Genomic DNA, 57,671 nt, shown 5'->3' with positions numbered 1-57,671 from the left:
CAAATGATAATTTATTTACTCTATAATCTACATCAAGTCCTGCAGTTAAAGTTATATTTTCTTCAACATTATATTTAACTTCATTTTTATTCATTAAACCATATCTATTTTCTGCATTTTCACTATTAAACATATCTCTTGAATATGCAAATTGAGTTTCAGTACCTATATATCCTTTATCTTTTTTATATGAAGCTTTAAACCCTGGGTTTAAGAATAATAATAAATTATTAGTATTAGTGATTACTTCATCTTTTTTCACTTTCTTGATTTCTGTTACCATTTCATATTCATTAGCAAAGTTTAAGTTTCCTTCTACTTTTACTCCTCTGTTTAAATATGTTAATTTATTTTCACTTAAAGCAAAGATAGAATGAGTTACTCCTTTATTACTTTGACCTAACATTCTATATTTTAAACTACTTGAACTATCATAAATTAAACGTCCATCTCTTCCACTAGATTTGTAACCAAATCCTAAAGTTGCATCGCTAATTGGAGCAAATGAAATATATGTTTTAAATGCACCATCCGTAATTAATTTTAAGTTATCTAACACATTGTGTTCATAAATAGCTTTTAAGTCATAACTATGATTTGTGAATATAGTTTTACCTAAAGAAACACTATTTGAAGTTGAGAATTCTCCAAACAATCTATATTTATCTGTAACATAATTAGCATTTCCTGTAACTCTTACTGTATGTTTATTTTCATCAATTAAATTACTTTCACCTTTTTTAGTTTTTTTAGCCTTACCATCAACATATACTGAATGTTTTAATTCATAATCTGCCTTTGCAACTACAGTAAGATTTTTGATACCAGTATATTTAAAGTAATTTTTTTGTTCAAATTCTAGGAATCTTTCTCCTTCTTCAGTAGCTTTAAATCCTGATTTTAAATCAAGTTTAGCTTGATTGTAGAAGAAAGTATCAGGTATTATTCTTGAACTAGAGAATTTAAGATCTACATTAAGTGCTCCACCATTTTCAGCAACATTAATATCTCCTTCTTTAGCTTTATTACTTATAACTTTAGTTTTTTGTTGAGTTTCAGTATTTACATCATATATAAATTTAGTATTGAAGAACCCTAAATCATACATAGTATTAGTTTCTAAATAAGAATAGAATCTATTAGTACCTTTTGCATAATCTTTAGTTGTAAAGCTTCCTCCAGCATAAAGATCTGTTCTATTAATACGAGTATTTGCATGTGCTCCTATAATAGTGTTTTTACCTTTTTCTTCTTTATACCCTAATCTATTTAAAGCATCTGTTTTTTGGAAGAAATTGAAATCATCCTTATATTTATTCTTAACAGATAAATGATTAGTTAATTCATTTTTAAAGCTTTTATCTTCATCATAACTACGATTTACAAGATTTTTATATGCAGCATAAACTCCTACATCAGTTTTATCTCCTAAATTTTTTTCATAGCTTAAACCTACTAAATGTTTAGCTTCTGAAGTATTAGTGTCTAAAACATCTTTTTTTGCGCCTTCTAAATTAATAAAGAAATACGCATCTTTTTGTGAATCTAAATACATTCCTAATTTAGTTTTTCCATTTAAATCTAAATTAGTACCTTTTCCAAATTCTACATTACCTTCTATTTCAAAATTTCCAGTGGTAGCCGACATTGAAACCATAGAAGTAATTGCTAAAAGTCCAAAAACAATTTTTTTCATGAATTATATCCTCCTAAAATATTATATTCGATTTTATTATACCTTGAAATAGAATAAAAGAAAAGGTATTTTATAAAAAATAAACAAAACCCCTAAAAAATAGAAGGACATTCTATTTAATTAGGGGTATTTTTTAGAGTCTTTATTGATTTTTTATAACTTTTTCAAATTAATTTATTCTCCATATCCTGTATTTTTCTTATTAAATGTAATTTCTATAGGAGAACCTTCAAATCCAAAGTATTCTCTTAAGTTATTTTCTATATATCTCTTATATGAGAAATGTATTAAATCAGGGTTGTTAGAGAAGAATACAAATCTTGGTGGTGCAACACCAATTTGTGTTCCATAGTTAATTTTAACTGCTCTACCTTTTCTTGTAGGAACAGGATTTTTAGCTATCATTTCTTCTAATACTTGATTTAGAAGTCCTGTAGATATTTTCTTATTATATTCTTCACTTATCATCTTAACTTGTTCAACTATATTTATAGTTCTTTTACCAGTTAGTGCTGATATTGTAACTACAGGTGCATAGTCTAAGAATGGCATATCTGCTTTAACAAGATCAGTAAATTCTTTAACTGTCTTATTATCTTTTTCTATTAAATCCCATTTATTAATTGCAATTATTAAAGGTTTTTTCTCTTCAAATATTAATCCCGCAATTCTCTTATCTTGTTCAGTTAATAGTTCAGTTGCATCTAACATAAGTACACAAACATTTGCTCTTTGTATTGCTTTAACTGCTCTTAAAACTGAATAGTATTCAATATCATCTTCAACTTTAGATTTTCTTCTAATTCCTGCTGTATCTATAATAGTATATTTTTCACCATCATAATTAAAGCTTGAGTCTATAGAATCTCTAGTAGTTCCAGCAATATCACTAACTATTGATCTTTCTTTATTTAATATCTTATTTACAAAAGAAGATTTACCTGCATTAGGTCTTCCAAGTACTGCTATACATAATCCTGGTTCTTCTTCTTTATTAACTACAGGGAATTTTTCCACAGCAGCATCTAAAAGATCTCCTAAGTTTACTTTATGTTCTGCAGAAATTGGGATTACATCCTCAAATCCTAATCCATAAAATTCATACATAGCATCTTTATCTCTCATATAGTTATCTATTTTATTTACAGCTACTATAACTTTCTTATCTTCTTTTCTAAGTATTTTTGCAATATCTTCATCTACTGCAGTAATTCCGGCTTTACCATCAACTAAGAATATGATAGAATCTGCTTCATCTATCGCAACTCTAGCTTGGTCTTTGATTTTACTCATCATAAAATCATTACTACGAGGTTCTAATCCTCCAGTATCAACTAATAGAAATTTCTTCCCAGACCATTCTGTTTCTCTATATAGTCTATCTCTTGTAACACCAATTTCATCTTTAACTATTGATAATCTATCACCAATTAATTTATTGAATAGTGTTGATTTTCCAACATTAGGTCTTCCAACTATTGCTACTATCATGTTATCACTCCTTTCACATTTCTATTAAAATTATTCCTTGTATTTCTTTGATTTTTTCAAGTTCATTTTCTGAAACTTTAAGTTTCATCATAACTCTTTCGTTATATACTTTATCTAATACTTCCATATTATTCTTCTCTATTAAAGTTTCAACTTCAATAGATTTAGAATAGTCAAAGTCTAGTAGTATAATTTTTTTCACTATATATTCTACTATACCTGCCTCATTAATTGCAAGTTTTGCAGTTTTAGCATAGTTTCTAATTAAACCTCCAGCTCCTAGTTTTATACCGCCAAAATATCTTGTAGCTACTATCACTACATTAGATACATCTAGTCTTGTAATTATCTCTGCCATAGGTTTACCTGCTGTATTTACTGGTTCTCCATTATCATTAAATTTAAAATATTCCTGATTATTTTCCACTACCTTATATGCATAAACATTATGTGTAGCATCAAAATTTCTTTCACTTATCTTATTTACAAAATCTTCTGCTTCTTTTACTGTAGTTATAGGTTTAATGTAACCTATAAACCTAGATTTTTTTTCTATAAATTCTATTACTGTTTCTTTTTCTACAGTTTTCATTGTATTAACCTAAATAAATCAAAAATAATAGCAGAGAAAATATTAGTATTTAATATTATATATAATAAGATAATAAGGAAAACAGGGCTAAATCTATTCATATTATATAACATAATTCTTAAATCATCATCAGCATATGAATAAACTATATCAAACATATCAAATCCAGGTAATGGTAATAGGTTGAATAATAGTATAGATGCTGCTACTAAATATGTTGTTCTAAATAATATAATTAAATTAGCATAAATGTTTAATGTCCATTGATTAGTAATATATGGAATAAATAAGTAATTAAACTTAAATAAAACTCCAGTTACTATCATTACTAGGACTGTAGAGAAAAGTGAAGCAAGTCCAACTTTTAACATCCCTTTTCTTTGATCTTTAAATAATCTATATTTTATTTCTAAATTTTTACCTTGGCCAAATATTATAGGTGATCTAAACAATATTAATGCTCCTATTATTACTAAATCAAGAAGACTAATATGATCTATAGGATTAAATCCCATCTTTCCTTCAAACATCATAGTCACATCACCTGCTTTAAAAGCACTTCTTGCTTTAAAAGCTTTTCTTACAGTATTAACTATAATAAAAGCTATAAAAAATTGTATTCTTTCATCTATTTTAAAATAAACTATAGATGCAAGGTAAGCAATACTTAATAATACAAATATTATTAAATTTGTTTTATCTCTTTTTATTCTCATTGTTTCATTGACTCCTGTATCAATAAATCTAAAGTTTCTGAATATGAATATCCCATATGTAATGTAGATTTAGGTAATAATGAATTTTGAGTCATACCAGGTAAAGTATTAACTTCTAAGAAATATGCCTTATTATCAACGATAATATAGTCTATTCTTGCAAATCCTTTACACTTAACTGCCTTGTATGCTTTTTCTGTAAAGTCATTTATTTCTTTTTGTAATTCATCTTCAAAGAAATGTACATATTCTTTTGCTCCACCATTTTCATATTTAGATGTATAATCAAAGAAAGTATCTTTTAAAGGTTCTATTAATAAAGTAGGGTATACTTTTCCAGATATTATAGGAACTGAAATCTCTACTCCTGATTTCATTTCTTCTATAACTACTTCTTCTTCACCTAATTTAAATATTTCACTTAATCCATATTCTAGTTCTTCTTGATTAGTTGCAAAATATATACCTATACTTGAACCACCTCTATTAGGTTTAAGTATTACTTTTTCTCCTAAATTTAATTCAGAAAATTTAGTATTATCTTCTTTTCTAACACATATTCCATCTATTACTCTAACTCCAGCATTTTTGACTAGAACTTTAGTAACATCTTTATCCATACATACAGCACTAGAAAGTATTCCACTACCAGAATATTTTATTCCAGCAGTTTCAAGTACAGCCTGTACATCTCCACTTTCACCAAATTCACCATGTAATGCTATATATGCAAAATCTAAATTTAAATCTACTACTTTAAATATATCTTTTTTTTCTATTATTTCTATTTCAACAACTTCATATTTATTTTTATCTAAATTATTTATTATTTGTCTTCCTGTATTTATTGAAACTTCTCTTTCAGTAGAAACTCCTCCATAAATTACACCTATTCTCATTATTCAATCACCTTTTTCATTGCATCGACTACAGGTTTAAATACTTTTTCATTCTCTTCATTTAATCCCATTAATACTTCATGCATTTCTAAAATATATTTAGATTTTTCATTCATATTTGAAAAATCTGTTCCAGATATTTCTTTAGCATTAATATCTATATCTTCTTTTGTTATTACTTCTACAAACTTAACTATACCTGTTTGTTTTAAAAACATATATGCTTCTTCGCTAGGATTTAATATTACTAAACTCTTACCTTTAGACATTTTAATATCTATAGCATATTTGGCAACTAAACCTAGAAATGTTGAATCCATATATATTGTTTCAGACATTTCAAAAGAAATACCTTCAGCATCTTTCATTTTTTCATCTACAAAATCTGAAAATATTTTAGAATTCTTCATAGTTGCTTTACCACATATTTTAAAAATATATTCTTTATTTATCTCTGTAAATAAGAAAGTATCCATAATATCACCCTTACATTTCTTCAAATCTATATTTTTCTCCACAAAAACTACATTCTATTTCTATAAATCCATCTTCTTTTATAATTTCATCTATATCATTTTTAGATAATGAAATCTTTAATGCTCTATGCATGTAATCTCTATTACAATCACATTCATATTTTATTTCATCCTTACTTAATATTTCTATATTTTCTATCATAGGTAATTTATCATAAGGTAAACCTTTATATAGACTTTCATTTGCAAATATTTCTTCATCATTTTCAAAAATTAAGTGAGCAATTCTTTCTAAACTAAAATTATTTTTTAACATATCTGTTACATTTAATAATCTCTCTAGTTTATTTGCTAACCAATATAGTACATTTTCATCTCCATCAGGTAATAATTGTATCATTAATCCTGATGCTTTTTCAACATTTAGATTTTCATCATATTTAGTAGAACAAATTAAAATAGTTTTAGTTTGCTCTGATTTTTCATAATATTCATTTAAGGATAATTCTAATAAGTTTTCTTTAACTAAAAATACTGATGAATATGGATTTTTTAATCCATAATCTACCATTACTTGTAATTTAGCTCCTGTAAGATCATATAATCTTTTTATTTCTTCTTGATTGTTAGTATTTATTGCATTTAATAATTCTATGTGTTTTTCTTCATCTATATCTACTTTTATTGCAATATTTGAATTAATAGTAGATTTAGCTATGAAGCTTTTAAGTGCCCCTTCACCTTTTAATGAAAGTGACATTTTAGTATTACCTGATTTAATATTTTGAGCAAGTATTGCACCCATAGTAGTTAATTTAGAAACATCTTTTGAATAAAGCATATCAAGATTTGTTCTCTTGATTACTTCTTTTACTAAATCTGTACTATCCATTATCATAAATTTAACACTTTTGCTTATTCCTCTTAATAACATTTATTCTCCTTGTTGTATACTGAAATTTATATCATTTAAAGTCGTAAAGTATCTACCAAGTAAATCATCAATATTTTCTTTTCTTAACAGTATTTTTCTGTCTCTACCCTCATTTACCATTAAAAATTGACTTATTACAATACGCTTAGATATATTCTTTGAAGTCATTAACTCTACAAATACATCTTTAATATTTACATTACTTTCACCTAAGAAAGTCTTTTTAAATATTTGCTTATATGCTAATTCAAATGTTTTTTCAACATCTATATTAGATATCTTTACATTAACAACCTCTGTTCCATCTTCTCTTTTTGTTTTGTTTTGTACTTCATATTCTAGATTATGAAAAAGAGCATCAAAAAACACTACTTGAGACTCATTTTTAAAATTTAAGTCTAAGCTATCTATTATTTCTGGATTATTTAAATATTTTTTTGTCTCTTCCATATTAAATTCTTTGAAATCTTTCATAAATTGCTCAACTACTACTTCACTTCTTGAAGTACAAGATATTGTAACTAAAAACACACATAAAAATACTAAAAACTTTTTCATTTTATCCTCACTTTTTAAATAACAAAGTGGACTAGTGATACTAGTCCATTTTATCTAGAATGTTTGTCCAAATCCAAAATTAAATTTACCTTTAGATTTATTTGTTCCTGGTTTTCTTTCTAAATCCCATGCATAGTCAAGTCTAACTACACCTATAGGAGTATTTACTCTTGCCCCTAGCCCTATATTATTCATGAATTTAAGTTTACCTGTATTTGGATTAACCGCATTTTGAGCTATACCTGCATCATAGAATATTACTGCTTGTAAATAATCATTGATGTATGTTCTATTTTCTGCTGTAAATGTTACTGCATATTGGTTGCCTGCTATTGGAGTTTGTAATCCTCTTAATGTAATTCCATCTCCTACAGTAGTTAATTGTCCTGACGGAGTATTAGCATGTGAATAGCTTCCAAGTAATCTATATGCCATAGAGTTTTTATCTTTATACACTGGATGATATGCTCTTAAATCAGCTGATGTAGTAAAGTAAGCTCTTGGTTTTTGAGTAACATAAGCTCCATTTTCTTGTTTAAATGAGTAAGTACCATTTTGTCCTTTCTCAAGAACTAATGATTTATCTCTAACTATGTATCCACCTTCTATGAATAAGTCAGCATATAGACCTTTCTTAGGAGTGTTTCTATCATCTCTACTATCGTAGATTAAGTCTGCACCTAATGCAAGTAATGTATAATCTTGATATACTCTAGTATTTACATTGCTTCCTTTATTTTTAGAATATACATTTAATAATCTTGGTGAAACTGTTAAGTAAAGATCTTTAGTTAATCCTTTACCTATTTGTCCGTTGATACCAAATACAAATTGTTTATCTGTAGGTTGTATTAGGTTTTTATCAATAATTTGTTGTTCTTGACCTTTTTGATATCCTTCTAAGTCTCTTGGTTTAACTGATGTTTTCTTGAAGTATACTGAACCTCCTGCAAGTAATCTATCAGTTCCTTTTATCCATGGATCTTTAAAGTTGAATGAGAAGTTATAGTTTCCTTTTACCCCAGCTTCTCCAACTAGTGAGAATGTTTGTTCGCTTCCTAAGAAGTTTGTATCTTCTAATTTTAATGATCCTGATAAACTATCTTCAGTTGAATAAGAGATATTAGCACTTATTCCTGTTGTAGGTCTTTCAGTAGCTATAATTTTTAAAGTTAAATCTTCAGGATTTTCAGAATCTTTAATTATTTCATGTGAAAGTGATGCAAATAATCCTGTTCTAAATAACTCTCTTAAAGTAACTTCAAGAGCTTGTTGATTTAAAATTTCACCTTTTTTAACATAAGTATTTCTTTCAAAGATATGAGGTTGAGTTTTTAATGCATAATCTTTTTCACTAATTCTTTCATTTTCTTTTGCACTACCTTTTTTCTCATAAACTACATCTTTAATTTTACCTTCAAGTAATTCTATAGTAACATCTCCATCGTTAGTTACTGTTACATCTTTAAATCCTACCCATAAGAATCCATTTTCAGAATAAGCTCTAATTATTGGAGATTCTTCTAATGTTAGTAATCTTCCATTTAATACTTCTCCTACTTTTAATCCTGAAATTTCTTTTAATTGTTCTTCACTTAAAATGCTTGAACCTTTAATGTTAACAGATTTAATTACTGGATTTTCTAAAACATTTACTTCAACATCTATTACTTTTTCATCAGCAGTTCTATATACTTTGATTTCTGTTGCTCCAAAATATCCAGATGATAAAATTAGATTTTCTAATAATTTAGCATCATATGGAGTGAAGTATTCACCTTTTTTAAGTCCTGTTTTATCAATTAATGGTTGAATGTTTTGCTCAGTACCTTTAACTGTAATTTGTCCTATTTTAAATTCTGTTTTTTTCTTTAATTCTTCAATTTCTTTCATGTTTTGAAGTATTTTATCAGCATTTGGAACTTCATCAACAACTATTTTTAAATTAACATTTTCTCCTTCTTCTGTTGGATAAACGTTAACGTTTTGTATGAATCCTGTTCTTACTAATGCTAAATAAATATCGCTTAATTGTTTATTTGTATATTCTGTACCTTCTTTAACTGGTAATAACTCTCTTACCATTTCTTCAGGTAAATTTTTTAAATTGCTAATTTCTATATTATTAATTTTTGGTGCTGCCATTAAAACTGTACCAAGAGATAATAACGAAATTAATATTTTATTTTTCATAGAGTGTCCTCCTATTTTTTTATCAATTTATACATACGTAATTATATCATAATTTTATATTTTTTTCTACTTATTCATATTTACATCAACTTCTTTTTCTATTTTTTCTTTATTCTGAAGTACTTGTCTTTTCTTAAATAAAGTAGATAAATCATCAACAATATCCACAAATGTTCCATATCTATTATCATATTGTAACCCTGTATAGAACGTTGCATTTCCTGTCTTACTTGTAGAAACATCTATAGGACTCTTAATACCTGCTGTAGTAGATATTCCTTTTTTCAAGAAGTAATTTAACCATAGATTATATTTAAGTTTATTCTTAATACTATCTATTTTTAAATCAAATGGAACTGTAAGTTCAGCATTCCAATAAAGATTACTAATATCAAAGAATTGGTCATTGATATAGAAAGTTGTAGTCGTATTGTTTATTATATCAGTAAATTCTAAACTATTTTTAGCATCAAAGTTAGCTTTAATCTTAAAATCATTAATTCCTAAAGTTGAACTTACTTTATTCGTAAATGCTGAGAATAATAAGTTATTTAAAGCTGATGAGAATGCTTTACCAACTATATTAGAAGCTTTAATCTTTTCAATATCTATTACTCCACCTTCTTCATCAAAAGCAATAATTCCTAATATTTCATTAGTATCTTTCCCTTGCTCTGAACTAAGTTCAATAACTTTATTATTAAGTGTTCCTGTTATTTTAACTTGTATATTATCTCCACCAACATTAGTATATGCTTTAAAGTCTATACTAGGATCTAAGCTTCCTGGGAACTTAACAACAGCTTCTTCAACTTTAAATTTATGCCCATTTAATACAAATTCTCCTTTGTTTACACTTAAATCAGAGTATACTGATAAATTAGATCTATCAAATGCAACTCTAGCATTTCCAAAAGCACTTCCTTTAATGTCTTTAACTACCCCTGCTACTGATGGAATATTGATATTAATATCTTTTTCAGTTTCAAGTGACACATCTAAGATGTGTTGATTAATTACATTTTTTATTATTTGATTCTTAAGTTCTGTGAAGTAGTCATTAACATTAGTTAACTTAGTCTTAGAGCTTTGTGTATTGTTATTAATAAATGGAGCTATATTTACAATATTTCCATCGTTTAATATTACATTACCAAATATCTTATTATTTTCTATCTTAACATCACTTGTAACTCTTAAATTATTTCCTGCATATTTAAGATTTACATTATCCATCTTAGTATTTACTTCTATAGGTCCCATCTTAAGTTTCTTAGATGTTACGAAATCATCAGCAATTTCTGGTAAATCTAACTTACCTAAAATACTGAAGTTTCCACCATTTGCATTACCACTTAAACCATTTAATGTAATAGTCTTATTCTTAAGATCTATATCTGCATTTATTCTATTTAAGTTAGCAATATCATCTGTAGTTTTAAGTGAGAAATTATCTATATTAATATTACCTTGTACTAAATTTTTCTTCAAGTATAGATTTAAATTAGCTATACCGCTAGACTCTTTAATTTTATCACTAATTTCTAAGAATTTTAAGTTAAAATCATTAGCTAATAGATTGAAATTATAGTCATTTAATGGATATGAAGCATATCCATCTAATAGGAATGGATTATTTTCATATTCTAAGTATGCCTCAGAAATATTTATACCTTTATCATTTCCTTGCACATCTAAATTAACATCTGTTACTTTTAAATTATTTAATGCTAAATTATCACTCTTAACATTTAAAGATCCAAATGTTTCTGCTTGATTATGTCTTAGTATTAAATCAAGGATTAATTTACCTTTATATGTTTCAGGATTTAATATAGTTATCTTTTCTAAATCTATTTCTTTATTATTTATGTTATAGTCTATATTTAAGTTAGCTAGATCAAAACTATCATTAAACTTAAATACTTCTTTGTTATTACCGTCTTTTATTTCAAAACTGTTAATATCTAATATACCTGTCTTAGTTACATTAAATATATCTGTATTTTTATGATTTAAATCTAAATATATCTTAGGTATTTTGTATTCTTTATAGCTTAAATTATCTATATCTAATCTACCTGTAATATCTGTATTTTCAAATGTTCCCTTAAGATTTAGATTAGAATTTACATTAAGTTTTAAATCATTAATATCTATTAGCTCTTGAATATTATCTTCTTTAAGAGCTACATTAATATCATAGTTTTTCTCTCTAATATCATAATATCCACTTATGTTATAGTCTCTAACTTTCATCTCATTTAAGTTAACTTTGTTATTTACTATATTACCATTCATTACAAAATCAGATATTTGCTTTTTATTTAATAATACCGGTGATTTTTCAACAGAAATATTACCATTTAAATCATCTATAGGCCCATTAACATTAAAGTTTAAGTTATTAACTAATAAATCTATATCAGGTCCAAAAGTTGAGTAGATATTATATGCATTTAAGTTAGATTTTAAATCAACCTCTCTACTATTTAGGTTATATGTACCTTTAACTTTAAGTTTATCATTACCAAATTCTTCAACTTCTATATCTTCTTTTCTAATTTTAACTTTAGATTTAACATCTAAGAATCTTTGATATTTAATCCATAATTCATCCATATTTAAATCTAAATCCATATCAAATTCTTTTAGATTATTAATCTTACCATCTAAAACTAGGTTTTCATATTCAGCTATATATCCACCATAAGGACTTGTAATATGAATATCCCCTGTTAAATTATCAAAACCTCCATTAACTTTAGTAGTAAAGTCAAGTGGCATAGTTTCTTCTATATCTTTATTGACATATCCTAAACCTTTTCCAATTTCTAATATATCAACCTTTTCTCCTGTTATGTTATATGAATGTAAGAAATCTTTTGTAGTATTTCCAGATATAGATAACTTACCATCTTTTATACTAACTATAGAATTTACTTTATATCCATTTTTACCAATATTTACATTAGCATGTACATTATCAAATATACTTCCATCACCATTAACACCTAAGTCTATATCTCCTGATGTTACAGTTCTTGCTTTAAAATCATATATTACATTTTTAAGTTTAGGTTTTATACCTAATTTATTCTCTTTATATTTAATATTAATTGGATTATTTACATCTAATGATAACATCAGAGCATTTTTAAGATTTTTAGCTAATATATTGGCTATGAAATTTTGTCTTTGTCCCTCTACATCATCTAGATTTTTTATTCCTAATTTTTTCATATATGCTATTAAATCAAAATTATGTCCATGCAAAGTATATGCATGATTTAATGCTTTACAACTATGACTGTTAATACTTACATTACCTTCATCAGTTCTTGCATTAGCATTAATATTATATACACCATTTTTAACATCTAATTTTACATCTAAATCATTAAAATATTTTCTATCATTAGATTTTGCAAATACATCTGCATTTCCACCCACAAAATCTTTTTTCTCAAGTGAATAAGTTAGATTATTTACATTTGCTTTAATATCAAGGTCATTACCTTTATATTTAACATTAATTGATGCTTTAGCCTTAGTTGATACCTTTACTTGCTCATTTTTATTATCATATGCAAGTTTTCCTGATATATTATTCTCATTAAAGTTAACCACTACATCTTTGTTTTCCTTAACTTCAACATCCCCATTTATTTTATTCAGGTTAATAAATTTACTTCTATTTTGTATATCAAATTTACCTTTACCTGTAATATTTTTTACATTTAAATCAAAATCTGCATTTATTAATTCATCAAGTTCTATCTCATCATCTATTTTTTTGCTTAAATTTAAATTTTTAGCATCAATATTTATTATATTCTTTTCTTTTAATTTAAAGTTTAAATCTACATTAGTAAAATCACTACCAAAAGCATTTAAGTATTTAGTTTTAACCTTACCATCAAATTTTTCAATATCAAATTCTTTATCTTTTAAAGCTATTTCTAAATCTATATCTCCAAATACTTTATCTGATTTACCATCTATATTCATTTTTTCTATTAATGAATATTTCTTTAAAGTAGAATAATATACATCATCTACTTTTGCTTTTACATTTAGCTTATTATTATCTACATTAAATTTAATACCCAAATCAAGATTTCCATCATCTACTTTTGCATTTCCATTAAGATCTATATCATATTTATTAAATCTTACAGTACTATTTGCATTTCTAATTATATCTTTATAGTCTGAATATTTAACATCAGCTTCTTTAATATCTAATTTTCCATAAAATTCAAGTTTTTTATCATCATTTTCAGCTATTTCAAGTAAACCATTAACCTTTCCTTTTTGTACTGAAACAATATTTTCTATAGGCACATATTGGAAAAGGTCTTTAGTCACATCAACATTTCTAAAGTCAAAATTGAACTTTATTTTTTCTTTCTTTTGTTCTTCATAAGCTTTATTAGAGAATAAATCAAAAACATTTTTATCTTGATTTGAATCTAGTTTAATATTTATTTTTATTTGTTCTCCATCTTTAATGTTATTTCCATCAGTAGTACCTACTGCTTCTAAATCAAGTGATGTTTGTAAGCTATTAATTAAATACCCGTCTACATCCTTAATTATTTTTTCTATAGGTCTACTAAAAGTATTATCTCTAAATGTAAGTGTAACATCTTTGAATACAAGATTATTAATTGAAGATAATCTTCTATAATCTGTTTTCTTTTGTTCTGGTAAAATATTTTCAAGATTTATCTTATTATCATTTCTTTCAAGTAATACTTTACCCCTAATTAATTCTACGTCTGATATTCTAGTAGGTGTAAATAGGTTAATTTTAGCTTTTGCTAAATCAACTGCTATTACTTCTATACCATCTTGAGTTTGAAGTCTTAAATCTTTTATTTCAACTTCAGATAAACCATTTAATTTTAAGTCTGAATAATCTACTTTTATTTTAAATACATTATTTAATAAGGATTTTAAATGTGACTCAAACATATCTGTATTAACATAACTTTTTGCACCAACTACAAGTAAAGATAGTGGTAACATTACAGATAAACTTCTTTTTAATCCTTTGTAATTCATAGTTCAGACCTCCTTATAACGGTTTTTTACTTGGTACTCCTACTGCTCTTGGATATTCCAGGCTTGTTTTGTTATTCTTCTTTATTTCAAGTATGATTCTCTCATCTTGACATAATGGCAAATTAAATTTATGTATTTGTTCTATAGTTGAGTTTAAAACTTTAAGAGCATTACTAGATTCTTCTACTTCATTTAAATTAAGTTTTTGAGGTAGGAATCTTCCACCACTTTTAACAAATGGTATCATATATTCAAGTATTATTCTTAAGTTTGCAACACCTCTACAAAGTGCCGTATCAAATTTTTCTCTATATTTCTTAACTATCTCTTCAGCTCTTTCACTACTAGTTTTAACATTCTTAAGATTTAAAGCTTCTATAACCTCAACTAAGAATGCAACTTTTTTCTTTACTGAATCAACAAGTAAGAAATTTTTTTCTGGATAATATATAGCAAGAACAAGTCCTGGAAATCCAGCACCTGTTCCTAAGTCTATTAATTTCTTTTCATCTTCTTTTATTACTTTAGTAAGTAATAGGGCATCTATAAAATGCTTTTCTATCATATCCTTTTCATCTCTTATAGCTGTAAGATTCATCACCTTATTTTTTTCTATAAGCATTTCAAGATATATCATTAATTTATCAAGTATATCATCAGACATTGGTATATCTGATAATTTTAAGAGATTAATAAAATGTTCTTTCATTAATTTACTCCTTTTAATTCATAATATTTAGAAATGAATTCGTAAACTCTTCCTCCTGCTTCTACTGCTCCATATCCTCCTTGCTCAACAAGAGCAACAAAGGCTATTTGAGGATTATCACTAGGGAAATATCCTGCCATCCATGAGTGATGGGCTTCATTCCTATTTTGTGCTGTTCCTGTTTTTGCAGAAACTGGCACTGGAAGTGAGTTTAAAGCTTTTGCAGTACCTTCTGTAACTGTCATTCTTAAAGCTTTTTGCATATTCTTAATATTTTCATCTTTAATATTTAATTTTCTTAAAACTTCTGTTTCTTTAGTTTCTTTTATTCCATCTGCTGTTTCAAAATAGTCAACAAAAGTAGGTTTAACCATTACTCCATCATTAGCAACTGCTTGATACATCATCAATACTTGCATTGGAGTCATAAGCATATATCCTTGTCCTATAGACATATTGATTAAATCTCCAGGTAACCATTTTTGATCTATGGCAGATTTAAATTTTTTCTTCTTCCATTCTGGTGTAGGTAATACTCCAGCAACTTCACCTGGAAGATCAACTTCTGTTAATTCTCCTATACCAAAATCTTTTGCTACTTCAAAATATTTATCTCTATTAATTCTTAATATATTTTGGTAATAATATGTATTTACTGATTCAGCTATAGCTTTAAAGAAATTAGTCACTCCATGTCCACTTCTATTTGAATCTCTAAATGTTACTTTACCATATGTAAATTCTCCGTTTGAATACATAGTATCATATGGTGAAATTCCATTTTCTATAATTGCTAATCCACTTGCAATTTTTGCTGTAGATCCTGGCGGGAATAATCCTGCTATACCTCTATTTAATAAAGGTCTCTTAGGTGAATTTAACAAATTATCCCAATCAGTTTTACTTATTCTTGAGCTTAATACATTTAAATCCACTTCAGGATAACTAACATATGTTAGTACCTTACCAGTTTTTACGTCAATTGCTATAAATGTACCTATTTTACCTTTAAAATTATCAGTCATATATTGTTGTAAATCATAATCTATTGAAAGATAAATATTTTTCCCTGGTACTGCTTTTTCTTCATCTAGTTTATTAAGTACATTACCTCTTGCATCTACTTCAACAAATTCTTTACCAGAACTTCCTTTAAGTTCCACATTATATGTTTTTTCTATTCCATCTTTACCTACAAGGTCATCTTTTTCAAAACCTTTATCTTTTAGTTCTTCATACTCTTTTTCACTAATAAGCTTAACATTTCCTATCACATGAGATGCTATCTCATGTTTATGATAATATCTCTTATCATATTCTAAAATATCTATACGTGGATTAGTTATTTTTTCAACACCTACAAGAGCACTTTCTGAATCTAAATCTTCATCTATAATAATTACTTTATCAAATCCTATAGGAAGCACTTTATAGAATTTGTTTATAATATCATCGTATTCTATATTAGTTAATTTCATCATATCTAAACTATCTAAATATATTTCTTCTAGTTTAGCCTTTGACTTCTTACCTAAATTAGAAAACATTTGTTCTCTTTCAGCATCTGTTTTTCCATATACTTTTTTAAGTAATTCAGCCTCATCCTGAGAGATATTTTGGCTTTCCTTATGTATTAGATGATAACCTGTAGTATTACTTACTAGAAGTTCTCCATCCTTATCATAAATTTTTCCTCTAACAGGCTTAATAGTATTTGTTCTTAAACTGTTTCTAGCTGCTCTATTTTGATAAAGATTACTATTTGTTATCTGTAAGTTATATAGTCTTAAAACTAATCCCAAAAATATTAGAAATACTATGAATAGAAAAGCTGAAGCTCTTTTACTCTTATCCTCTATATCTAATATTCTCATTATTTTTAAACACTTTCATAAAATTCGTCTAATTTGTAATAATTTCTAGCATCTCTTGTAAATACGCTTACAAGTACATCTCCACCATCAATTAATACCCAGTTTGCTTCTTCTTGTCCTTCTATACCTTTAACTACTGGCATAGCTTTCTTTAATTCTTGAACTATAGCATCAACGTTTCTAGTTGATGATCCTGTACAAAGTATAGAGTAATCAAAGAAAGGTGATTTTCCTCTTAAATCATAAACTTTAATATCTAGTCCTTTTTTATCTTCTATTGCATCTATTACTACTTTTACTATGTCTTCCATATTTCTCCTTATTTAGTTGTTATTATTAATTTTCCACTTATGCTTGCATTTTCTTTTAATGTTGCATTAGGTAATAATCCTAATACTTTTTTAGCTATAAATACATCTTCTGGATTATACATGATAATAGTTTCATCTTTAATATCTTCATTATTGTATTTAGCTTCAGTTTTAGTTGTTACAGTATATCCTGTTAACATATTTTCTACATCTTTTAATCCACCTTTAGATAAGATTTCTATAGCATAGTTAACATTTGCATCATTACCTGTAATTAATACTACATCTTGATCTGCTTTTAAATCTGGATTGTTTTGCACTTTAATATATTTAATATTTAAAGTATTTACTAATTTATCTAATTCTTCAGGACTTAATTTATGGTTAATTACATAAGTTAAGTTTTCTGATTTACCATAATTTTCAGATAAAGCTTCTACTCCTAAAGTTGCTTTTAAGCTCTCTCCTAATCTTCTTGCATAACCATCTATACCATTAGCATTTAATATGGCTAATTTTTTACCAGTTAAATTAACTTCTTTAACTTCAGCTTTATTTTCTTCTTTTTTCTCTTCATCTTTAGTTTCATCTTTAGCAATTAAAAGATCTGGATTTTTGCTTGATAAATCTTTTGATAATGCTATTGCATCTATTATTTTCTTTTCTCCTAAAGATAATAACGGCATTTCAGAAAAGCTCTTTGGAGCTTCTCCTTCTTGTATTCCATTAAATCCATGTGGGAAGTATTTCTTTAAATCAACTAAGAAATCATCTTCTTCATTACTAAAGAATGAGCCTTTGAAGTAATCTCCAACTTTTTTGTCTTTTGTAATATATGTATCTTCAGTTAATTTAATAACTGTATCGTTATAGTGTAAGTAATATGTATTATCTACTCTTACTATTTTATTTCCTTCTATTTCTGTCATTGTTTTAGTTCCACAAGAAACTAATGCTAATAATATTAAAAATATTGTTAAATTCTTTTTCATATTTACCTTCCTTTTTACTCTTTTATATTTATTATACTTCCTGCAAGGACTATAGCTGCAGTCTCTGCTCTAAGTATTCTTTTACCTAAACTAATTTCAATAGCACCACGAGATTTTAAAAATTCCACTTCTTCAAGTGCAAACCCACCTTCAGGTCCTATTATTAATAGTATGTTTTCATCTTCCTTCTTAATTACATCTTTTAAATTAAGTGAAGATTCACTACTTTCATATCCATATATAATTTTATCATAGTTTTCATATTTTATTCTTTCAATTTCATTAAGTATTTCTACGTTAGTTTTTTTTATAGCTCTACATTGTTTCATGCTTTCTCTAACTACTAAATCCCATTTTTCCTTCTTTTCATTGATTTTAACAACTACTCTTTCTGTCTTTAATGGAATAATGTTTCTAATACCTAATTCTGTTAATTTTTGTATTAATAGCTTCATTTTTTCATTCTTAAGTAATCCTATAGCTAAATCTAAGTTAAAAGGTAAAGAATAAATATCTTCTTTTTTATAAGATATACTAATTAATATATTTTTTTTATTAATTTCCTTTATTATTCCTTTATACTCATATTCAAAATCTATAACTCTTACTTCATCATTTTCTTTTAATCTAAATACATTTTTAATATGATTTATTTCAGTTACTTCAGATATCTCTACAATATCTCCCATAACTTTATCTGCTATTACTGTTAACATACTACCTCTTTTCAAGTCCCATATGGCTATAGGCTAAATCTGTTACTTCCCTACCTCTAAGACTTACTTTTAGTAATCCAAGCTGTATTAAATATGGTTCATATACTTCTTCTATGGTCTTTCTATCTTCGCCTAAATGAGTTGCTAGAGTTTCTACTCCTACTGGTCCTCCACCATAGTTTACTATTATTGCTCTAAGTAGACTTCTATCCATCTCATCAAGACCTCTTTCATCTACTTTAAGTATTCTAATTACTTCTCTCATTATTTCATCGTTTATAATACCATTACCATTTACAGTAGCATAATCTCTAGATCTTTTTAATACTCTATTTGCTAGTCTTGGTGTTCCTCTACTTCTTAAAGCTATATCTCTTAAAGAATTTTCTACACATTCAACTCCTAAAATACTTGCAGATCTTGAAATTATTTTCATTAATTCTTCTGTAGTGTAGAAATTCATTCTATGTTGTATTCCAAATCTATCTTTAAATGGTTTTGAAAGCTTTCCTGCCATAGTAGTAGCTCCTATTAAAGTAAATCTTTTAAGTTCTACCCTATAACTAGTAGCACCATGCCCTTTCCCAAGCATTATATCTACTTTAAAATCTTCCATAGCTGAATAAAGTATTTCTTCTATATTAGTACTTAATCTATGTATTTCGTCTATGAATAGGACATCTCCATCTTCTAGTGTAGTAAGTATAGATACTAAATCTCCAGCTTTTTCTAAAACTGGTCCAGATGTAATTTTAATATTAGTCCCCATTTCATTAGCAATTACAGTAGCCATAGTAGTTTTACCTAAACCTGGAGGCCCAAATAAAAGAATGTGATCTAATGCCTCCTGTCTAATTTTAGCTGCTTTTATTGAGATACTTAGAGTCTCTTTCAAATCTTCTTGACCTATATAGTCTTTAAATAGCTGTGGTCTTAAAGAATTTATCTCATTACTTATTTCATAATCTTCTAACATTTCGTTTAAATCAACAAATCTATTTTCCACAATAACCTCCCTACTCTAATTCAAACTCAATAACATTATTATATACTTCTGCATTTTTGTCATTATTTACAAATTCACCTTTTACTAATTCACCATACATATTGATCTTATCATTAGCAAAATCAACTAAATCTTTTTTGAAATTATTAAGCTTATTTAAGTCATTATTACCATCAAAGAATAGGGCTCCCATAGAAGTACTATCCATAGTTAAATCTAAAATATTCTTATCTATTTTAACTGATAATTCATTAGATAAATCTTTCTTAATAATGTCCTTTAAATTCTTTACATCAAAATCAAAATTCTTAGTAACTTTAAACGGATTTTCTATATCAAACTCTTCGTTACTTGCAGAGTCTATAACATTGTTATTGGGTTCATTTCCTTCAGAAATCAATTCAGAAGTATTAATATATGGAGAATAATCTTCAACATCAATATCTTCTAAATGATTAATGTATTTTTTTACTATTTCTTCATCTTCAAATATATTTATTTCTTTTTTAAGTTCAATTGGAGAAGAAACTACTCCAATTAAAGCTATAAGCATAAGCAATTTTTTCATTTCTCCTCCTTAAACTTTATACTTGTATTAGTTTATTTACTTTACTTAAAACTTCATTTATTAAGGCTATTCTATTATTTTTTACAGCCTCTTCTTTAACATTAATTATTACTTTTTCAAAGAAGTTATTAATTACATCTTTTTTATCAAGTAGCATATCTATATCTTTAAACTCTCCACTTAAATTTTGAGATAATAAATATAGGGATTTTTCTTCTTCATTTTCAAATAAAGAAGTATCTACTGATGAACTTACTTCTTTAGAAATATTTTTTAATCTCTTAATTAGGTTAATTAATATTTCAAAGTTTTCACCTTTTTCAAGTCCTGCAAGTGTAGTTAATCTTTCTTTTAAATCCATAATTGATGTAACATTATTAATTTGATAAGAAATTAAGTTCTTACTAAAGTCTGTTGCTAATATACCTTCTAGTCTTTGTTTAACAAATTCTAAAATATTTTCTTTAGCATTTTCATTTAATATTTTCTTGTCACTTCCAAATATTTCTAGAGCTTTGTTTACTAATTCTACATAATCAATATTTAATCCTTTATTGAATGCTGTTAATAGTAATCCATTAGTAGCACGTCTTAAAGCATATGGATCTTTAGAACTTGTAGGTATTAAGTTTACAGAGAAAGCTCCAACTAAAGTATCTAATTTATCTGCTATAGAAGCTATAGTTCCTTCTATAGTTTCAGGCAAGATATCTCCTTGGAATCTAGGTAAGTAGTGTTCAAAAATACCCTTAGCAACTTCTGCTTTTTCTCCTTCTTTTTCAGCATAAACTGAACCCATAAATCCTTGTAGTTTAGTAAATTCTTTTTCATTAATTACATTACTTACAAGATCTGCTTTAGATAAGAATATAGTTCTTAAGATATCTTCAGCATTTCCTAAATTTAATTTTTCAATTAAATATTTAGCAATCTTTTGACTTCTTTCCATTTTTTCAAATATAGTTCCCATATCTTTTTGGAACGTTACGTTTTTAAGTTTTTCTACGTTATCTGCAAGTTTAACTTTTAAATCTTCATCAAAGAAGAATTTAGCATCTGCAAGTCTTGGTTCTATAACTTTTTCATTTCCTTTTTTAACTAGTTCTGAATATTCAGGAGCATTTCTAACAAGTACAAATTTGTTAGTTAATTTACCATCTGAACTCTTAACTGGGAAATATCTTTGGTGTGTTTCCATAGTTATAGTAATGATGTCTTCAGGTAATTCTAAATAATCTTTATTAAATTCACCTTTAATTGCATAAGGATATTCAACAAGGTTTACTACTTCATCTAAAAGATATTTATTAATTATTACTTTATCTCCATCATTTTCACAGTTATTTTTAACACTTTCAAGTATCATTTCACGTCTTTTAACTGGATCTACTACTACAAATTCTTTTAATAATGCTTTTTCATAATTTCTACTATCAGAAATTAATACTTCTTGACTTCCAAATAGTCTCATTCCTCTTGAAACATTACCTGCATGTATTCCTTCAAAAGAGAAATCTACTACTTTATCATCTAAAGTTGCAACTATCCATTTAATAGGTCTTGCAAATCTAAATGTTCTATCACTCCATTTCATAGTTTTATCAAAATCAAGTGATTTAATAGCATTTTCCATTAATTCTGGTAATACTTTTATAGTTTCTACACCTTTTAGGTTTTTCTCAACATAAATGTATTCACCTTTATCTGTTTTTTCTATTTTTAAATCTTCTTCAGTTAAATTTTGAGAATTTAAAAATCCAAGTGCAGCTTTAGTTAATACTCCATCTTTATATGCTACTGTTGTAGATGGACCAGTTTTCTTTTCATAAAAGTCTTTTTGCATATCAGCAATATTTTCAAAATATATTGCCATTCTTCTTGGAGAATTAAATTTCTTTTCTCCAGAAAATTCTATTCTTGCTTCAGTTAATTCTTTTTTGAATATTTCTAGTAAATCATCACTAGCTTTATCAACATATCTTGAAGGTAGTTCTTCAACTCCTATTTCAAATAGAAATCTCATTATTTATCTCCCCCTTTTTTTAAAAGTGGATGTCCTAACTCTTCACGAGTTTTAACAAATATTTCAGCACATTTTTTAGCTAAATCTCTAACTCTTAAAATGTATGACATTCTTTCTGTAGTAGAAATAGCTCCTCTTGCATCAAGATTATTAAATGTATGTGAACATTTTAATACATAGTCATATGCAGGTAGTACTAATTTATGGTTAATACAGTTATTAGCTTCTTTTTCATACATATCAAATAGAGTAAAGTTCATAGCTGAATCACTTACTTCAAAACTATATTTACTCATTTCATATTCGTATTGGAATCTTCTTTCACCATATTTAACACCTTTAGTCCACTCTAAATCATAAACATTTTCTTTATTTTGTAAGTATAGGGCTATTCTTTCAAGTCCATAAGTAATTTCAGATGGAGTAATATCTACTTCTATTCCTCCTACTTGTTGGAAGTAAGTAAATTGTGTAATTTCCATACCATCTAACCATACTTCCCAACCAAGTCCCCAAGCTCCTAGAGTTGGAGATTCCCAGTTATCCTCAACAAATCTTATATCATGATTTTTAACATCTATACCTAAAGCTTCTAAACTCTTTAAGTAAAGTTCCTGTATATTATCTGGTGATGGTTTCATTATTACTTGAAACTGATGATGTTGATACACTCTATTTGGATTTTGTCCATATCTTCCATCTTTAGGTCTTCTTGATGGTTCAACATAAGCAACATTCCATGGTTCTGGTCCAAGTGACATTAAGAAAGTGTCTGGATTAAATGTTCCAGCTCCAGTTTCTACGTCATATGGGTTACTTATTATACAACCTTGTTCACTCCAATATTTTTGTAGTGTTAGTATTATATCCTGAAAATACATCGTATTTTCCCCTTTCTTTATACTTATTTTTCTTTTCTAAATATATATATTAATACAAGTATATATATTCCTATGTGTATATATACATCGGCAACGTTAAATATGAATTGCCAGATTCCTCTGAAGTCTATCATATCTATAACAAAACCTCTAAAGAATCTGTCAAACATATTTCCTGTTGCTCCTGCTGCAATAAATATTATTGCAATTTTTTTTATTAAATCTGCTTTTAAAAAGTTTTTCCATTCAGTATATAGGATGTATGTAATTAATATAGAACTGATTATAGTAAAGACTATAATATGTCCTTGGAAAAGCCCAAATACTCCACCATGGTTTTCTATATATGTAAATTTAAAGAAATCTCCTAATACTGGTATAGAATAACCAATTTGTCCATTTGACACTACATACATAACTTGTTTAGTAAGTTGATCTCCAAATACTAAAGCTACATACAGTAAAGTCAGCAAAATATATTGCATATTATTGTCCTTTCAACATTCTTAATACTTTAGCATCTCTTAATGTTACATCTGGGAATTCTGGATCTTGTCCAACTTCTTCTGAATATTTCCAACATCTTTCACATTTTTTACCTAAAGCTCTAACAACTTTAACTTCAAATCCTTCTAAATCAGTTTTTTCTAATTCTTCTGTATTTGTAAATTCAACTTGTGATACTAAGAATATATCTGAGATATCCCAGTTAGAATATTCTTTAATGAATTCATATTTATCATTAGTTACTTTTATTAATACTCTAGCATCTAGTGATAATCCTATAGATCCATTTTGTCTTTCTTTTTCTATTTTCTTATTAACTTCTTTTCTAAGTTCTCCTAAGATTTGCCATTTTTTAGCAAGTTCTTCATTTAAGTGTTCAGGTTTCGCTTGAACCCATGTCGCTAAGTGTACGCTTTCTTCTTTTCCTTCATATTCAAGTCTTTCCCAGATTTCTTCTGCAGTAAATGATAATACTGGAGATATTACTCTTACTAATACATCTAAGATATCTACAAGTACTGTTTGAGCTGATCTTCTTTCTACTGAATCTTTATATTCACAGTATAATCTATCTTTGATTATATCAAGATAGAATGAAGACATTTCTACTGAACAGAAATATAGGATTTCTTGGAATAATGAATAGAATTCATAATTATCATAATGTTTAGTAACTTTAGCTTTTAATTCTTCTAATTTGTGCATAGCCCATTTATCTATTTCAAACATATCTTCATAAGCTACTCTGTTTTTTCTATCAAAATCATTTATGTTACCTAATAAGTATCTTGCAGTATTTCTTATTTTTCTGTATGAATCTGCCATTTGTTGTATTATATTATCAGATATTCTAACATCTTCTCTATAATCAACACTTGAAACCCATAATCTTAAGATATCTGCTCCGTGTACATCTATAATATCTTTTGGAGTTATTGTATTTCCTAAAGATTTAGACATTTTTCTTCCTTGACCATCCATAACAAATCCATGTGTTAATAATTTTTTGTATGGTGCATCAAATGTAGAGGCTACTGAAGTAAGTAATGATGATTGGAACCATCCTCTATGTTGGTCAGATCCTTCTAAGTATAAGTCTACTGGTCTTATGTTATATCCTCTAGGTCTTAAAACCGCTCTATGAGTAACTCCTGAATCAAACCAAACATCAAGTATAGATTTTTCTTTTCTTAACTCAACATCTTTTAAGTTATGTTTAACAAGTAATTCTTCTCCTATGATTTCTTCAGCAGAATATTTCCACCAAATATCAGTTCCTTCTTTTTCTACTAAGTCTATTACTCTAGACATTATTTCTGATTCATATATTACTTCATTAGTTTTTGCATTATAGAATATTGGTATTGGTACTCCCCATACTCTTTGTCTAGATATAGTCCAGTCAGGTCTATTTTCCATCATAGAAGTAATTCTATTTCTTCCCCATGAAGGTACAAATTCAACTTCTTTTAATCTGTCTAATGCATTTTCTCTAACTTCTCCATCAACTTTTATGAACCATTGTTCTGTTGCTCTAAATATTACTGGTTTTTTACTTCTCCAGTCATGTGGATATGAGTGAACTAATTTTTTATGTCCTAATAAATATCCTTTTTCTTCAAGATCTGCCATTATTGCACTATTAGCTTTTTTGTAGAATAATCCTTCATAACCTGGTGCTTCATGTGTCATGTGACCTTTATTATCAACTGGTGATAAGATTCCTATTCCATATTTTTGTGCTACGTTATAGTCATCAGCCCCGTGCCCTGGTGCAGTATGTACACATCCTGTACCTGCATCTTCAGTAACGTGATCTCCTAATATTAACATAGATTCTCTTCCATATAGTGGGTGAGTATATGTTAATCTTTCAAAATCTTTACCAGGTATTTCTTTAACTAATTCAAAGCTTAAGTTCATTTCTCCGAACGCTCTTTCAGCTAAAGTTTTATTTAATATTAAATTACCTTTTTCAGTTTTGTAAACTCCATATGTAAATTCTTCATTTAAAGATATAGCTAAGTTTGCAGGTATAGTCCATGGAGTTGTTGTCCATATTACCATAGATGCATCTTCTACACCTAATTTTTCATTAGATTCAAGAGTTAAGCTCATCTTAACATATATTGAATCTGATTCTACATCTTTATATTCTATTTCAGCTTCAGCTAAAGCTGTTTCTGTAGTTGGTGACCAATAAACTGGTTTTAACCCTTTATATACATATCCATTTTCATATATATCTCTAAACACTCTTAATTGTTCTGCTTCAAAATCTTTATTTAAAGTTATGTATGGATTATCCCAATCTCCTAAGATTCCCATTCTAACGAAATCTTTCTTTTGATTTTCTACAGATTTTAATGCATATTTTTTACAAGCATTTCTTAATTCTAAAGGGGACATTTCTTTAGCTTTTTCACCTAAATCTTGTATCATTTTCCATTCTATAGGTAATCCATGTGTATCCCAACCTGGTATATATGGTGCATTAAATCCTTGTAATCTCTTATATTTTAAAATTATATCTTTAAGCACTTTGTTTATTGCGTGCCCTATATGTAAATCACCATTAGCATATGGTGGTCCATCATGTAAGAAAAATATTGGTTTTTCATTGTCTAATGATTTTTCATATATCTTATTTTTTCCCCAATCTCTTATAGTTAAAGGTTCTTTTTGTGCAAGATTCGCTTTCATTTTAAAGCTTGTTTTAGGTAAATTAAGCGTTCCTGCATAATCTACTTTATTTTCTTCTGACATATTTTCCTCCTATTTTTTTATTTTCCATCCTTTATTTATCAATTGTTGTTCTAATTTCTTTCTTTGAATGTCTTCTTTATTTACTTTATTTTGTTGTTTTTTCTTGTTATCTTTACTATTTTTATTTGGTTTAACATAATTTGGATCTCTTCTTGTTAAAGCAACTCTTCCTCTTTGCATATCTACATCAAGTACTCTTACTTTAATAATTTGACCTATAGATAATACTTTAGTTGGATCATCTATAAATGAATCTGAAAGTTCTGAAATATGTATCATAGCATCATTTTTTAATCCTATATCAACAAATGCTCCAAATTTAGTAACATTTCTAACAGTACCTTCAAGTTCCATACCTGCTTTTAAATCTTCAATAGATAATACATCTTCTCTTAAAAGTGGTTTGTCAAAATCATCTCTTGGATCACGTCTATCTTTAATTAAAGCTTCATAAACATCTTTAGTTGTTTTATCAAGTCCTGTTTTTTCAATAATTTTTTGTAAGTTTATTGCTTTTAATTTTTCTCTTACTGCTTCTAAGTCAGTTTTTAATTCACTTACATTTGAATCTGAACTTAACAAGATTTCTTCTGCAATGTGATAAGACTCTGGGTGAATTATTGTATTATCTAAAGGATTTTCTCCATTAGGTATTACAACGAAACCTGCAAGTTGTTCAAATGCTTTAGCCCCTAAACCTTTAACTTTTAAGATTTCTTTTCTATTTTTAAAGTCTCCATTTTCTTTTCTATATTCAACTATATTTTTAGCGATATTTTTCTTAATCCCTGAAACAAATCCTAATAATTCAGCACTTGCAGTATTAATATTTACTCCAACTCTGTTAACTATTTTTTCTATAGTTTGTTCTAATTCTTCATTTAATTTCTTTTGATTTACATCATGTTGATACATTCCAACACCTATAGATTTAGGATCTATTTTAACAAGTTCAGCAAGTGGATCTTGTAATCTTCTTGAAATAGAAATAGTTCCTCTTACAGTAACATCTAATTCTGGGAATTCTTCAGCAGCTACTTTTGATGCTGAATATACTGAAGCTCCTGCTTCATTTACTATGATGTATGAAACTTTCTTCTCTTTATATTCTTTTAATAGAGCTGCAACGAAACTTTCTGTTTCACGGCTTGCAGTACCATTTCCTATAGCTACTATATCTACATCATATTTTTTCAAGTATTTTAATATTTTAGTTTTTGCAGTTTCTAATTGTTTTTCATTATGCATTTCTTTAACTAAGTAAACTACATCACTTTCTTTAAAGAATCCATCTTTATCGATTATTGCAAGTTTTGCCCCTGTTCTATATCCAGGATCTAATCCTAGTATAGTTTTTTTGTTTAAAGGTGGTTGTAATAGTAAACCTTCTAAGTTAGTAGCAAAATTTTCTATTGCTTCTATCTCAGCTTTTTCAGTTAAGATATTTCTTAACTCATTTTCTATAGATGGATACATTAATCTATCTACAGAATCATTAATTATATTTACAAAGAACTCTTTTAAATTCTTATTTTCATAATTTGTTGTGTATAAGTGATGAATTAAGTTTTCTCTTGTTGCTTCATCAATTTCTAAAGTAACTTTTAAGATTTTTTCATTTTCTCCACGATTTATAGCTAATATTCTATGTGTTACTATCTTTGAATAAGCTTCAGAGAAGTTATAGTAATCTTTATATACTTGTTTTTCATCTAAATCTTTATTTTTTTCAATTAATTTTGAAACAACTAATGATTTTTCAGCTACTAATTTTCTTAAAAATTCTCTATTAGCAATTTCTTCTGATAATTTTTGTGCATGTATTAAATGCACACCTTCTAACGCTGCATCAATATCTGCAACATTTTCATTAATATATTTGTTTGCTTCTTCTCTTAAAGCATCCATAGTTACTTTTTCTTCTTTTGCAAAAATAGCTAAAGGCTCTAAACCATTTTCTATTGCAATATCAGCTTTAGTTTTTTTCTTTTTCTTATATGGCATATATAAGTCTTCTACTCTTTGTAAAACCATAGCCTCATTAATAGATTTTTCAAGTTCTGGTGTTAGTGCACCTTGTTCTTCAATTAATCTTATTACTTCCTCTTTTCTCTTTTCTAAATTTCTGTAATAAGTAATTTTTTCTACTAGATCTCTAATTTGTTCTTCATCTAGATTTCCAGTTACTTCTTTTCTATATCTAGATATAAAGGGAATAGTTGCCCCATCATCATATAGTTTCATAGTTTCTTCAGTCTGTTTTAAGCTTATATTTAGCTCTTTAGAAACATATTCAAATATTTTACTTTCCATTTTTGCCTCCAGTTTTTTCCTATCATATTATTTTATCATATTTTGTCGCAAATTTCTAGATAAAATCATACATCTTAAACAATTTATCTATTAAAAAAAGCAAAAAGACACCTTAATAGTGTCCTTTAGATTTTCCTTCTTTATTTCATAATATTTTCTAGTATTTCTGCCTTTAATTTAAGTAATTCTGGTTTAGAATAAAAATATTTTATTTTAGATGATTTTATACTGTCTTCTTGAGGAAATTTATTTAACACAAAAAATGCAAAAGTTTCTGCAAAATCTTCAAAAAGATTATTAGCTGCATACGAAGTAACAAAGACATCTTTATTTAAGTTATAGAATTTTTTAAAACTTGATTTTTTCTTTCCTTCGTTATCATACCATTTTTCAGGAAAATTTTCCTTCCAGAACATTTCAAAATATTCTTTTAAATATGAATTTTCACCTAAACAATTCACCTTACTTAAGTTACAATTATAGTCAAATTAATAGTTCTGCAAAATATTAAATATCTCTATTACCTTCGACAGGAAAAACAAATCCACCCATACCAGGATTATTAACAAATCCTCTAAATTCAACTACATCCTTAGTCCATTCACTAGTCTTCTAATCTCTTTATTTCTTCATCAGTTGGATCATTGAATTTTTCAACTTCTCCAATAGTTTTATCTTCATTTAAATTAAATATCAGTTTAGTCTTAAACTTACCATCAGTTAATTGATCTACATCTTCCGTTCTATTTTCAGTTGCAATTTCTCCTAAATCAATTTTATCTATTAATTCATTGACTTTTTTACCAGTTCCATATCTATATCAAAACTGTATTCCACACTATTTTTAAAGACTGGCACCACTTCAGATTCTCTAATATATGCTATAGTTCCAACAATAGAAAGAAACAGAAAAATTAAAACTTTCTTCATTATTTCTCCTTCTCAAATGCCACACTACCTATTTCAGTAGGATGGTCTAATATTAATATTTCTTTTTGTTTATCTATATTTTTTAAAATATTTCTAACTATCAATATATCTCCAAAGGCCCCAGTTACCATAGGTAATCCTATAAAAAGTAAATCAAATCTTCCAAGTATTACTGAAAGTAATGTAGGAATTATACCTAAAATTACTAAAGGCATTAAAGCACCTATTAAATATTCTTTTAACCTTAGTGGTGACACACATGAACAATATGGTGTTAAATGTTTCCAAACTATACCGAATGATATATCTTTAAATCCTTTTTCAGCAAAAATTGCAAAAAATATTCCATGTATTAATTCATGTATTACAATCAATATGAAATATATTAACAAAATTAGAAAAGGATTAATACTAAATTGATATTTTGCGGGACTTTTAGCACCTAAAAATATGTACGCTAATATTATTAAAACTATCGTAGGTATCATCATTTTTAAAGCATCACTATTAACTTTTTCATTACTTAAATGTAACATTTTTTTCTGATAACCACTTTTTATCATTTCTTCACATTTTTTATCAAATATTTCTTTTCTTCTTTCTTCATCTTTTGTTAATTTTCTATCCACCTAGTCTCCTTAACTTAAAATAGGACCTATGTCCTATTCACTAAACTCTAATTTACAATTTTTTAATGCTTTAATATAGTCTGAATGTAGTTTACCTATTACCTTAATTTCTTTACCTGTTATTGGATGAATAAATTCTAAATAATAGGCATGTAACATCTGTCTATCATATTCATCTTTTCTTCCATAAACATCATCACCTAATATAGGGAAGAAAAAATGTGAAAGATGAACTCTAATTTGATGAGTTCTACCAGTTTCTAATCCAACTTTTACTAAAGAAAAGTTTTCATTATTATCTATTACTTCATAGTTAGTAATTGCAATTTTCCCATTATCAACTACAGCCATTTTCTTTCTATCATTAGGATTTCTTCCTATCATAGTTTCTATTCTTCCAGTTTTTTTCTTAATATTACCCTTAACTATGGCATAATATATTTTCTTTATTTCTTTATTCTTAAACATTTCTGTCAATTTAAAATGTGTTTTATCATCCTTAGCTATTATTATTAATCCAGAAGTATTTTTATCTAATCTATGAACTATACCTGGTCTTAAATCTCCATTTATACCTGATAAATCCTTAATCTTATACATCACAGCATTAACTAAAGTATTTTCTTCATGCCCTTTAGATGGATGTACTACCATACCAGCATATTTATTAATTATAGCTAAATATTCATCTTCATAAACTATATCAATATTTATGTCTTGAGGTTTAATATCAACTTCCTTTAATTCAGGTATATCAACTGTTATCTTATCACCTTGACTTACCTTATATGAAGCCTTAGTTTTCTTATCATTTACTAATATATTTTCACTTTTAATTAAATCTTGTATTCTACTTCTTGTTTCATCTAAGATTTTAGATAAATACACATCTATTCTCTCTAAACTATCTGTTTCTACCTCAATTAGCATCATCTACTCCTTGAAATTTTTTCATATTTTCATCTACATTTTCATCATGATGTATTAAGATTAAATTTGCAAGTTCATCATTTATTCCTAACAATCTCATGCTTCCTATACTCATATGTTCTCTAAGTCTTGTTTTAAAACCTAATTTATGAAGAGTTCTTGTCATAAAAAAAGCACTATCTTTTCCATTATCATGAAGTAAGGCAAGTTTTAAATATATTTGAGGTAATCCTAAATCCTTAACCTCTTTATATACATTTAAACTATGTAATTTATCATATTTACTTTGAGACATAAATATATTTCTTTCTTTAGAATTCAATATATTTATGGCATTTTCCATTTCTACTTCATCTATTTTTCGAATAAAATATTCATAAAATTTTCTTATCATAGGTATTTCTCTATTATTTCATCTACAGTATTTACTCTAGTGCTCTCTACAATTCCTTCTTCACCTTTTACTTGACCAAATCCCCAGTTACAATATATGAAGTCAACATTTGAATTCTCAGCTGTTTCTTTATCTACTATCATATCTCCTACAAATAGGATATCTTCGTTATTTAATCTTAATTCATCTCTTAGTCTTAAAACATTAACATTTGAAGGTTTTCTTTCTTCTAATTTCATAGGGTCTACACCTATAATTTTATAGAAATTATATGGTTTCAATTCAGGAATCATGCATGATTTCACTGCTAAATCTTGATCCTTATTTGTAACTACTGCAAATGGAATTTCATTTATAGTTAAATGATCAAGCAACTTTTCTATACCTTCATAAGGTTTTAAATTATAATCATATTCCCTATTATATACTTCAAGTAATACTTCCATTATCTCATCTACACTCTTATCATAACCTTCTTTTTCTATGATAATTTCAACTAATTTTCTTAATCCGTTACCAACAAAATTATTATATTCTACCGCAGGATAAGTTTTAAATCCAAAATATTCTAATGCTTTATTCGTAGCATTTGCAATAGCATAAATTGAATTAAGTAAGGTCCCATCTAAATCAAATATCACTAATTTTTTCTTCATTTTCTTACCTTTTCTTTCTAAGTAATTCACGCATTTCTTCTAATTTTTCTCTTTTAAATGATCCTATTTTTACTTTTCTATCATTTTTTAATGTTACTGTAAAATATTCTGCAAAGAACCCTTTTTGTATTTCTTCTACACTCTTGATATTATCAAAAAAGATTTTTATTTTTTTATAATAAAAATATTCTTTGTTATATGCATAAAGTTCTCCATCTACTGCATATGATAAAATAAATACTATATATCCATTAAAATCTAATCTCTTTAAAACGAAGAAAGAAAATAGCACCATAAATACACCTTGTGCCATTAAAGCATATCTTATGTAGTTTAATTGATTTAATTTAACTACATTACTTTTACTTAATATCTCAAGTTTTGTAATATTAAGTATACCTAAAAGTATTACTAAAGCAGAAAATATTAATACATCAAATTTACTAATATCTTTATTTAATATATTCATTCCTAAAGGTAGTAACATTAATGCAGTTATTATTATTACTAAATATTTTTTATTCATATACTCTCCTTATTTATTTGTATATTTTATTATACCAAATAAAAAGGAGTTGAACAAGTCAACTCCAATTTTTATCTATCAAATTTATATCCAAATTCTAATCCTGCTATTCCTTTATTTCCATATCCACCAAATACACCAATAGACCATTTATCTTTAACTTTTACTCCTACATGTGCTTTGATTATTGGTCCAAATCCAAAGTTTGTTGCTTTTGCAGTTTCTTCTTTACCTGTTACTTCTGGTAAATCTTCTATCCATTTACCTGATTTGTACAATTCTTCAAATTTTTTATCATCTACTTCAACTATGACATCTTCCACATAAGGTACTCCATTTATGTTATACATCCCATATAAAGAAAGCGGGGGAATAGGACACGATTTCATTTCTTCATCAGTTTTTTTCTTCATCTTTTATATTTTTAGAATTTATATAGAAAACTGCACCCATTCCTACATATCCTCTTACATCCTTAGTTAAATCAAAATTATAATCTACAACCCCTGTTAAGTTTATTGAACCATGAGTTCCATGACTTAATCCATTTTTAGTCTTACTAAACACTTCTCCAATCACTGCACTAGTTCTTACTCCAAAAGTAACATCACTTTTACCATTTAATTCATATTTCCATTCAGGCATAAAACCAAATGAAGCACTTATTCCTTGATAATTTCTTTTTGAAGTTGGATCTTGTTTATCATAAGCTACACTTGTATCTATTCTATATCCATTATGTTTAAAATCTCTATATTTTTCAAATTCTACGTAGGTTTTATTACACAAGTATCAAATTATTTTGTCAAATGAAAATATAAAAAACGACCTTTTTTAACCTCTATTTAAGAAGGGCCCAATTTTCCCCTTCACTACCATTTACTTTTAATATTACATTTTCAAATTTCATAGTATTTTCCATAATATCTTTTATCTTCTCAGCATAGTCTATATCAGCATTTGCTTCAAATATCAATTCATCATGAACTTGTAATAACATTTTGAAATTCTCATTACATAATTCAGTGTAAATTCTATGCATCACTTTTTTAATTATGTTTGCAGCTGTTCCTTGAATAACAGTGTTAACCGCCATTCTCTTAGCCTGTTCTTTTACATTTACATTAGATGAGTTTATATCATATATATATCTTCTTGTTCCAAAAAGTGTTTCTACATAACCGTCTTTTTGAGCTTTTTCAATAATTTCATCAAGTAATATTCTTACTTTAGGATACTCTTTAAAGTAAGTATCTATGTATAGTTTTGCCTCTGCTACTGTAATTTTTAATTCCTTAGATAAACCAAACGGTGTTTTACCATATAGTACTGAGAAATTAATTACTTTAGCTATATTTCTTTGCATTTTATTTACTTTTTCATCATCTTTTAACATAAATATTTTTCTTGCTGTTAATTCATGTAAATCTAAATTATATTTATATGCATTAATTAAGTTTTCATCTTTTGATATTTCAGCAAGAACCCTAAGTTCAATTTGAGAATAATCAAATGATATTAATTTTTTACCTTTACCTGCAACAAATCCAGCTCTAATTTTAGATCCTTCGTCTGTTCTTGTAGGTATATTTTGTAAATTAGGATTACTCGATGATAATCTTCCAGTGGCTGTTCCTGTTTGATTATATGTCGTATGAATTCTACCATTAGTTGCAAGTTTTAATAACGGTTCTGCATAAGTAGATTTAAGTTTTACGTACTCCCTATACTCAAGTATTAACTCAGCTATTTTTATTCCTCTATCTCTTAGCAATTCTAATACTTCAGCATCAGTAGAGTATCCTGTTTTATTCTTCTTAACTGCTTCAATTTCCATTTTTTCAAATAGTATTTCACCTAGTTGTTTTGGAGATGAGATATTAAATTTCTCTCCACTTTCTTCATATATTTTTTCTTCTATTTCTTTTATCTTTTCTTCAAGTTCTTGAGAATATTTTTCAAAATATTTCTCATCTATAGCTATACCTTGTCTTTCCATATATATTAAAACATCAGTGAAATTCTTTTCTTCATTATACATTTCCATTTGATTTTCTTTTTCAAGTAAAGATATAAATACATCTTTTAATTTAGCAAGCGAGTAAGCTAGCTTAACTAACCTATTTTTTCTATATTCCATTACTCGACTAATTTCCATCTTACTTACTACTTTTTTATCTAATTCTTCTATAGATATACCTAATTTATCAAATGCCATAGTTTCTATCTTTTGAGATCTATCTGTTCCTAAAGTAAAACTTGCAAGTAATATGTCAAAATAGTTTTTAAAATCTACACCTAACGTCTTCCATTCTTTTCCCGAATAAATACATACATCAAGATTTTCATTTATATCTTTTATACTTATTCCTTTTTCAAAAAGATTACCTATACCTTCTTCAGTATCAAAGCAATAATGAACTTCTTCATTAACATAATATGCTATACCTTCTTCTCCTAAGTATAGTGAGATTTCTCTTTTTTCATTGTTAACAGTATTTATAAATTCAGTTAAATTAACATGTTCTATTTCTTTTAATTTAAGTTCTTCTTTAGGACTATTCTCTACTAATTTTTCGTATTCTTTTCTTAGCTCATATTTTAAATATATTTCAGATAACACATCAAAATCTTTTTCTTTTACTTCTGCATCATCTATATTTAAATCTAATTCTAGTTCATCAAATACTGTAGCTAAATCTCTACTTATGAAAGCTATTTCTTTTGAATCAATCAATTTCTTTTGAACTGCCCCTTTAATATTATCTATATTTTGATAAATATTATCTAAATTATCATATTCAGCTATTAACTTAGCACCTGTTTTAGGCCCTATACCTGCTACACCAGGTATCCCATCACTACTATCTCCTATAAGACCGAAAAGATCTCTAATTTGATTTGATTTAACACCTAAATAATCTATTACATCTTCATCAGTTCTTACCATTTTATATGGCTCATTATCATCTTTTTTACCAAGTAAAGCAATAGATGTATTTTCATTTATTAACTGAGCTAAGTCTTTATCCCCTGTTAATACTATAACTTTAAATTCTTTAGAATATTTTTTCGCTAAACTAGATATTACATCATCAGCTTCATATCCAGGAATTTTAACTATAGGTATACCATATCCTCCAAGTACTCCATCTATGGCATCTAATTGTCCTACTAGTTCTTCTGGCATTCCACTTCTATTTTCTTTATACTCAGAATAGATTTCACGTCTTTTTAGTTCAGCTCTCTTAACATCTTTTGCTGCAACTACATAATCTGGAGTAAAATGTGTAAGAGCTAATTCAAGTTGTCTTATGAAACCTAGAATTGCTCCAACTGGTTCACCATTTGAATTTCTAAAATTCATTAGTGCAAAATGAGCTCTATACATTATCGCACTAGTATCCAAAATTAATATTTTCTTCATATTTACTCCTTCTATCTAATATATTCAAGTATTTGATTATATATCTCTTTATTGTATTCTCCTCTATGGAATTTTTCTTTTTCTTCAGCATTATTTTCTATTAATTCCTTAATTTTTTCTGGAAATTCTGAAAAAATTCTTGTAACTTTAATTCCTTCTGTAATAAATATTGTAGGAATCTTCCCTTCAGGAGAATATTGTAATAATAATTCTTTATCTTCACTTCTTTTTCTATAATCAACATCTATATTAGGAATAAATCTTCTCATTGCTTCAAGGACAGCAATAACTACAGCACAATCTGGACATTTAGGATGAGCAAAAGCAAGTAATTTTACCTCTTTATCTACTGTTTCTAATTCCTCTTGTTCATCTTCAGTTAAATTAACTTCACCAAGTAATCTAATTTGTCTATCCATATATTCCATTTCATCTGTAAATCTTAAATAATCTTTAAATGCTGCCATATTTCCTCCCTATTTGCTATTATTCATTTCTAACATTTTGGCATATAAGCCATTAAGTTTAACTAAGTCATTGTGATTTCCACTTTCTACTATTTCACCTTTATTTAATACAAATATTTTATCCGCATTTCTAATAGTTGAAAGTCTATGAGCTATAATTAAAGTAGTTCTATTTTTCTTAAGAACTTCTATACCATGTTGTATTATTTGTTCTGTCTTACTATCTACATTTGCTGTTGCTTCATCAAGTATTAGTATCTTAGGATCTTTTGCTAAGGCCCTTGCAAAAGATATTAGTTGTTTTTCTCCAGTTGAGAAATTACTTCCATCTTGCAATACTTCTCCATCTAATCCTCTTTCATCAAGTAAATATTTAGCACCTACCATTTCAAGTGATTTTCTAGCTAACTTTTCATCACTTGATATATTATTCCCTATAGTACCTTCAAATAAGAATGAATCTTGTAACACTATAGCTATATTCTCTCTTAAAGTATATGTATCAAATTTTTTAATATCTATACCTGAGATTTCTATCTTACCTTTTTGATTACTATAGAATTTAACAAGTAAATTCATGATAGTAGATTTACCACTACCTGTATGACCTACAAAGGCAACTGTTTCATTTTCTTTAATTTCTAAGTTAATATCTTTTAGTACATATTTATCTTCATCATATGCAAAATACATATTTTCAAATTTAATATTACCTTCAAACTTTTCTGGTATTATTAAATTTTCTTCTTTTTCAGTTTCTAAATCTAATAACTCTGAAAGATTTTTTGCACAGCCTCTTGCTCTTGAGTAAAACGCTAGATTTTGTGTTAAATTTGTTAATCCATTTACTATATTAGAAATATAGAAAATGAAAACTAAAGTATTTCCTGCACTAATTAAGTTTAAATTATTTATAGCAGAATAAACATAGTAAAAAATTATAGTAAGCTGCATAAGTTTTGTTAAGAAATCAAAAACATTATGCATAATGAATACTTCAAGTAATACTAAAAATTTCCCATTCTTATATCTACTTTGTGCTGGCAATTCCCAATCATTAAGCAAAGCTTCTTCGTTATTAAAAGCAGCTACTACTTCAAGATTTTGTATCATTTCATTTGCCTTACCATTACAAGTTGAATTATCTTTTCTAAATTTTGTAACGTAATCAAAAGTTAGGTTCTTATTATACATTTGTATCAGCACTATTATTGGAACAAAGATTAATAAAAGTAATGATAATTTCCAATTGATATATATCATTACTGAATATATAACTATTAATTGAGCAACTACTATTATAGTTGAAAGTAATGTTTCAGCAAAGAAATTCCTTATTGCTCTTACATCAGATGTAATTCTTGATAATACTGATCCTGCTGGCATATCATCAAAATATTTAATAGGTAATCTCTGAACATGGTTATATACTAAAATTTGTATATTAGTATATACAATATTTGCTGCTTTTTGTAATAGTTTTTTTCTAAATACTAAAGTAATTGCTTCTACTATTTTTAAAGTGATATATAGGAAGGCAATAGCTAAAGCAAAGTTAAATGCTTTATTTACTTCCAAATCTCCAACTTTTTTATCAAAAGCCAGTGCTATTAATTTAATAGCAATTACTTCAGAAACCATCCCCACAATTAAAGCTATCATACCTAAAATATATTCTCTTTTAGCTTTTTTTGTAAATTTGAAAAAGTCTAATAAATAATTTTTATTTTTCTCCTTCATTTTCTTCTACCTCCTTCTTGTTTTGGTAGTCATATAGCTCCTTATACCATTTTGAAGAAAGTAATAGTTCATCATGAGTTCCCATATTTTCTATTTCACCATTAGATAATATTATTATCTTATCAGCATTAATTATACTACTTATTCTATGTGAAACTATAATATTAGTTTTACCTTTTCTATTTTCATTTAATCTTTTAATGATATTTTTTTCTGTTCTAATATCAAGAGCTGATAGAGAATCATCAAATATTAATATCTCAGGATTATTAATTATTGCTCTTGCAATAGATAGTCTTTGTTTTTGCCCTCCAGATAGTGAAACTCCATTTTCACCAACTAAAGTATCTATTCCATCTTTAAATCCTTTAATGTCTTTATTTAAATCTGCAACTTCTAAAGCATAGTCAAGTTTATCTTCTAAATCTCTATTAAAAAGTACATTTTCTTTAATAGTTTTAGAAAATATAAAATATTCTTGAGGTGAATATCCAAAGTTAGATCTTAAAGATTTAAGATTATATTCAGAAACTTCTATTCCATCTAAATATAAACCATGGCTACTTTCATAAAATCTTAATAGTTGTTTGATAAGTGTAGTTTTTCCACTTCCTGTTTTCCCTACTATACCTATAGTTTCACCTTTATTTATTACTAAATTAATATCTTTAAGTGCTAATTTATCATCATATGAGAAACTAAAGTTTTTAAATTCTATCTTATCTGAAAACTCTAATTTTTTCCCATTTTCATTAATTAATTTACTGTCTTCTAAATCTAATATATCTCTTAATCTTTTATATCCTAATCTCATATCAAAACGTGTTATGAAAAATTCTCCAAAAACAGTATATGGCCAAGGCATTAAAAACATTACTAGTGATACTGAAATTATTGTACCAAATGTAATATTCCCATGACTGTATTGGTAATATCCATAAATTATTAAAGCAAAATATGAAAAACCTACTGCTAAAATATTTAAAGCATGTGAATATATACTTCTTAAGGAATAAGTTAAATGCGTACTTGCATATTTTAGTATATTTCCTTCAAATTCTTTACTTAATTTTTCTAGCATATTATACGATCTTACTATTCTAACGCCTTTAATACTTTCTAAGGTTTTATCAGAAATTTTATCAAAATCACCTGTCATTTTAGTATAAATTACATCATATTTTTCTTTTTGAGTAACTATAATATATGTTGCAATTAAATATGGTATATTTATTAATACAACAAACACTAAATCTATTTTAAATAATATGAAAATGAATATGATTAATATTCCTAAAACTCCTCTAGTAAAACAATATACTCCCCATGAAAAAAAAGGGGCTATATATTCTTCAACATCTCCTGTAATTCTACTTATTATTTCTCCTACACTTATTTTTTGTAGAATTTCTGGATTTTGTTTTAATACTTTTTGTAAAATATTTCTTTGTATTTCTAATACACTTTCATCATAACTAATGAAGATATAGTACTCATAAACACCCTGAATAATGTAGTAAGCTACTGCCATTATAAACATAAGAGTTACTTTATACTTTATCTCATCAATACCCATAGTCTTATTATTTACTCCATCTACTATGGCTCCTAAATAATCAAGTGGTAATATTGTGAAAAGTGATATTATTACGTTTAAAACGGACACAAAAATAAGCCTCCATTTTCTATCCCATAACATCTTATTTATCATATATTAATTCTCCTTTTTCAAATTGTATCTATACATGAATATACCTATAGAAATTATGATAATATATCCCATAACACTATATTTATCAGGTATTTCTCCTAGGAAAACTACGCCAAGTATAGATGAGAAAATAACCTGTGTATATTCAAAAACTGATATTTGTTTTGCCGGTGCAAAATTATATGCAAAAGTTATACCAAATTGTCCTATGGCACCAAAAAGTCCTATCCCAAATAACAAGATGGCCGTTCTAGTGTCAAAGTGAGGTCTATGTGTTATTACATAAGGTGCAGAAAAAATTGTGTTAAATAGTGAAAAATAGAAAACTATAAGCATGGGATTAACTTTTTTTCTTATACCTAAGGCTCTAATACATGAGTAAGCAAATGCGGAACAAAACGCTCCTATTATTGCTAATATGTATCCAAAAGAAAAATTTGAACTCCCTGGTTTTACTATTAATACTACACCCATAAATGATCCAACTAAAGCTAAAAATTGTACCTTAGTGAATTTTTCATTAAAAAAGAAATATGAAAGTATTAATACTATAAAAGATGATAATTTTTGTATAGTTGTTGAATCAGCAAGTAATATATATGACAAAGTATAAAAATTAATTATTACTCCAGATAGTCCAAAAACTATTCTAGATAAGAGTAATGGCCATTCACTTTTTTCTACTTTTAAATCAATTCCTCTTGCTCTAATTAATATATATGTAATTACTGTAATTACAACATTTCTATAAAACAATTTATTCCCTACTGAAACATTAGGTAACATCTTTACAAACATTTGTAATGTTGAAAAACCTATAGCTGACAGTAATACAAAGATTATTCCTAAATAGTATCTTTTTTTACTTTCCACTTCTACTCCTTATACAAATTCAACAAAAACTTCATTCGATAGTAACATTCCTTCTCTTGTAAGTCTTATTCTATCATCAAATCTTTCTATTAAACCTCTTTTAATTAGTTTATCAATTTTATCATTTGGAGTATATTCTACCCCTTTTATTAACATTCTTAGACCTAAAATATATTTTAGATTTTCTAGTTCATTTTCATCAACCCTCTCTACTGTTTTTTCTTCTATTGGAATAATTCCTTGATCTATTAATCTATAGTACTTAGCTAAAGATTTGACCTTAGCAAATATCTCTCCGTTATAGAAACTTGTAGCATTTACTCCTACTCCTACATATTCCGTATTATCCCAATATTTTATATTATGTTTACTTTCTCTTCCATCTTTACAAAATGATGATATTTCATAATGATTATATCCATGATTTTTTAATCTATCTTCTATTTTTATAAACATATCTGCTTCTAGATCTTCATCTAAAGCTTTTAATTCACCTTTTTCAAGTCTTCTTGTAAAATTAGTTCCTTCTTCCCATATCAATGAATAAATTGATAAATGTTCTGGATCTAATTTTAAAAAGTTATCTAAATCATTTTCTAACATCTCCATATCTTGTCCAGGTACTGAAAATATTAAATCAAGAGATATATTATCAAATCCAGCAATCCTTGCATTTTTATATGTTTCTATTGCTTTTTTTGAACTATGATCTCTATTCATAAATTTCAACATGTCATCATTAAAACTTTGAAAACCTATACTTAGTCTATTTATTCCAGCATTTCTAATAAACTGAAGTCTTTCTAAATCCATATCACTAGGATTAAGTTCTAATGTAATTTCAGCATCTTCTGTTCTTTTTAAATTATCTAATATTCTTTTTATTTGTTCTCCGTTTAATAGTGATGGAGTTCCTCCCCCAAAATATACTGTATCATATGTATATTCTGGATATAGTTTAATTTCTTTTATTATATATTCAACATACTTTTCTATCTTATCATTCATATTTACAAAAACATGAAAATCACAATAGTGACATCTTTTATTACAAAAAGGTATGTGTATATATATACCATTTATATTTTTCATTTTTCTCCAATTTATACAAAAAACCACCAAAACATTGTGTTTTTGGTGGAATTTCTATTCATTATTTTTTATAGTTCACACAACATATTTGTTTAGTATTTACTATATTAGTATAACTTTTTTTGAAATTTTTGTCAATTGAAAGGACTATATAAATACTCGTATTTTTCAAAAAAAAATAAAGGACTAAATGTCCTTTTAAATATTGGCACCCCTATAAGCCAAATTCTGTATTTGCCAATCATTTTTCTAGGCGTGTATTTACATACCCGCTCAAGCGAATAACCAAAAGAAGGACGAGCAGCCCTATATTCTTTTATCACATTCTTGCTTCTGGTGGGGTTTACAAGCAAATGTAGTCTCCTACATCTCTGGTGAGCTCTTACCTCACCCTTTCACCCTTACCTATATAGGCGGTTTACTTTCTGTTGCACTTTCCTTAGGATTACTCCCAGCAGCCGTTAGCTGCCACCATTGCTCTATGAAGTTTGGACTTTCCTCAAGATAAATCTTGCGATTAGCTGGGATACCAACTAATATATTTTATACTAAAAAGTATAAAAAGGCAAGTAAAAACTTGCCTTAAATATATTCAAATACCTCACCAGAATCAAATTTTATTAATTCTAATTCACTATCTATTTCTCTTAATTTTCTTTCAAATAGTTCTACAACCATTTTTTCACTTCCATAGTGATCTATATCTAATAAGTGTAAATTTTCTTCTCCCATATCAAGTGATATGTGATGTTTTAAATCTCCAGTGATAAATAGATCTACTTTACCTCTAATTAATGGTATAAATGAATCTCCTGCGCCTGTAGTAACAGCTATCTTTTTAACTAATCTATTATCCCCTGCTCTACTTAATCTAACATTTTTTATATCTAAATTATCTTTAATTTTATTTGCTAATTCTTCTATAGATATTTTTTCTTTTAAATTAAATCTTCTTAGAGCTATTAAATCTCCTTCTAACATTTCTCCTTCAAGATTCATTTTCTCTAAGATGTATTCATTTAATCCATCTTTTGCGGCATCAACATTAGTATGTGCTGAATATACAGCTATATCATTTTTAATTACATCTATAATTTTTGATCCTATTATATTATCTGCAAGTATCTTTTTTTGACCTTTAAATATAAAAGGGTGATGAGATATTATTAAATCAACCTTTTCTTGAATTGCAAAATCTACCGCTTCTCTTGTAATATCTAAACAAAGCATAATTTTATTTACTTTTTTCCTAATATCTCCAACTAGCAATCCAACATTATCCCATTCTTCAGCTAAATCTCTTGGAAATATTTCTTCAAACCCTTTAATAAGTTTAGATAAGCTTATCATTTATACCCTCCAAATCAGTATATATTCTTTCTAAATCATTCAATACTTCCATATCAAAGATTAGTGATAATTTAAATATTGCTGTATTAACTAATTCTTGTATTGTTACTTTATCTGTACTATTTTTCTTTGCAATTTCATTTACACTTAATTTTTTCCCATCTAAACCAAGATACATTGAAAGTACTGTTTCCTCTAGGAATGATAATCTATTTGTATTTAATGCTATTTCATATTTTCTTTTTATTCTTTCAGTTTCTTCTTTAATTTCATCATAAGTTAAAGAGAATTCTTCATTTTCAAATACTTTAGCTAATTCTTCATAATATTCTTTAGTAATCCCTACTCTTTGTAATACTTCTTCTAATTTTTCACCTTCGCTTACTTCACTACTGATTTTGATATATAGTAAAGATAAATATTCTTGTTCTGAATAATTTGAAAGTTCATTATATTGATAACTAATTAATGCTCTTCTTACAAAAAGTCTTAATACATCTTTTAAAAATTCCATATCATATGATTTTGAAAATTTATCATAATATTCATTTTTAAATTTAATTACAGCAAGTAATGCTTCTTGTTTAACATCATTAAATGAGAAATTAATTTTAGTATGTTTGATACTTTCATATATTGCTATTTTAGCAAAACTATTAAGTACTTCATCTGAATAATCTTCTTCATTTTCATTATAGTTTTTTAGGTAATCTTCTACTTCTCCATCATTAAAATACGTATTTTCAATATCTGCATAATTTAAATCATAAGATTCATTTACATCATCTATATTGTTTTTTAAACAATAAATTATAGTTCCTAAAACATCTAAATCGTTTAAATCTTTTCTTACAAAAATACTATTAAAATCAACCTTATTATTTTTTTCTATATCTGCAATAATTTTTGCTAATTTACTTTCCATTGCTACCTCACATTAAAATTTTATTCCTGCACTAAGTCCACCTAGCGCTCCTACTTTTCTATTTGAATTAAATCCAAAACCTACATATCCATCTAAATCAACAGGTAAGAATTTACTCTTAATTCCTACACCTATACCATCCGTAAACATTGCTTTTTTTCCATAATTTTTATACACTATTAAATCATTAAAGAAATATAACTGTGAATCAAATAATTTAAAGCTATCAAGATTAGTCTTAAATATAAACGCTATATCTCCTCCTATTGCATCATCTTCAATAATCTTTGCATCATATACTTTTATTTTATATTTTTCTTGTAAAGGTATAGTCGCAATTTTTAAGTATAACTCATTATTTAATCTTGCATTATTAGATAGGTCAAGTGAACTATCTAATGTTGTTTCAAAGAATATGTTATAGTCATTTGTAAGGAATCTATTTTCATATTTAATATTAGTATTTAAATCTAATTTTAAGCCTGAAATTACCTTCATCTTATAGTTCATACCCATTCTAGCTGTAATTTTATGAGTATCTGAATATGAATATTGTAAACTAATATCTGGTTTAATAAAGTATTCATATGAATTTATTTTATTACTTAATGCATATTTTTGAGCTTCAGCTTTTACAAATACCCCTTCTTCTTTATCAAGCCCTCCACTAAAAATATATTTTTCATTTCTCTTAAAATTATACATAATATATTTTGCATTAATATCTGCTTTTACATCTTGAAAATATATACGTGTTTCAAAATCAAGTACATCATTTTCTCTAAAATTACCCTTAGTATACTCTAAACTTGCAATACTTTCTTTATTATCAATACTTACTCCAGTTTTAATTTCATCACTATTTTCATTAACTTCATCTATAACTACACCAACAGTTCCATCAGAATCTATAACTACTCTGTAATATAGGTTCATAATTTTTTGTTCTTTTAAAAGTTCTGTAGTCTTAGGATCAACTAAAAAATCAACATCTCTTAAAATTTTCCCTATATAGATATCTGGCAGAGCCTTTAAAATACTATTCATATTATATTCTTTAGAATTTAATTTAATATATTGTATTCTTGGATAAATGTATATCCCATTTTCTAAAATTTCTGCATAATATTTACCTGGATAATTTTTATCTAAATATTCATTTACTTTTTCTTGTTTTGCTATTTTTTTTAGCTCATTTTCACTTAAATATGTCGTAAATCCTTTTATCTCTTTAGAAAAAGTGAATATTGATAAACTGATTAGTAGCATAAATATATATTTTTTCATTCTTTTTCTCCTTTACATCTCCTTAGTATAAGTTTAGCAAATTTATGCTTTTTTTGCTAGTCTTACTTGAATTAAATTATAAAAAACTGTATAATAATCTGTAAAATTTAAAAAAGGAGATTCACAATGTTAAATCCAAAAATTATATCATCTATTTTTATGATAATTATCATTTTATACCTGATATATCACTTAACTAAAAAATATGGATTATCAAAAAAACAAATTATAATATTCTGGATATTAGTTTTATTTTGGTCTAGTGTAAGTATAATCAGAGCATATAGAAAAGCATATGCAGTAGATCCTGTAGAAGTAGGTGGATTAGGTTTAAATCTAGCTCTTGCTACACAAATTACTGCAGCTTATGGTCTTATTAGTTTTATACTTAGACTACCTTTATTTTTTATTAGTGATATGTTGGATAGAAAAAAGTTATTTATTCAGTTAGGTATGATGTTTATGATAGTAGCTTCAATATCAGTATATTTTAAGCCAAATTATAACACATTATATTTATCATCACTTTCAATGGGAGCATGTGCTTCTATGCTTGCAATATTTAATGTTATTTTTTCGGAAACATTTGCTAAAGAACAAGCTGCTGTATCAACATCTATACTTGCATCAGCTCCACTACTTGCAGAATTTATTGCAGCTCCTGTACAATATATTGGTACAGCTAATGAAATAAAAGATTATTCATTATTATGGTTAATTTCAACATTTATAGCTATAATAACGCTATTATTAACAACATTTATTAGTGATATAGAACATAAAAAAATACCTTTTTCTTTTGAAAAGGTAAAAAAAGTAATTTCAAATAAAGCATTCATATACATTTGTATTATTGCTTTCTTACAATCTTTTGTTAAATTTGCTACTAGTGGGCCAAATATGATAGTTTATAACAAGAGTATAGGTATGATTCCTTTACTATTAGCATATAATGATACAATGTTTGCAGCACCTCAACTAATAGCTAGTATTCTTGTTGGAACATACTTTATTAAAAAATATTCTATAGAAAGAGTACTGCAATTTGGTATATTATCAAGCATATTTTTCTATATTATAGTTATAATTACTAATAATCCTAATTTAGTTTTTATGGCATATATTTTCAATGGATTTGGATACGGATTAATATATACTTCATTAATTTCTATTGCTTTACAATATTTTGATAAAGAATTTAGGAATATTAGTATGGGATTATTTCAAGCTTTCTTTTCTGCTGGAATATACTTCGGAGATAGTATACACAAAATAATACCTTTAAAATTTCCGAATGGATTATTTGGAATTGAAATTAATAAAACTATTTTCATAATAACTTTAATTTTATCTCTAACAGGTATATTATTATGCCAAATTAGTTTATTAATATTTAAAAATAAAAACACCTGAAAATCAGGTGTTTTTTTTATGAAAACAAATATTTAGTTTGACGCTTTTACTGGTGCTCCTATTACACCTTCAAATTTTAATGCTCTTTCATCATCAGTATGTAAATTATAGCTCTTAACCGCTTTATTTACTGGTCTTACTTCATACTTAAACATTAGAGGTATTTCTACTGCTTGACTTAAATAATACTTATGCCATGCTTTATATGCTTCTGCTTTATAGTTAGGATCTTCTAACCCTTTTGGATCTGAAATTGCAGCAAGTAATTTATCATTTTCTTCACTTACGAAACGATTCATATTAAATTCAGCATTTCTTGAAGTAGTTTGTGCAGGATCTAAAGAAGAACCTACTCCCCATGCAGCTGCATAAATATCTATATCATCATCATTTGCTTGTACTTTTTCATAGAATAATTGGAATTCTAGTAATCTTCCATTAGTTAATTCAACATCTATTCCAACTTCTTTCCAATTTTGTAACCAAAATTGTGCTAAAGGTTCAGCAACATCTGAACCAGCCATAGTAGCAAATTTTAATGTTAACTTCTTACCATCTTTATCTACAAATCCATCTCCATCACTATCTTTATACCCTGCTTCTTCTAATAATTGTTTTGCTTTTTCAGGATTATATTCATATCCAGTATTTGTTGGATCATAGAATTTTTTAAATATAGGTGGTGTTTGACCATTTGCTCTTGATCTTAATCCATTATAAAATGCTTTTGCTGCCTCATCAACATTCATTGCATACGCAATTGCTTTTCTTAAATTAATATCCTGTAATGGTGTATCTCTATCCATTATATTTTCTTTTTTCTCGTTATCTCTATGCCCTAAATTAAAACTTAAATATGAATAATAAAGAGCAGGTCTTCCTACTACTGCTAGGTTATCAAAATTTATATATTTATCATATGCATCTTGTGGAACTTCTAAATACTCATGATACTCTCCTTGTTTCATACTCTCTGCTGCAAGCTGTGGAGTTAAAGTTTTTAAAATAACTTTTGATACTTTTGGCTTACCTAAATGATAATATTCATTTGGAACTAATTCTAATGCTTCTCCAGGAATAACATTTTTAACAACAAATTTACCATATGAAATAGGATTTTTTCTTAATTTATCTGAAGATTCTAAATCCTTCATAGCAACATCTGATAAATAATGTTTTGGTAGTAATTGTGAAATACTTGTTAATGGTCCACCACCCGTTACTACTTTAGGATTATTTTCCTTTAATTGAATAACTACTTCAGTATCAGATACTTTTGTTATTCCTGAAATTTTATCTGCAGTTCCAGCATGATACTCACTCATACCAACTATTTGTCCGTGCTCTGATTCATCATATCTTATTCCAGTATAATCTTTATGTCCTAAAACTTCTATTGTATAAATTAAATCATCTGCTCCTAATGGATGACCATCTGACCATTTTAACCCTTCTTTAAATTTAATAATTACTTGTTTTTTTTCTAAATCAAGTTTTAAAGTGGCTACTCCACCTTCACTTTCTAAAATTTCAAAATCTCCATTTTTCCAGAAAATTTCTTCACTTATTAAATTAATTAAATGTGAATCATATCCATCTTGATAATGTAAAGGTGATAAAACTCCTTTAAATGGTGATGACATAATTAAACCGATTTTATATTCAGCTGTTTCATCAACTATTCCATCTGATTTGTATTCTATCGGGAAATTTAAACTTATTCCAGCATCTCCCCCTGTTTCTGATTTAGCTTGTCCAGGTCCACACGACACTAGTAACCCTAAACTTGCAAGTATTAAACTTGCTGATAATATTTTTTCCATTTTTTCCTCCTAAATATTTGTTTTATTTTTAATTTTTATTTTTTATGTTGACTTAGTATAACATCCTTTTAAACATTTAGCAAATATATATTATTTATTATACAAATATATTTAGTATATGTTTTAATTTTTATAGTAAATAAAACATTTTAGCTAGATTTTAGCACTTATTTCTTTACTTTTTTCTTAATTTTCTATTTTTATAACTTCATATATATATTTTTTTATATTTTAAAATTCCTTCTTTTTAATTTTTATATTCTATAGACATAACTACATTCCCTTTATATACTTTAATATTTAAAATCTTTTTACTCCCATATCAAAATTCTATTCTCTTATTATATATATAATTAAAAATTTTTTTATAATTATATAAAAAACATGTACTATATACCTATATTTAGTTTATAGTACATGTTTTGTTGTTTTATTATTTAGTTGCTTTTAAAGGCATAGAATCTACAACTTCAATTGGGAAAGTTGATCTTGCAGAATCTGTATATAAATTTTCTTGTTTAATGTTTTTGTTAATTGGTGTAACTTTATATCTGAACATTATAGGCACCTCTACAGCTTGTTCTACATAATATTTTTGCCATGCTTTATATGCATCTGCTTTATATGTAGGATCTGAGATTCCTTTAGGATCTGAAATTGCCGCTAATAATTTATCATTTTCTTCACTTACGAAACGAGTCATATTAAATTGAGCACTTCTTCCTTTAGAAGAAGCTGGATCTAATGAAGTTCCTACTCCCCATGCTGCCATATAAATGTCTATATCATCTTCATTAGCTTGTACTTTATCATAGAATAAATTAAAGTCTAATAATCTTCCAGTAGTTAATGTAACATTAACTCCTATTTCTTTCCAGTATTGTAAGAATGCTTGTGAAATTGGTTCAGCAACATCTGATCCAGCCATAGTTGCAAAATATAATTCTAAGTTTTTACCATCTTTATCTACAATTCCATCATTATTTGTATCTTCATATCCTGCTTCTTTTAATAATTCTTTTGCCTTTTCAGGGTTATATGGATATCCTTCTAATGAAGAATCATAATATTTTTTAAATATAGGTGGTGTTTGTCCATTTGCTCTTTGTCTTAACCCATTGTAATATGCTTGTGCAACTTCATCAATATTTAATGCATAAGATAATGCTTGTCTAACTTTTATGTCTTGTAATGGAGTTTCTCTATCCATAACGTTTTGATTTTTCTCTTGGTCAAAATGTCCTAAATTAAATCCTAAATATTGTAAATATAAGTCGGGTCTTCCTAATACTACTAAGTTATCTAATTCTTTATATTTTTCATAAGAATCTCCTGGTAAATCCCAGTATGTGAAGAAATCTCCATTTTTAATTGCTTCAACTGCTAATTGTGGCGTTAATGTTTTAACTATAACTTTTTCTAGAGTTGATTTTCCTAAATAGTAGTGTTCATTTGGAACTAATTCTACTGATTCTCCAGGAATTATATTTTTAATTACAAATTGTCCATTTGATAAAGGATGTTTTCTAATTTTATCAGATGATTCTAAATCTTTAACTGGTATTTCTGATAAGTAATGTTTAGGCATTAATTGAGAAACTCCACCTAATTGTCCTCCACCTGTAACTACTTTTGAACTAATTTCAGTTACATGTATTCTTAACTCTGTATCAGAAACTTTTTCTAAACCTGAAATTGTAGCAGCTTTTCCTTCATTATATTCTTTCATTCCTATAATCGAATAATGATCTTCTTGAGAAAATCTTACACCATTATAATCTGGATGTCCAATTACTTCATATGTATAAATTAAATCATCTACTCCCATTGGGTGTCCATCTGACCATTTTAATCCTTCTCTAAATTTAATAATAATTTCATTTTTTTCTGTATCTAATGATAATGTTGCCATTCCACCTTCAACGTTTAATAATTCAAAATCTTCATTTTTCCATATAATTTCTTCATTTGTTAATTGGATTATATTTCCATCTAAATTATCTTGATAATGTACTGGAGAAAATATTCCTTTAAATGGTGAAGATGTAACCATACCTATAGTATAAGTTGCTCCTTCTACTACTGCTGCATCATTTTTATATTCCATAGGGAAATTTAAATTAACTTCTTGAACTTTTTCTGATTTTGATTTCCTAGGTGTACATGATATTAACAATCCTAAAGATGCTAGTATCAATCCTGCTGATAATATTTTTTTCATTTTTGCCTCCTAAATTTTTGTTTTCACATTCTCAAATATTATAGCAAAAAAATCAATAAATATCAATATTTATCAATTTTTTTTATTTGACGTATATTTTTTCAACATCAGTTTTTAAATTTTCATCTCTTATTAATCCAAAATTATTATATAAATATTTATTTGTAAATTCTTTAGCTATTGATATTTCTTTAATGTTAGTAACTATATCCAGTAATTTAAGTTCTGATATCCCACTTTGTTTTAATCCAAATATTTCTCCTGTATCTCTTAACTTTAAATCTTCTTCAGCTATTTTAAATCCGTCCAAAGTACCTTCCATTACTTGTAATCTTTTTTGACTCACATCATTTTTTGTTTCAGAAATTAAGAAACAATATGAAGCATGTTCTCCTCTTCCTACTCTACCTCTTAATTGATGTAATGATGAAAGTCCAAATCTTTCTGAATTTAATATTACTATTATACTTGAATTAGGTACATTAACTCCCACTTCAACAACTGTTGTAGAAACTAATATATCTATTCTTCCTTTTTTAAATTCATTCATTATTTCATCTTTTTCTTTTGCTTTAATTTTTCCATGTAAAAGACCTACCTTATAGTTAGAGAATTTTTCACAATATTGTTCATATGTTTCTACTGCTGAAGAAATATTTAATTTATCACTCTGTTCAATTAAAGGAGAGACAACATATACTTGTCTTCCTTCTTTAATTTTCTTATCAATAAACTCATACATTGCTTTTTCTTCTTTAGAATTTTTTATCCATTTAGTTTTAATTGGTTTTCTTCCAAGTGGCATTGTAGTTAATACAGATACATCTAAATCTCCATAAATCGTTAATGCTAATGACCTTGGAATAGGTGTTGCACTCATTACTATTAAGTTAGAATATATTCCTTTATCTCTTATCTTATTTCTTTGATCAACACCAAATTTATGTTGTTCATCTATTATTATTAATCCAAGTTTATTGAACTTCAAATTATCTTCAAGCAATGAATGAGTTCCAATTAAAATATCAATTTTTCCATTTTCTACATCTTTATATAATTTTTCTTTTTTCTTTCCTTTTACTGAGCCAGTTAATAATCCTACATGGATATTTAATTTTTCAAACTCTTTAACAACTTCTAAATAATGTTGTGTTGCAAGTATTTCAGTAGGTGCCATAATTACACCTTGATAATTATTTTCTGCCATATATAGTAACAGTATTAAAGATATGATTGTCTTACCTGAACCTACATCTCCTTGAATTAATCTATTTATAACCTTACCATTATTTAATTCCTTATATATCTCTCCAATAATCTTTTTTTGATCTTTAGTTAATTCAAACTTTAGCCCTGAAATATATTGTTTTACTAAATCTTTATTATCATCTAAAAAATATAAATTAGAATTTTTCATATTTTCATTGTATCTATTCTTTAAAATTTTCATCTCAAGTATCAATGCCTCTTCATAGAGTATTCTTCTTTTAGCTTCTTCATACATATGATTATCTCTCGGAAAATGAATATTAACTATAGCTTTAGTTCTACTCATTAGCTTATTATCTAAAATATATTTTTGTGGTAAGTTCTCCTCAAAAAGAAACAAATATTTTCTAAGTGCTTCTTCAACAATTTTTTTCATATTCTTTTGATCTATTCCACTACTTAAAGGGTAAACCGAATCTAATTTATCTTCTTCGTTTAAAGCTACAGCTCTATTTCTATCGTTAATTTTTGTGTAGCTTGGATTTACAATTTGTAAACTTCTTCCTCTTCTAATTTTTCCTGTAATCCTTAATTCCATTCCTACCTCAAGTGCTCTAGAAATATATGGAGAATTAAACCAAACTAATTCAATTACACCTTCATCATCTGTAAATAATACTTTAGTCATTTTTCTTTTACTAAAAAAAGCATTAGATATTGTCAGTATTTTCCCTTCTATTATCGCATTTTCACCATCTATCAATGTTGATATTGGTTTAAACTTTGCCTTATTTTCATAAGTACGTGGAAAAAAATACACTAAGTCATAAAGACTGTGTATTCCTAACTTTTCTAGTGCTTTAATTTTAGTTTTTTTCTTATCACTTTTTAGAGTTTTTAAATCAAATTCCTCAAGCGAATCATATATTTTTGAATACATAATTTATCCTCTACATATTTTTGAAAAATTCTCTTAATTTTTGGAAAGCACGCCCTCTATGACTAACTGTATTTTTAAGTTCAATACCTGCTTCACCAAAATTCATTTTTAAATCTTTAGAATAGAATATTGGATCATATCCATGACCTAAATTCCCTTTTAATTCATAAGAAATACTCCCTTCAGTTTCTCCCCTAAATACATGTGTTTCTCCATTTGGAAAATAAAGTGTAATTACAGAAACAAATTTGGCATCTCTTGTACTATTTTTTTCATTTACTTTTTCTATCATTTTTTTACATCTATCATCATAACTATCATATTCAGTAAACCATCTAGCAGTATGTATACCTGGCTTTCCATCTAAAGCATCTATGCATAAACCAGAATCATCTGCCATTGCTGGTAATCCTGAAATTTCACTTACTGTTTTTGCTTTTATTAAAGAATTCTCCTCAAATGTAGAACCATCTTCAACTACTTCTCCTACATTAAATTCTTTTTCAGAGACTATTTCTATATTTAAATCTTTGAACATAGCTCTAAATTCTTCTAGTTTACCCTCATTTTTAGTTGCTAACACTATTTTCATTCATCCACCTCACAATTTAAACAACATAAAATACTTTGATATTCAAAACCTTTATTTATTAATTTCCTAAAAAGTTTTTGTCTATCTATACCTATATTCTTTGACATTATTTTTTTTATCTCATATTCTTGATTATCTTTTAAATCTATTGATTCAACTGCTTTATTAATATTTTCGAAATTAACACCTTTAGTTAATAGTTTAGATTTTAGCTTATTAACACCATATTTAGAGTTAATATTTATATATTTTTTTGCAAAAGATAAATCATCAAGCAAATTTAAACTTTGTAATACATCTACTACTTTTGATATATTATCATGATTTTCTTTAGAGTATTTTTCTTTTAGCTTTTGTTTTAATTCAAATATAGTTCTATCTTTTATAGAAATAAGATATATAGCTTTAGATTTCATAGATTCAAATATTATATCATTATAAATATCTGTAATATCCATATTGTTTTTTAATTTAAACATTGATTTAATATCTAAATTAATATCTATTACTTCTCCATCTTGCATATATATCTTATTTCTTATTATCTTATCTATTTTTTTCATTAACTATCTTTTTTTTGATCTTAAAAATTCTGGATCATTTAATTTAGCCATTACTTCTTCTTCTATTTTTGTAAATAGCTCTGGATTTTCAGCAAGTAAATTCTCAACATTTACTTTACCTTGTCCTAATTTTTCAGTTCCAAAGCTAAACCATGAACCACTCTTCTTACATATATCGAATTCTAAAGCTAAATCAAATACTTCTGTTATATGTGAAATACCTTTACCATATAAGATAGCAAATTTTGCCTCTTTATGTGGAGGTGCTACTTTGTTCTTAGTTATCTTAGCAATAGTTTCAGTACCTATTACTTCTTCACCTTGTTTAATAGATAAACCTTTTTTAATTTCCATTCTAACACTTGAGAAGAATTTTAAAGCTCTTCCTCCAGATGTAGTTGTCTGAACTCCTGGCGTAAATGAAAATCCTCCAATTTTCTCTCTTATTTGGTTAATAAATATCATTACAGTATCTGATTTAGAAATACTTGAAGTCAACTTTCTTAAAGCTTTAGACATAAGTCTTGCTTGAAGACCCATTTGTTGATCAGACATTTCTCCTTCAATTTCAGCTTTAGGAACTAATGCAGCAACTGAATCCACTACAACAACATCAACTGCACCACTTCTTACTAAAGTATCTGCAATATCTAAAGCTTGTTCCCCAGTATCAGGTTGTGATATTAATAATTCATCAACATCTACTCCTAATGCTTTTGCATATACTGGATCAAGTGCATGTTCAGCATCTATAAATGCAGCAAGACCACCATTTTTTTGTGCTTGTGCAATAATATGTAACGCAATAGTTGTTTTACCCGAAGATTCAGCACCATAAACTTCAATAATTCTTCCTCTTGGTACTCCACCTATACCTAAAGCTAAATCTATATTTATACTTCCAGTAGAAATAGCTTTAACGTCCATTTTCTTGTTTTCACCAAGTTTCATTATAGAACCTTCACCATATTCCTTAGTAATTTGGTCTAATGCAATTTTAAGTCCTTTAAGTTTATCTTCATTTACTGTAACATTTTCTTTTTTAGCCATGAGATACCCCCTTGTTTTAATAATTTATTAATTAATTATATCATTTTTAGTTTTTTATGTCAATATATTTTGTTACAAAAATATAACGACAAAGATAAAAAAAGGTGATTCGAGATTTTAAAAAATCCCTTAAATCACCTCTTTCTTTTCTGTATAATTTAATCACCAAACAAAACTAACAGAAAGGAGTGATAAACATGACATCTAAAATCAAATTCATCTAGATGTCATATCTGTAACTTTTAACATAAAATGAAACTTACTTGTAAATCTAGATTATGTAATTCTTGTGGTTATTATTACTATATTAAATGGACTAACTCCATCACTAATCAATTAATTAATATTCCTCATAGACATGTTCTTTTTACTATTCCTCAACAATTTAGAAAATTTATTGCTTATGATAAAACTATTCTTTCTAAATTAGCTGCTGATATTAATAATATTTTCAAATATCAATTCCATAATATTCATGATAAAAAGAAAAGAAAAATATATATACCTAAATCTAATAATAAATTCTTTACTGATTCTGATGTCATTTATATCGTTTCTCTTGGGGGATTAAACAAAAATTTTATCTTTAAAAAACTTAATTATTTTCATGTTAATTCTATTGCTAATCAATAATGCTTTAAATATGACTTCTAAAATGATTAAAGAAGATGTTAGATTCTTCTTTAATGTTGGTGATAATGATGTTAATAACACTAAAGGTATTATTAAATACCTTGGTAGATATTTAGCTAGAGTTCCTATTGCTGAGTATAAAATTGTTGATATTAATCTTAATAAAAATATTCTCACTTTTATGTTTAATGATTTAGCTAATAATAAAGAAATTACTTATAAAACTTTATCTATTCAAGATTTTGTTACTAAATTACTTTTTCATTTACCTTATAAACATTTTAAGATGATTAATAGATTTGGTTTCTATGCTAGAAGAAAATCTAGTAAGTTAAAGTTAGCTCTTACTTTATTTAAGTCTAAACTTAAAAAAGTTCCTTCTCTTTTTAGAAAGAACTTTAAATCTATTTGGGGCTTTGATCCTTTTATGCAGTATTAAGCTTGAAGTTTATGAACTTTTTGTTTCTTCTGCTATTGGACGACCTATTCATAAATTCTATAACCCTAATGGCCTATTATTTAAATAGGTATTTTTGTATTATTCAAATTTACTTATTAATTTTATTTTTTATAAACTGTAACTTTTTTTTACATTAATCAATAAAATTATATACATCTTATTAGAATTCTAATTTCCTATAGAATAATAAAGCAGGAAATAATTTCCTGCTTTAATTATTTAAATTTATTTTTGTTCTAAATATTGAATTTCTAATCCAGTTAAATTAATTTCAACACGTCTGTTTGGTAATAGACATTGTTTTAATTCATCTGTAGCTTTTGATCCTGGACAATTTACTTTAGGTTCTCTTTCACCTTTACTTGCAACAGTAATTGGAGTTGTTACACCTAATTCTTGTAAGTAAGCTCTAACAGTTTGAGCACGTCTTAATCCTAAAGCCATGTTATAGCTGTCGCTTCCTAATCTATCTGTATGTCCAATTAAATCAATTCTATCTAATCTTACATAATCAGTTCCTAATTTTTTAACTAAGTCAA

Annotated in this window: 50 protein-coding genes and 1 other RNA gene (2 of these 51 cut by a window edge); 3 read left to right on the top strand and 48 right to left on the bottom strand. The window is 26.6% G+C overall.

Annotated features, from left to right (window positions below; translation table 11 throughout):
• From GM111_RS01490 to GM111_RS01290, 41 genes are all read right to left on the bottom strand, one after another.
• Nucleotides 1-1,696, bottom strand: the 5' portion of a protein-coding gene (locus GM111_RS01490) for a hypothetical protein (protein ID WP_156299121.1). The gene continues 320 nt to the left of window position 1, outside the view; 1,696 of the gene's 2,016 nt are visible here — the first part of the coding sequence; the start codon lies at nucleotides 1,694-1,696; the stop codon falls past the left edge of the window.
• Nucleotides 1,697-1,870: 174 nt separating this feature from the next.
• Entirely contained in the window at nucleotides 1,871-3,187 is a 1,317-nt protein-coding gene (gene der, locus GM111_RS01485) for a ribosome biogenesis GTPase Der (protein WP_156299120.1), read from the bottom strand.
• 13 nt (nucleotides 3,188-3,200) lie between these two features.
• Nucleotides 3,201-3,779 (bottom strand): IMPACT family protein, encoded by a 579-nt coding sequence (locus GM111_RS01480; RefSeq protein WP_156299119.1) that lies wholly within the window; start codon nucleotides 3,777-3,779, stop codon nucleotides 3,201-3,203.
• Nucleotides 3,776-4,495, bottom strand: a complete 720-nt coding sequence (locus GM111_RS01475) for a zinc metalloprotease (RefSeq protein WP_156299118.1) — start codon at nucleotides 4,493-4,495, stop codon at nucleotides 3,776-3,778. The genes GM111_RS01480 and GM111_RS01475 overlap by 4 nt, the downstream gene beginning before the upstream one ends.
• On the bottom strand, nucleotides 4,492-5,394 hold the full coding sequence (locus tag GM111_RS01470) for a D-alanine--D-alanine ligase (protein WP_156299117.1): 903 nt from the start codon (nucleotides 5,392-5,394) through the stop codon (nucleotides 4,492-4,494). The genes GM111_RS01475 and GM111_RS01470 overlap by 4 nt, the downstream gene beginning before the upstream one ends.
• Nucleotides 5,394-5,894, bottom strand: coding sequence for an STAS domain-containing protein (locus tag GM111_RS01465; RefSeq protein ID WP_156299116.1), 501 nt, complete (start codon nucleotides 5,892-5,894; stop codon nucleotides 5,394-5,396). Before GM111_RS01465 ends, GM111_RS01470 begins: the two co-directional genes overlap by 1 nt.
• Complete coding sequence (locus tag GM111_RS01460) at nucleotides 5,881-6,804, bottom strand: Hsp33 family molecular chaperone HslO (RefSeq protein ID WP_156299115.1); 924 nt, start codon at nucleotides 6,802-6,804, stop codon at nucleotides 5,881-5,883. The genes GM111_RS01465 and GM111_RS01460 overlap by 14 nt, the downstream gene beginning before the upstream one ends.
• The gene (locus GM111_RS01455) at nucleotides 6,805-7,362 is read right to left on the bottom strand and encodes a hypothetical protein (RefSeq protein ID WP_156299114.1); all 558 of its coding nucleotides are present in this window, start codon (nucleotides 7,360-7,362) and stop codon (nucleotides 6,805-6,807) included. It abuts the gene before it with no gap.
• 54 nt (nucleotides 7,363-7,416) lie between these two features.
• Nucleotides 7,417-9,555 carry a BamA/OMP85 family outer membrane protein gene (locus tag GM111_RS01450; RefSeq protein ID WP_156299113.1) on the bottom strand — a complete coding sequence of 713 codons (2,139 nt, stop codon included), beginning with the start codon at nucleotides 9,553-9,555 and terminating at the stop codon, nucleotides 7,417-7,419.
• A 66-nt stretch (nucleotides 9,556-9,621) separates the two neighbouring features.
• Nucleotides 9,622-14,625, bottom strand: a complete 5,004-nt coding sequence (locus GM111_RS01445; protein WP_156299112.1) for a translocation/assembly module TamB domain-containing protein — start codon at nucleotides 14,623-14,625, stop codon at nucleotides 9,622-9,624.
• Nucleotides 14,626-14,638: 13 nt separating this feature from the next.
• A complete protein-coding gene (rsmG, locus tag GM111_RS01440; RefSeq protein ID WP_156299111.1) occupies nucleotides 14,639-15,334 on the bottom strand; it encodes a 16S rRNA (guanine(527)-N(7))-methyltransferase RsmG in 696 nt (231 codons plus the stop codon).
• Nucleotides 15,334-17,208 (bottom strand): penicillin-binding protein 2, encoded by a 1,875-nt coding sequence (gene mrdA, locus GM111_RS01435; RefSeq protein ID WP_156299110.1) that lies wholly within the window; start codon nucleotides 17,206-17,208, stop codon nucleotides 15,334-15,336. Before mrdA ends, rsmG begins: the two co-directional genes overlap by 1 nt.
• A 5-nt stretch (nucleotides 17,209-17,213) precedes the next feature.
• Nucleotides 17,214-17,519 (bottom strand): ribosome silencing factor, encoded by a 306-nt coding sequence (gene rsfS, locus GM111_RS01430; RefSeq protein ID WP_156299109.1) that lies wholly within the window; start codon nucleotides 17,517-17,519, stop codon nucleotides 17,214-17,216.
• Between the two features lie 8 nt (nucleotides 17,520-17,527).
• A complete protein-coding gene (locus GM111_RS01425) occupies nucleotides 17,528-18,511 on the bottom strand; it encodes a LytR C-terminal domain-containing protein (RefSeq protein ID WP_156299108.1) in 984 nt (327 codons plus the stop codon).
• A 14-nt stretch (nucleotides 18,512-18,525) separates the two neighbouring features.
• A complete protein-coding gene (locus tag GM111_RS01420) occupies nucleotides 18,526-19,227 on the bottom strand; it encodes an RsmE family RNA methyltransferase (RefSeq protein WP_156299107.1) in 702 nt (233 codons plus the stop codon).
• Between the two features lies 1 nt (nucleotide 19,228).
• On the bottom strand, nucleotides 19,229-20,203 hold the full coding sequence (gene ruvB / locus GM111_RS01415; protein ID WP_156299133.1) for a Holliday junction branch migration DNA helicase RuvB: 975 nt from the start codon (nucleotides 20,201-20,203) through the stop codon (nucleotides 19,229-19,231).
• Nucleotides 20,204-20,243: 40 nt separating this feature from the next.
• Nucleotides 20,244-20,801 carry a hypothetical protein gene (locus GM111_RS01410; RefSeq protein WP_156299106.1) on the bottom strand — a complete coding sequence of 186 codons (558 nt, stop codon included), beginning with the start codon at nucleotides 20,799-20,801 and terminating at the stop codon, nucleotides 20,244-20,246.
• A gap of 16 nt (nucleotides 20,802-20,817) precedes the next feature.
• Nucleotides 20,818-22,824, bottom strand: coding sequence for a glycine--tRNA ligase subunit beta (gene glyS / locus GM111_RS01405; protein ID WP_156299105.1), 2,007 nt, complete (start codon nucleotides 22,822-22,824; stop codon nucleotides 20,818-20,820).
• On the bottom strand, nucleotides 22,824-23,705 hold the full coding sequence (gene glyQ / locus GM111_RS01400) for a glycine--tRNA ligase subunit alpha (protein WP_067322790.1): 882 nt from the start codon (nucleotides 23,703-23,705) through the stop codon (nucleotides 22,824-22,826). The genes glyS and glyQ overlap by 1 nt, the downstream gene beginning before the upstream one ends.
• A gap of 23 nt (nucleotides 23,706-23,728) precedes the next feature.
• Nucleotides 23,729-24,190: a signal peptidase II gene (lspA, locus tag GM111_RS01395; RefSeq protein WP_156299104.1), complete on the bottom strand. Its 462-nt coding sequence runs from the start codon at nucleotides 24,188-24,190 to the stop codon at nucleotides 23,729-23,731.
• A 1-nt stretch (nucleotide 24,191) separates the two neighbouring features.
• Nucleotides 24,192-26,978 carry an isoleucine--tRNA ligase gene (ileS, locus tag GM111_RS01390; RefSeq protein ID WP_156299103.1) on the bottom strand — a complete coding sequence of 929 codons (2,787 nt, stop codon included), beginning with the start codon at nucleotides 26,976-26,978 and terminating at the stop codon, nucleotides 24,192-24,194.
• Between the two features lie 9 nt (nucleotides 26,979-26,987).
• Nucleotides 26,988-29,291: a Tex family protein gene (locus GM111_RS01385; protein WP_156299102.1), complete on the bottom strand. Its 2,304-nt coding sequence runs from the start codon at nucleotides 29,289-29,291 to the stop codon at nucleotides 26,988-26,990.
• A gap of 140 nt (nucleotides 29,292-29,431) precedes the next feature.
• The gene (locus tag GM111_RS01380) at nucleotides 29,432-29,707 is read right to left on the bottom strand and encodes a hypothetical protein (protein WP_156299101.1); all 276 of its coding nucleotides are present in this window, start codon (nucleotides 29,705-29,707) and stop codon (nucleotides 29,432-29,434) included.
• Between the two features lie 367 nt (nucleotides 29,708-30,074).
• Complete coding sequence (locus GM111_RS01375) at nucleotides 30,075-30,221, bottom strand: hypothetical protein (RefSeq protein WP_156299100.1); 147 nt, start codon at nucleotides 30,219-30,221, stop codon at nucleotides 30,075-30,077.
• Nucleotides 30,221-30,850 (bottom strand): DUF3267 domain-containing protein, encoded by a 630-nt coding sequence (locus tag GM111_RS01370; protein WP_156299099.1) that lies wholly within the window; start codon nucleotides 30,848-30,850, stop codon nucleotides 30,221-30,223. The genes GM111_RS01375 and GM111_RS01370 overlap by 1 nt, the downstream gene beginning before the upstream one ends.
• Before the next feature lie 33 nt (nucleotides 30,851-30,883).
• The gene (locus tag GM111_RS01365) at nucleotides 30,884-31,783 is read right to left on the bottom strand and encodes an RluA family pseudouridine synthase (RefSeq protein WP_331279608.1); all 900 of its coding nucleotides are present in this window, start codon (nucleotides 31,781-31,783) and stop codon (nucleotides 30,884-30,886) included.
• Complete coding sequence (locus GM111_RS01360; protein WP_156299097.1) at nucleotides 31,770-32,174, bottom strand: phosphohydrolase; 405 nt, start codon at nucleotides 32,172-32,174, stop codon at nucleotides 31,770-31,772. Before GM111_RS01360 ends, GM111_RS01365 begins: the two co-directional genes overlap by 14 nt.
• The gene (locus tag GM111_RS01355; protein WP_197034435.1) at nucleotides 32,171-32,830 is read right to left on the bottom strand and encodes an HAD family hydrolase; all 660 of its coding nucleotides are present in this window, start codon (nucleotides 32,828-32,830) and stop codon (nucleotides 32,171-32,173) included. The genes GM111_RS01360 and GM111_RS01355 overlap by 4 nt, the downstream gene beginning before the upstream one ends.
• Nucleotides 32,831-32,834: 4 nt before the next feature.
• Nucleotides 32,835-33,356 carry a hypothetical protein gene (locus GM111_RS01350; RefSeq protein WP_156299095.1) on the bottom strand — a complete coding sequence of 174 codons (522 nt, stop codon included), beginning with the start codon at nucleotides 33,354-33,356 and terminating at the stop codon, nucleotides 32,835-32,837.
• Between the two features lie 71 nt (nucleotides 33,357-33,427).
• Complete coding sequence (locus GM111_RS01345; protein ID WP_156299094.1) at nucleotides 33,428-33,769, bottom strand: hypothetical protein; 342 nt, start codon at nucleotides 33,767-33,769, stop codon at nucleotides 33,428-33,430.
• Nucleotides 33,753-34,145: a hypothetical protein gene (locus tag GM111_RS01340; RefSeq protein ID WP_156299093.1), complete on the bottom strand. Its 393-nt coding sequence runs from the start codon at nucleotides 34,143-34,145 to the stop codon at nucleotides 33,753-33,755. Before GM111_RS01340 ends, GM111_RS01345 begins: the two co-directional genes overlap by 17 nt.
• Nucleotides 34,146-34,197: 52 nt before the next feature.
• The gene (polA, locus tag GM111_RS01335) at nucleotides 34,198-36,783 is read right to left on the bottom strand and encodes a DNA polymerase I (RefSeq protein WP_156299092.1); all 2,586 of its coding nucleotides are present in this window, start codon (nucleotides 36,781-36,783) and stop codon (nucleotides 34,198-34,200) included.
• 11 nt (nucleotides 36,784-36,794) lie between these two features.
• Entirely contained in the window at nucleotides 36,795-37,250 is a 456-nt protein-coding gene (locus tag GM111_RS01330; protein ID WP_156299091.1) for a thioredoxin family protein, read from the bottom strand.
• Nucleotides 37,251-37,259: 9 nt separating this feature from the next.
• The gene (locus GM111_RS01325; RefSeq protein WP_156299090.1) at nucleotides 37,260-38,990 is read right to left on the bottom strand and encodes an ABC transporter ATP-binding protein; all 1,731 of its coding nucleotides are present in this window, start codon (nucleotides 38,988-38,990) and stop codon (nucleotides 37,260-37,262) included.
• Entirely contained in the window at nucleotides 38,974-40,701 is a 1,728-nt protein-coding gene (locus GM111_RS01320; protein WP_156299089.1) for an ABC transporter ATP-binding protein, read from the bottom strand. Before GM111_RS01320 ends, GM111_RS01325 begins: the two co-directional genes overlap by 17 nt.
• A 3-nt stretch (nucleotides 40,702-40,704) precedes the next feature.
• Nucleotides 40,705-41,574 (bottom strand): DMT family transporter, encoded by an 870-nt coding sequence (locus tag GM111_RS01315; protein ID WP_156299088.1) that lies wholly within the window; start codon nucleotides 41,572-41,574, stop codon nucleotides 40,705-40,707.
• A 9-nt stretch (nucleotides 41,575-41,583) separates the two neighbouring features.
• Complete coding sequence (gene hemW, locus GM111_RS01310; protein WP_156299087.1) at nucleotides 41,584-42,666, bottom strand: radical SAM family heme chaperone HemW; 1,083 nt, start codon at nucleotides 42,664-42,666, stop codon at nucleotides 41,584-41,586.
• Between the two features lie 201 nt (nucleotides 42,667-42,867).
• Nucleotides 42,868-43,199: RNase P RNA component class A (rnpB, locus tag GM111_RS01305), an RNA gene on the bottom strand.
• 49 nt (nucleotides 43,200-43,248) lie between these two features.
• Nucleotides 43,249-44,016, bottom strand: coding sequence for a Nif3-like dinuclear metal center hexameric protein (locus GM111_RS01300; RefSeq protein ID WP_156299086.1), 768 nt, complete (start codon nucleotides 44,014-44,016; stop codon nucleotides 43,249-43,251).
• Entirely contained in the window at nucleotides 44,000-44,941 is a 942-nt protein-coding gene (locus GM111_RS01295; RefSeq protein WP_156299085.1) for a hypothetical protein, read from the bottom strand. The genes GM111_RS01300 and GM111_RS01295 overlap by 17 nt, the downstream gene beginning before the upstream one ends.
• A gap of 12 nt (nucleotides 44,942-44,953) precedes the next feature.
• Nucleotides 44,954-46,228, bottom strand: a complete 1,275-nt coding sequence (locus GM111_RS01290) for a hypothetical protein (RefSeq protein ID WP_156299084.1) — start codon at nucleotides 46,226-46,228, stop codon at nucleotides 44,954-44,956.
• Nucleotides 46,229-46,354: 126 nt separating this feature from the next.
• Between GM111_RS01290 and GM111_RS01285 the strand changes: the two genes are divergently transcribed.
• Complete coding sequence (locus tag GM111_RS01285) at nucleotides 46,355-47,641, top strand: MFS transporter (RefSeq protein WP_156299083.1); 1,287 nt, start codon at nucleotides 46,355-46,357, stop codon at nucleotides 47,639-47,641.
• 32 nt (nucleotides 47,642-47,673) lie between these two features.
• Here GM111_RS01285 and GM111_RS01280 read toward each other — a convergent pair whose 3' ends face one another.
• From GM111_RS01280 to recA, 6 genes are all read right to left on the bottom strand, one after another.
• A complete protein-coding gene (locus tag GM111_RS01280; RefSeq protein WP_156299082.1) occupies nucleotides 47,674-49,464 on the bottom strand; it encodes an oligopeptide ABC transporter substrate-binding protein in 1,791 nt (596 codons plus the stop codon).
• 433 nt (nucleotides 49,465-49,897) lie between these two features.
• Nucleotides 49,898-51,685: an oligopeptide ABC transporter substrate-binding protein gene (locus GM111_RS01275; RefSeq protein WP_156299081.1), complete on the bottom strand. Its 1,788-nt coding sequence runs from the start codon at nucleotides 51,683-51,685 to the stop codon at nucleotides 49,898-49,900.
• Nucleotides 51,686-51,767: 82 nt separating this feature from the next.
• Entirely contained in the window at nucleotides 51,768-53,834 is a 2,067-nt protein-coding gene (gene recG, locus GM111_RS01270) for an ATP-dependent DNA helicase RecG (RefSeq protein ID WP_156299080.1), read from the bottom strand.
• A 10-nt stretch (nucleotides 53,835-53,844) separates the two neighbouring features.
• The gene (gene rdgB, locus GM111_RS01265) at nucleotides 53,845-54,426 is read right to left on the bottom strand and encodes an RdgB/HAM1 family non-canonical purine NTP pyrophosphatase (protein WP_156299079.1); all 582 of its coding nucleotides are present in this window, start codon (nucleotides 54,424-54,426) and stop codon (nucleotides 53,845-53,847) included.
• On the bottom strand, nucleotides 54,423-54,989 hold the full coding sequence (locus GM111_RS01260; RefSeq protein ID WP_156299078.1) for a regulatory protein RecX: 567 nt from the start codon (nucleotides 54,987-54,989) through the stop codon (nucleotides 54,423-54,425). Before GM111_RS01260 ends, rdgB begins: the two co-directional genes overlap by 4 nt.
• 3 nt (nucleotides 54,990-54,992) lie before the next feature.
• A complete protein-coding gene (gene recA, locus GM111_RS01255) occupies nucleotides 54,993-56,039 on the bottom strand; it encodes a recombinase RecA (RefSeq protein ID WP_156299077.1) in 1,047 nt (348 codons plus the stop codon).
• 252 nt (nucleotides 56,040-56,291) lie between these two features.
• Between recA and GM111_RS08145 the strand changes: the two genes are divergently transcribed.
• Together GM111_RS08145 and GM111_RS08140 are read left to right on the top strand one after the other, a co-directional pair.
• Entirely contained in the window at nucleotides 56,292-56,672 is a 381-nt protein-coding gene (locus GM111_RS08145) for a transposase zinc-binding domain-containing protein (protein ID WP_197034434.1), read from the top strand.
• Between the two features lie 10 nt (nucleotides 56,673-56,682).
• Complete coding sequence (locus GM111_RS08140; protein ID WP_197034433.1) at nucleotides 56,683-57,111, top strand: transposase; 429 nt, start codon at nucleotides 56,683-56,685, stop codon at nucleotides 57,109-57,111.
• 246 nt (nucleotides 57,112-57,357) lie between these two features.
• Here the strand turns inward: GM111_RS08140 and GM111_RS01240 are convergent, their stop codons facing one another.
• Nucleotides 57,358-57,671, bottom strand: the 3' portion of a protein-coding gene (locus GM111_RS01240; protein WP_156299076.1) for an OmpA family protein. It continues 895 nt past the right edge of the window; 314 of the gene's 1,209 nt are visible here — the last part of the coding sequence; the start codon falls outside the window, past its right edge; it ends in the stop codon at nucleotides 57,358-57,360.

It is taken from the genome of Streptobacillus canis, from assembly GCF_009733925.1.
GTDB lineage: Bacteria > Fusobacteriota > Fusobacteriia > Fusobacteriales > Leptotrichiaceae > Streptobacillus > Streptobacillus canis.
The sequence above is the reverse complement of the archived record's forward strand: the minus strand, read 5'-3'. Positions and strand labels throughout refer to the sequence as shown.

Coding starts and splice junctions, on each gene's coding strand:
- GM111_RS01275 (WP_156299081.1), bottom strand. CDS start 51,685: ATGAAAAAAATATTATCAGCAGGATTGATACTAGCATCTTTAGGATTG.
- GM111_RS01480 (WP_156299119.1), bottom strand. CDS start 3,779: ATGAAAACTGTAGAAAAAGAAACAGTAATAGAATTTATAGAAAAAAAA.
- GM111_RS01360 (WP_156299097.1), bottom strand. CDS start 32,174: ATGATAAGAAAATTTTATGAATATTTTATTCGAAAAATAGATGAAGTA.
- glyS (WP_156299105.1), bottom strand. CDS start 22,824: ATGAGATTTCTATTTGAAATAGGAGTTGAAGAACTACCTTCAAGATAT.
- GM111_RS01425 (WP_156299108.1), bottom strand. CDS start 18,511: ATGAAAAAGAATTTAACAATATTTTTAATATTATTAGCATTAGTTTCT.
- GM111_RS01365 (WP_331279608.1), bottom strand. CDS start 31,783: ATGATGCTAATTGAGGTAGAAACAGATAGTTTAGAGAGAATAGATGTG.
- GM111_RS01385 (WP_156299102.1), bottom strand. CDS start 29,291: ATGGAAAGTAAAATATTTGAATATGTTTCTAAAGAGCTAAATATAAGC.
- GM111_RS01445 (WP_156299112.1), bottom strand. CDS start 14,625: ATGAATTACAAAGGATTAAAAAGAAGTTTATCTGTAATGTTACCACTA.
- GM111_RS01330 (WP_156299091.1), bottom strand. CDS start 37,250: ATGGCAGCATTTAAAGATTATTTAAGATTTACAGATGAAATGGAATAT.
- GM111_RS01345 (WP_156299094.1), bottom strand. CDS start 33,769: ATGAAGAAAAAAACTGATGAAGAAATGAAATCGTGTCCTATTCCCCCG.
- glyQ (WP_067322790.1), bottom strand. CDS start 23,705: ATGTATTTTCAGGATATAATACTAACACTACAAAAATATTGGAGTGAA.
- GM111_RS01410 (WP_156299106.1), bottom strand. CDS start 20,801: ATGAAAAAATTGCTTATGCTTATAGCTTTAATTGGAGTAGTTTCTTCT.
- rdgB (WP_156299079.1), bottom strand. CDS start 54,426: ATGAAAATAGTGTTAGCAACTAAAAATGAGGGTAAACTAGAAGAATTT.
- GM111_RS01380 (WP_156299101.1), bottom strand. CDS start 29,707: ATGTTCTGGAAGGAAAATTTTCCTGAAAAATGGTATGATAACGAAGGA.
- GM111_RS01350 (WP_156299095.1), bottom strand. CDS start 33,356: ATGAATAAAAAATATTTAGTAATAATAATAACTGCATTAATGTTACTA.
- GM111_RS01420 (WP_156299107.1), bottom strand. CDS start 19,227: ATGTTAACAGTAATAGCAGATAAAGTTATGGGAGATATTGTAGAGATA.
- der (WP_156299120.1), bottom strand. CDS start 3,187: ATGATAGTAGCAATAGTTGGAAGACCTAATGTTGGAAAATCAACACTA.
- GM111_RS01285 (WP_156299083.1), top strand. CDS start 46,355: ATGTTAAATCCAAAAATTATATCATCTATTTTTATGATAATTATCATT.
- ileS (WP_156299103.1), bottom strand. CDS start 26,978: ATGTCAGAAGAAAATAAAGTAGATTATGCAGGAACGCTTAATTTACCT.
- GM111_RS01475 (WP_156299118.1), bottom strand. CDS start 4,495: ATGAGAATAAAAAGAGATAAAACAAATTTAATAATATTTGTATTATTA.
- GM111_RS01280 (WP_156299082.1), bottom strand. CDS start 49,464: ATGGAAAAAATATTATCAGCAAGTTTAATACTTGCAAGTTTAGGGTTA.
- GM111_RS01290 (WP_156299084.1), bottom strand. CDS start 46,228: ATGAAAAAATATATATTTATGCTACTAATCAGTTTATCAATATTCACT.
- mrdA (WP_156299110.1), bottom strand. CDS start 17,208: ATGAGAATATTAGATATAGAGGATAAGAGTAAAAGAGCTTCAGCTTTT.
- recA (WP_156299077.1), bottom strand. CDS start 56,039: ATGGCTAAAAAAGAAAATGTTACAGTAAATGAAGATAAACTTAAAGGA.
- GM111_RS01320 (WP_156299089.1), bottom strand. CDS start 40,701: ATGATAAATAAGATGTTATGGGATAGAAAATGGAGGCTTATTTTTGTG.
- recG (WP_156299080.1), bottom strand. CDS start 53,834: ATGTATTCAAAAATATATGATTCGCTTGAGGAATTTGATTTAAAAACT.
- GM111_RS01260 (WP_156299078.1), bottom strand. CDS start 54,989: ATGAAAAAAATAGATAAGATAATAAGAAATAAGATATATATGCAAGAT.
- ruvB (WP_156299133.1), bottom strand. CDS start 20,203: ATGTTAGAAGATTATGAAATAAGTAATGAGATAAATTCTTTAAGACCA.
- lspA (WP_156299104.1), bottom strand. CDS start 24,190: ATGCAATATATTTTGCTGACTTTACTGTATGTAGCTTTAGTATTTGGA.
- rsfS (WP_156299109.1), bottom strand. CDS start 17,519: ATGGAAGACATAGTAAAAGTAGTAATAGATGCAATAGAAGATAAAAAA.
- GM111_RS01470 (WP_156299117.1), bottom strand. CDS start 5,394: ATGAGAATAGGTGTAATTTATGGAGGAGTTTCTACTGAAAGAGAAGTT.
- GM111_RS08140 (WP_197034433.1), top strand. CDS start 56,683: ATGACTTCTAAAATGATTAAAGAAGATGTTAGATTCTTCTTTAATGTT.
- polA (WP_156299092.1), bottom strand. CDS start 36,783: ATGAAGAAAATATTAATTTTGGATACTAGTGCGATAATGTATAGAGCT.
- GM111_RS01295 (WP_156299085.1), bottom strand. CDS start 44,941: ATGGAAAGTAAATTAGCAAAAATTATTGCAGATATAGAAAAAAATAAT.
- GM111_RS01300 (WP_156299086.1), bottom strand. CDS start 44,016: ATGATAAGCTTATCTAAACTTATTAAAGGGTTTGAAGAAATATTTCCA.
- GM111_RS08145 (WP_197034434.1), top strand. CDS start 56,292: ATGAAACTTACTTGTAAATCTAGATTATGTAATTCTTGTGGTTATTAT.
- GM111_RS01375 (WP_156299100.1), bottom strand. CDS start 30,221: ATGAAGAAAGTTTTAATTTTTCTGTTTCTTTCTATTGTTGGAACTATA.
- GM111_RS01325 (WP_156299090.1), bottom strand. CDS start 38,990: ATGAAGGAGAAAAATAAAAATTATTTATTAGACTTTTTCAAATTTACA.
- GM111_RS01460 (WP_156299115.1), bottom strand. CDS start 6,804: ATGTTATTAAGAGGAATAAGCAAAAGTGTTAAATTTATGATAATGGAT.
- GM111_RS01355 (WP_197034435.1), bottom strand. CDS start 32,830: ATGAAGAAAAAATTAGTGATATTTGATTTAGATGGGACCTTACTTAAT.
- hemW (WP_156299087.1), bottom strand. CDS start 42,666: ATGAAAAATATAAATGGTATATATATACACATACCTTTTTGTAATAAA.
- GM111_RS01455 (WP_156299114.1), bottom strand. CDS start 7,362: ATGAAAAAGTTTTTAGTATTTTTATGTGTGTTTTTAGTTACAATATCT.
- rsmG (WP_156299111.1), bottom strand. CDS start 15,334: ATGAAAGAACATTTTATTAATCTCTTAAAATTATCAGATATACCAATG.
- GM111_RS01450 (WP_156299113.1), bottom strand. CDS start 9,555: ATGAAAAATAAAATATTAATTTCGTTATTATCTCTTGGTACAGTTTTA.